General features: G+C 71.4%; 50 protein-coding genes and 2 tRNA genes (2 of these 52 only partly in view). 40 read left to right on the forward strand and 12 right to left on the reverse strand.

The genetic code is table 11. From position 1 onward, the window contains the following. Positions 1-57, reverse strand: the start of a protein-coding gene (locus tag JOD63_RS04135) for a stealth family protein (RefSeq protein WP_045276000.1). The gene continues 1,527 nt to the left of window position 1, outside the view; 57 of the gene's 1,584 nt are visible here — the first part of the coding sequence; it begins with the start codon at positions 55-57; its stop codon lies off the left edge, out of view. A gap of 194 nt (positions 58-251) precedes the next feature. On the opposite strand from JOD63_RS04135, the gene JOD63_RS04140 reads away from it, so the two are divergent. From JOD63_RS04140 to JOD63_RS04155, 4 genes are all read left to right on the forward strand, one after another. Beyond that, the gene (locus JOD63_RS04140; protein WP_045275999.1) at positions 252-1,319 is read left to right on the forward strand and encodes an aldo/keto reductase; all 1,068 of its coding nucleotides are present in this window, start codon (positions 252-254) and stop codon (positions 1,317-1,319) included. Next, on the forward strand, positions 1,316-2,242 hold the full coding sequence (locus tag JOD63_RS04145) for a 4-(cytidine 5'-diphospho)-2-C-methyl-D-erythritol kinase (protein WP_045275998.1): 927 nt from the start codon (positions 1,316-1,318) through the stop codon (positions 2,240-2,242). Before JOD63_RS04140 ends, JOD63_RS04145 begins: the two co-directional genes overlap by 4 nt. A 49-nt stretch (positions 2,243-2,291) precedes the next feature. Next, a complete protein-coding gene (locus JOD63_RS04150; RefSeq protein ID WP_045275997.1) occupies positions 2,292-3,635 on the forward strand; it encodes a GNAT family N-acetyltransferase in 1,344 nt (447 codons plus the stop codon). A 71-nt stretch (positions 3,636-3,706) separates the two neighbouring features. Further along, the gene (locus JOD63_RS04155) at positions 3,707-5,539 is read left to right on the forward strand and encodes an ABC-F family ATP-binding cassette domain-containing protein (protein ID WP_045275996.1); all 1,833 of its coding nucleotides are present in this window, start codon (positions 3,707-3,709) and stop codon (positions 5,537-5,539) included. A 19-nt stretch (positions 5,540-5,558) separates the two neighbouring features. Here the strand turns inward: JOD63_RS04155 and JOD63_RS04160 are convergent, their stop codons facing one another. After that, positions 5,559-6,497 (reverse strand): DUF1254 domain-containing protein, encoded by a 939-nt coding sequence (locus JOD63_RS04160; protein ID WP_045275995.1) that lies wholly within the window; start codon positions 6,495-6,497, stop codon positions 5,559-5,561. A gap of 68 nt (positions 6,498-6,565) precedes the next feature. After that, the gene (locus JOD63_RS04165; protein ID WP_045275994.1) at positions 6,566-7,090 is read right to left on the reverse strand and encodes a MarR family winged helix-turn-helix transcriptional regulator; all 525 of its coding nucleotides are present in this window, start codon (positions 7,088-7,090) and stop codon (positions 6,566-6,568) included. 72 nt (positions 7,091-7,162) lie between these two features. On the opposite strand from JOD63_RS04165, the gene JOD63_RS04170 reads away from it, so the two are divergent. From JOD63_RS04170 to JOD63_RS04200, 7 genes are all read left to right on the forward strand, one after another. After that, positions 7,163-7,234, forward strand: a tRNA-Gln gene (locus tag JOD63_RS04170). 1 nt (position 7,235) lies between these two features. After that, positions 7,236-8,705 carry a bifunctional UDP-N-acetylglucosamine diphosphorylase/glucosamine-1-phosphate N-acetyltransferase GlmU gene (gene glmU, locus JOD63_RS04175; protein ID WP_045276063.1) on the forward strand — a complete coding sequence of 490 codons (1,470 nt, stop codon included), beginning with the start codon at positions 7,236-7,238 and terminating at the stop codon, positions 8,703-8,705. Next, on the forward strand, positions 8,680-9,714 hold the full coding sequence (locus JOD63_RS04180; protein WP_045275993.1) for a ribose-phosphate diphosphokinase: 1,035 nt from the start codon (positions 8,680-8,682) through the stop codon (positions 9,712-9,714). Before glmU ends, JOD63_RS04180 begins: the two co-directional genes overlap by 26 nt. A 50-nt stretch (positions 9,715-9,764) precedes the next feature. After that, positions 9,765-12,485, forward strand: a complete 2,721-nt coding sequence (locus JOD63_RS04185; protein WP_045275992.1) for a cation-translocating P-type ATPase — start codon at positions 9,765-9,767, stop codon at positions 12,483-12,485. Positions 12,486-12,540: 55 nt separating this feature from the next. Further along, positions 12,541-13,014 (forward strand): FMN-binding protein, encoded by a 474-nt coding sequence (locus JOD63_RS04190; RefSeq protein ID WP_045275991.1) that lies wholly within the window; start codon positions 12,541-12,543, stop codon positions 13,012-13,014. A 5-nt stretch (positions 13,015-13,019) separates the two neighbouring features. Then, entirely contained in the window at positions 13,020-13,898 is an 879-nt protein-coding gene (locus JOD63_RS04195) for an FAD:protein FMN transferase (protein WP_157004010.1), read from the forward strand. 19 nt (positions 13,899-13,917) lie between these two features. Continuing rightward, positions 13,918-15,483, forward strand: a complete 1,566-nt coding sequence (locus tag JOD63_RS04200) for an FAD-dependent oxidoreductase (protein WP_045275989.1) — start codon at positions 13,918-13,920, stop codon at positions 15,481-15,483. On the opposite strand, the gene JOD63_RS04205 is transcribed toward JOD63_RS04200, so the two are convergent. Next, the gene (locus tag JOD63_RS04205) at positions 15,477-17,090 is read right to left on the reverse strand and encodes a sensor histidine kinase (RefSeq protein ID WP_084613551.1); all 1,614 of its coding nucleotides are present in this window, start codon (positions 17,088-17,090) and stop codon (positions 15,477-15,479) included. The two genes, JOD63_RS04200 and JOD63_RS04205, sit on opposite strands and share 7 nt — an antisense overlap. Beyond that, positions 17,087-17,821, reverse strand: a complete 735-nt coding sequence (locus JOD63_RS04210; protein ID WP_045275988.1) for a response regulator transcription factor — start codon at positions 17,819-17,821, stop codon at positions 17,087-17,089. Before JOD63_RS04210 ends, JOD63_RS04205 begins: the two co-directional genes overlap by 4 nt. Positions 17,822-17,994: 173 nt before the next feature. Between JOD63_RS04210 and JOD63_RS04215 the strand changes: the two genes are divergently transcribed. Both JOD63_RS04215 and JOD63_RS04220 read left to right on the forward strand, forming a co-directional pair. Then, positions 17,995-19,476: an ABC transporter permease gene (locus JOD63_RS04215; RefSeq protein WP_045275987.1), complete on the forward strand. Its 1,482-nt coding sequence runs from the start codon at positions 17,995-17,997 to the stop codon at positions 19,474-19,476. A 59-nt stretch (positions 19,477-19,535) separates the two neighbouring features. Continuing rightward, on the forward strand, positions 19,536-20,261 hold the full coding sequence (locus JOD63_RS04220) for an ABC transporter ATP-binding protein (protein ID WP_211088041.1): 726 nt from the start codon (positions 19,536-19,538) through the stop codon (positions 20,259-20,261). A gap of 55 nt (positions 20,262-20,316) precedes the next feature. On the opposite strand, the gene JOD63_RS04225 is transcribed toward JOD63_RS04220, so the two are convergent. Beyond that, positions 20,317-21,360 (reverse strand): SDR family oxidoreductase, encoded by a 1,044-nt coding sequence (locus JOD63_RS04225; protein WP_084613560.1) that lies wholly within the window; start codon positions 21,358-21,360, stop codon positions 20,317-20,319. Between the two features lie 58 nt (positions 21,361-21,418). Between JOD63_RS04225 and JOD63_RS04230 the strand changes: the two genes are divergently transcribed. Beyond that, positions 21,419-22,744, forward strand: a complete 1,326-nt coding sequence (locus JOD63_RS04230) for an FAD-binding oxidoreductase (RefSeq protein ID WP_211088042.1) — start codon at positions 21,419-21,421, stop codon at positions 22,742-22,744. Positions 22,745-22,825: 81 nt separating this feature from the next. Here JOD63_RS04230 and gndA read toward each other — a convergent pair whose 3' ends face one another. After that, positions 22,826-24,274: an NADP-dependent phosphogluconate dehydrogenase gene (gene gndA / locus JOD63_RS04235; RefSeq protein ID WP_045275695.1), complete on the reverse strand. Its 1,449-nt coding sequence runs from the start codon at positions 24,272-24,274 to the stop codon at positions 22,826-22,828. 128 nt (positions 24,275-24,402) lie between these two features. Next, positions 24,403-25,044, reverse strand: coding sequence for a bifunctional 4-hydroxy-2-oxoglutarate aldolase/2-dehydro-3-deoxy-phosphogluconate aldolase (eda, locus tag JOD63_RS04240; protein ID WP_045275696.1), 642 nt, complete (start codon positions 25,042-25,044; stop codon positions 24,403-24,405). Between the two features lie 97 nt (positions 25,045-25,141). On the opposite strand from eda, the gene JOD63_RS04245 reads away from it, so the two are divergent. Both JOD63_RS04245 and JOD63_RS04250 read left to right on the forward strand, forming a co-directional pair. Then, a complete protein-coding gene (locus JOD63_RS04245; protein ID WP_045275697.1) occupies positions 25,142-26,575 on the forward strand; it encodes a gluconokinase in 1,434 nt (477 codons plus the stop codon). Further along, entirely contained in the window at positions 26,572-27,531 is a 960-nt protein-coding gene (locus JOD63_RS04250) for a phosphoglycerate dehydrogenase (RefSeq protein WP_045275698.1), read from the forward strand. The genes JOD63_RS04245 and JOD63_RS04250 overlap by 4 nt, the downstream gene beginning before the upstream one ends. On the opposite strand, the gene JOD63_RS04255 is transcribed toward JOD63_RS04250, so the two are convergent. Continuing rightward, positions 27,515-28,210 carry a FadR/GntR family transcriptional regulator gene (locus tag JOD63_RS04255; RefSeq protein ID WP_045275699.1) on the reverse strand — a complete coding sequence of 232 codons (696 nt, stop codon included), beginning with the start codon at positions 28,208-28,210 and terminating at the stop codon, positions 27,515-27,517. The two genes, JOD63_RS04250 and JOD63_RS04255, sit on opposite strands and share 17 nt — an antisense overlap. A 163-nt stretch (positions 28,211-28,373) precedes the next feature. On the opposite strand from JOD63_RS04255, the gene JOD63_RS04260 reads away from it, so the two are divergent. The 5 genes from JOD63_RS04260 to pth all read left to right on the forward strand — a co-directional run bounded on the left by JOD63_RS04260 (position 28,374) and on the right by pth (position 33,302). Further along, complete coding sequence (locus JOD63_RS04260; protein ID WP_045275700.1) at positions 28,374-29,762, forward strand: GntP family permease; 1,389 nt, start codon at positions 28,374-28,376, stop codon at positions 29,760-29,762. A gap of 34 nt (positions 29,763-29,796) precedes the next feature. Beyond that, positions 29,797-30,564, forward strand: a complete 768-nt coding sequence (locus tag JOD63_RS04265) for a glucose 1-dehydrogenase (protein WP_045275701.1) — start codon at positions 29,797-29,799, stop codon at positions 30,562-30,564. A 17-nt stretch (positions 30,565-30,581) separates the two neighbouring features. Beyond that, the gene (locus JOD63_RS04270) at positions 30,582-31,598 is read left to right on the forward strand and encodes a zinc-binding dehydrogenase (RefSeq protein WP_045275702.1); all 1,017 of its coding nucleotides are present in this window, start codon (positions 30,582-30,584) and stop codon (positions 31,596-31,598) included. A gap of 375 nt (positions 31,599-31,973) precedes the next feature. Next, on the forward strand, positions 31,974-32,603 hold the full coding sequence (locus JOD63_RS04275; protein WP_045275703.1) for a 50S ribosomal protein L25/general stress protein Ctc: 630 nt from the start codon (positions 31,974-31,976) through the stop codon (positions 32,601-32,603). Positions 32,604-32,717: 114 nt separating this feature from the next. Then, positions 32,718-33,302: an aminoacyl-tRNA hydrolase gene (gene pth, locus JOD63_RS04280; RefSeq protein ID WP_045275704.1), complete on the forward strand. Its 585-nt coding sequence runs from the start codon at positions 32,718-32,720 to the stop codon at positions 33,300-33,302. Positions 33,303-33,333: 31 nt separating this feature from the next. On the opposite strand, the gene JOD63_RS04285 is transcribed toward pth, so the two are convergent. After that, positions 33,334-33,921, reverse strand: coding sequence for a hypothetical protein (locus JOD63_RS04285; protein WP_045275705.1), 588 nt, complete (start codon positions 33,919-33,921; stop codon positions 33,334-33,336). A 94-nt stretch (positions 33,922-34,015) separates the two neighbouring features. On the opposite strand from JOD63_RS04285, the gene mfd reads away from it, so the two are divergent. Both mfd and JOD63_RS04295 read left to right on the forward strand, forming a co-directional pair. After that, complete coding sequence (gene mfd, locus JOD63_RS04290) at positions 34,016-37,642, forward strand: transcription-repair coupling factor (protein WP_169748403.1); 3,627 nt, start codon at positions 34,016-34,018, stop codon at positions 37,640-37,642. A 51-nt stretch (positions 37,643-37,693) separates the two neighbouring features. After that, complete coding sequence (locus tag JOD63_RS04295) at positions 37,694-38,293, forward strand: gamma carbonic anhydrase family protein (protein ID WP_045275706.1); 600 nt, start codon at positions 37,694-37,696, stop codon at positions 38,291-38,293. 88 nt (positions 38,294-38,381) lie between these two features. Here the strand turns inward: JOD63_RS04295 and JOD63_RS04300 are convergent, their stop codons facing one another. Beyond that, positions 38,382-41,057 (reverse strand): phosphoenolpyruvate carboxylase, encoded by a 2,676-nt coding sequence (locus JOD63_RS04300; protein WP_045275707.1) that lies wholly within the window; start codon positions 41,055-41,057, stop codon positions 38,382-38,384. 155 nt (positions 41,058-41,212) lie between these two features. Here JOD63_RS04300 and nhaA point away from each other — a divergent pair, with 155 nt between their 5' ends. The 5 genes from nhaA (at position 41,213) to JOD63_RS04325 (ending at position 45,983) form a co-directional block, all read left to right on the forward strand. Continuing rightward, complete coding sequence (nhaA, locus tag JOD63_RS04305) at positions 41,213-42,370, forward strand: Na+/H+ antiporter NhaA (protein WP_045275708.1); 1,158 nt, start codon at positions 41,213-41,215, stop codon at positions 42,368-42,370. Next, positions 42,367-43,041 (forward strand): MazG family protein, encoded by a 675-nt coding sequence (locus JOD63_RS04310; RefSeq protein ID WP_045275709.1) that lies wholly within the window; start codon positions 42,367-42,369, stop codon positions 43,039-43,041. Before nhaA ends, JOD63_RS04310 begins: the two co-directional genes overlap by 4 nt. Before the next feature lie 81 nt (positions 43,042-43,122). Beyond that, the gene (hisS, locus tag JOD63_RS04315; RefSeq protein WP_045275780.1) at positions 43,123-44,382 is read left to right on the forward strand and encodes a histidine--tRNA ligase; all 1,260 of its coding nucleotides are present in this window, start codon (positions 43,123-43,125) and stop codon (positions 44,380-44,382) included. 64 nt (positions 44,383-44,446) lie between these two features. Continuing rightward, positions 44,447-44,887 (forward strand): YdeI/OmpD-associated family protein, encoded by a 441-nt coding sequence (locus JOD63_RS04320; RefSeq protein WP_045275710.1) that lies wholly within the window; start codon positions 44,447-44,449, stop codon positions 44,885-44,887. 229 nt (positions 44,888-45,116) lie between these two features. Further along, entirely contained in the window at positions 45,117-45,983 is an 867-nt protein-coding gene (locus JOD63_RS04325; RefSeq protein ID WP_045275711.1) for an SGNH/GDSL hydrolase family protein, read from the forward strand. On the opposite strand, the gene JOD63_RS04330 is transcribed toward JOD63_RS04325, so the two are convergent. Further along, on the reverse strand, positions 45,961-46,434 hold the full coding sequence (locus JOD63_RS04330; RefSeq protein WP_045275781.1) for a PaaI family thioesterase: 474 nt from the start codon (positions 46,432-46,434) through the stop codon (positions 45,961-45,963). The two genes, JOD63_RS04325 and JOD63_RS04330, sit on opposite strands and share 23 nt — an antisense overlap. A gap of 93 nt (positions 46,435-46,527) precedes the next feature. Between JOD63_RS04330 and JOD63_RS04335 the strand changes: the two genes are divergently transcribed. The 12 genes from JOD63_RS04335 to JOD63_RS04390 form a co-directional block, all read left to right on the forward strand. Beyond that, positions 46,528-46,884 (forward strand): GntR family transcriptional regulator, encoded by a 357-nt coding sequence (locus JOD63_RS04335; protein WP_045275712.1) that lies wholly within the window; start codon positions 46,528-46,530, stop codon positions 46,882-46,884. Beyond that, complete coding sequence (locus JOD63_RS04340; RefSeq protein WP_045275713.1) at positions 46,877-47,911, forward strand: DUF1648 domain-containing protein; 1,035 nt, start codon at positions 46,877-46,879, stop codon at positions 47,909-47,911. The genes JOD63_RS04335 and JOD63_RS04340 overlap by 8 nt, the downstream gene beginning before the upstream one ends. After that, entirely contained in the window at positions 47,908-48,894 is a 987-nt protein-coding gene (locus JOD63_RS04345; protein WP_045275714.1) for a CPBP family intramembrane glutamic endopeptidase, read from the forward strand. Before JOD63_RS04340 ends, JOD63_RS04345 begins: the two co-directional genes overlap by 4 nt. Before the next feature lie 32 nt (positions 48,895-48,926). After that, positions 48,927-49,595, forward strand: a complete 669-nt coding sequence (locus JOD63_RS04350) for an O-methyltransferase (protein WP_045275715.1) — start codon at positions 48,927-48,929, stop codon at positions 49,593-49,595. A 96-nt stretch (positions 49,596-49,691) separates the two neighbouring features. Then, positions 49,692-50,972 (forward strand): phosphopyruvate hydratase, encoded by a 1,281-nt coding sequence (gene eno, locus JOD63_RS04355; RefSeq protein WP_045275716.1) that lies wholly within the window; start codon positions 49,692-49,694, stop codon positions 50,970-50,972. Between the two features lie 115 nt (positions 50,973-51,087). Continuing rightward, positions 51,088-51,555: an FtsB family cell division protein gene (locus tag JOD63_RS04360; RefSeq protein WP_245617989.1), complete on the forward strand. Its 468-nt coding sequence runs from the start codon at positions 51,088-51,090 to the stop codon at positions 51,553-51,555. Between the two features lie 52 nt (positions 51,556-51,607). After that, positions 51,608-52,126, forward strand: a complete 519-nt coding sequence (locus tag JOD63_RS04365) for a DUF501 domain-containing protein (RefSeq protein WP_045275717.1) — start codon at positions 51,608-51,610, stop codon at positions 52,124-52,126. Then, positions 52,123-53,523, forward strand: a complete 1,401-nt coding sequence (locus JOD63_RS04370) for a S8 family serine peptidase (protein ID WP_084613521.1) — start codon at positions 52,123-52,125, stop codon at positions 53,521-53,523. The genes JOD63_RS04365 and JOD63_RS04370 overlap by 4 nt, the downstream gene beginning before the upstream one ends. Before the next feature lie 32 nt (positions 53,524-53,555). Continuing rightward, the gene (locus tag JOD63_RS04375) at positions 53,556-54,971 is read left to right on the forward strand and encodes an NAD(P)/FAD-dependent oxidoreductase (protein ID WP_045275784.1); all 1,416 of its coding nucleotides are present in this window, start codon (positions 53,556-53,558) and stop codon (positions 54,969-54,971) included. Between the two features lie 73 nt (positions 54,972-55,044). Then, a tRNA-Leu gene (locus tag JOD63_RS04380) sits at positions 55,045-55,118 on the forward strand. Between the two features lie 113 nt (positions 55,119-55,231). Further along, positions 55,232-56,458, forward strand: coding sequence for an alanine racemase (locus JOD63_RS04385; RefSeq protein WP_045275718.1), 1,227 nt, complete (start codon positions 55,232-55,234; stop codon positions 56,456-56,458). Beyond that, positions 56,455-57,215, forward strand: the 5' portion of a protein-coding gene (locus JOD63_RS04390; RefSeq protein WP_211088043.1) for a D-arabinono-1,4-lactone oxidase. 553 nt of this gene lie beyond the right edge of the window; 761 of the gene's 1,314 nt are visible here — the first part of the coding sequence; the start codon lies at positions 56,455-56,457; its stop codon lies off the right edge, out of view. The genes JOD63_RS04385 and JOD63_RS04390 overlap by 4 nt, the downstream gene beginning before the upstream one ends.

The raw sequence follows: 57,215 nt of genomic DNA on the forward strand, positions 1-57,215 counted from the left end.
GTCGAACAGATCGGTGTGGGGCTGGTGCGGTGACGGCAGCGCCGAGAGCGTGACCATGCGGCCCCCTTTCTGCGGAGCCGAGTGGAGCCCGCTCCGCAACCATAGGCGCGATGCGTTACGGAGACGTTACCTCCGCGCGGCGGGGGTTGCGCGGTCGCCGGCGGAACCTCCGGGCGCGGCGCTCGCAGGCAGGACGCGCCGAGGCGGTCACGACCGTGCGCGCGGCGCGGCCCGCCGATAGCCTGGACAGCGTGACAGAAGAGCCGCGCTACCGCTCCCGTGGCGGAGACCTCCACCGCCCGTACGCCGCCGCCGATGACCGCTACGACCTCGGCGAGTACCGCCGGGTCGGCACATCCGGCCTCACCCTCCCCCCGATCTCGCTGGGGCTGTGGTGGAACTTCGGCGACAACATCCCGTTCGACAACCAGCGGGCGCTGCTGCGGCACGCCTTCGACAAGGGCATCACCCACTTCGACCTCGCCAACAACTACGGTCCGCCGTACGGGACCGCCGAGACGAACTTCGGGCGCATGATGCGCGAGGACTTCGCCCCCTACCGCGACGAGCTGATCATCTCGTCGAAGGCCGGCTACGACATGTGGGACGGGCCGTACGCCAACGGCGGCGGACGCAAGTACGTCATCGCGAGCGCCGAGCAGTCGCTCCGGCGCATGAGCATCGACTACGTCGACATCTTCTACTCTCACCGGTTCGACCCCGACGTGCCGCTCGAGGAGACCATCGGCGCGCTCGACACGCTCTACCGTCAGGGCAAGGCGCTCTACGTGGGCATCTCGTCGTACAGCGCGGAGCGCACCGTCGAGGCCGCCGCGATCGCCCGGTCGCTCGGAACGCCGCTCGTCATCCACCAGCCGTCCTACTCGATCCTCAACCGCTGGGTCGAGGACGGCCTGACCGGGGCGCTGAAGCAGGAGGACATGGGAGCGATCGCCTTCACGCCGCTCGCGCAGGGACTCCTCACCGACAAGTACCTCGGCGGGGGCCCCGCGGACCGCGCCCAGAAGCGCTGGTCGGTGCCCGACCGCAACCTCTCCGAGAAGGGGCTGTCGCGGCTGCGCGGCCTCGACGTGATCGCCAAGGAGCGCGGCCAGTCGCTCGCCCAGATGGCGATCCAGTGGGTGCTGCGCGACCCGGTGGTCGCCTCGGCACTCATCGGCGCGTCGCGCCCGGCGCAGCTCGACGAGAACCTCGCCGCGCTGAACGGACCCGCGTTCACCACCGAGGAGCTCGAGCGCATCGATGCGCTGTCCGACGGCATCGACGTCGATCTCTGGGCGGAATCGGCCACGCAGTGAGCGAGGCGTACGCCGCCGCCCGCGTGCACGTGCGCGCCCCGGGGAAGCTCAACGTCTTCTTCGAGGTGGGCGATGTGCAGCCCGACGGGTACCACGACGTCGCGTCGGCGTACCAGGCCGTGTCGCTGTACGAAGACGTCTGGGCCGAGCCCTCGGACGACTTCACGATCGCCGTGTCCGGGTCGGTCGACGTGTCGGGCGTGCCCGCCGACGACCGCAACCTCGCGGTGCGCGCGGCCAGGCTCGTGGCCCAGCGCATCGGGCACACCGGCGGCGTGCACCTCGACATCGTCAAGCACGTGCCCGTCGCGGGCGGCATGGGCGGGGGATCGGCGGATGCCGCGGCGGCGCTCGTCGCCTGCGACGCGCTGTGGGGTGCCGACCTCGGCTCGGCGGAGCTCCACCGCCTCGCTGCGCGACTCGGCGCCGACGTGCCGTTCGCCCTCATGGGCGGCACCGCGATCGGCGTGGGCCGCGGCGACCAGCTGAGTCCCGCGCTCGCCAAGGGTCGCGTGGACTGGGTGCTCGTGCCCTCGGGCGACGGGCTCTCGACGCCCGAGGTGTACGCGCATCTCGACCGTCTGCGGTCGTCCCACGACGTCCCGGCGGGGGCGGATGCCCCCGAGGTCGACCCGCGCGTGCTGCAGGCGCTGCGCGGCGGCGACGCTACGGCGCTCGCCGAGCACATCCGCAACGATCTGCAGGCGGCGGCGCTGTCACTCAAGCCCGATCTGCGCGAGGCGCTCGAGGTCGGCGAGGCCTCGGGGGCGCTGGCGGGCATCGTGTCGGGCTCCGGTCCGACGCTCGCCTTCCTCGCCGCCGACGCCGAGTCGGCACTCGAGCTGCAGGTGACGCTGTCGGCGGCCGGGTACGAGGCCCTGCACGTGCACGGCCCGGTTCCCGGCGCCCGTGTCGTCGGCTGATGAGACGATCACTCCTCCGACCGTTCGTGACCACGAAGGGACTCCTCCCATGACCGACTCCATGCAGGCCAGCACGTCCGCAGTCGACCCCGCGGACTTCTTCGCCGCCCCGGTCGACCCGGGCTCGCGCGACCGTCTGGCGGCGACGGGGCTGGACTACCGGGTCGTCGACCACGACGGCTCCGACTTCGCCGCGTGGCTCGGCGTCGTCGGCCGGGGATTCCTCGGCGAGGAGCGCACCGACACGCAGGTCGCCGCGATCCGGGAGCGCAGCGCCCATCGCCGGTCCACCGGCGTGTACGACTCCACCGCGCCGATGGCCGACGCGCCCGTGGCGACGATCGCATCGTGGATCGCCGATCTCACCGTGCCGGGCGGCGCGGTGATCCCCTCCTGCGCGATCTCCGCCGTCACCGTCTCGCCCACGCACCGCCGTCGCGGAATCGCGCGGGCGATGCTGGAGGGCGAGCTCGCCGCGGCGGCAGCTGCGGGTGCTCCGATGGCGATGCTCACCGTGAGCGAGTCGACCCTGTACGGCCGGTACGGCTTCGCCCCCGCCGCGCTGAGCGCCGAATGGCGGATCGACGTGAAGCGCGCATCGTGGATCGGTCCGATCCCCGACGGCCGTGTCGACTTCGTCACCCGCGAGCAGGCGCGTGAGCTGCTCGGCACGATCCATGACCGCAGGCGCCTGTCGACCGCGGGTGAGATCCCGATGCAGCCCGGCGGGTGGGACGGCTACACGGGCACCCGCCCCGATGCCGAGAAAGCCGGTTCGAAGCGCGCCGTGCGCTACGCCGACGCCGACGGCGAGGTCCGTGGCGTCGCCGTGTACACCGTGACCGAGAATCACGACGACTTCACCAAGGCGTCGGTGCACGTCGGCTATCTGCTCGCCGAGACCGATGACGCCTATGCCGCGCTGTGGCGCTTCTTCGTCGAGCTCGACCTGGTGGCCGAGGTGCGCGCCGGCGAGCTGTCGGTCGACGAGCCGCTGCGGTGGATGCTCTCCGACCAGCGCGCCGCGACGGTCACGGTGATGGACCACCAGTACGTGCGCATCCTCGACGTGAAGGCGGCGCTCGAGGCGCGCACCTTCGGCGCCGCCGGGGAGTTCGTGCTCGACGTGGCCGACCCGCTCGGTCACACGACGGGTCGCTGGCTGCTGCGCGTCGACGGCGAGGGGCGCGGCACCGTCTCACGGGCCGATGACGATGCTCCCGCGTGGGCGGTGCCGATCGCCCTCGGCATCGCCGAACTGTCGGCGGCGTACCTCGGCGGTGTCTCCATCGCGACGCTCGCCGCCGCCGGCCGCGTGAAGACGACGGATGCCGCGGCTGCGGCCCGCACCTTCGGGTGGCACACCGCGCCCCGGCTCAGCTTCTGGTACTGAGGCTCGGGCGCAGGCCGGGCATGCGACCCGGTGCAGAGAGCCGTCGCGCGGTCGCCTAGCCTGGAGGGGACATGGCGCATCTTCTCGGGGCCGAGGCCCTCCACCTGGAATTCCCCACCAAGGTCGTCTTCGACGGCGTCTCGCTCGGCATCGACGAAGGCGACCGCATCGGCATCGTCGGCCGCAACGGCGACGGCAAGTCGAGCCTCCTCGCGATGCTCGCCGGCCGCCTCGAGCCCGACTCGGGGCGCGTCACCGTCCGCGGCGGGGTGCGGGTGGGAGTGCTCGACCAGGCCGACACCCTCGACGACGCGCTGACGGTCGCCGAGGCGGTCGTCGGCGACCGCCCCGAGCACGAGTGGGCGGGTGACGCGCGCGTGCGCGACGTGATCGCGGGCCTGCTCACCGGCATCCCGTGGGACGGCCCGGTGCTGGGGCTCTCCGGCGGGCAGCGCCGCCGCGTCGCGCTGGCCGCGCTCCTCACCGGCGACCACGACGTCGTCTTCCTCGACGAGCCCACCAACCACCTCGATGTCGAGGCGATCGCCTGGCTCGCCGCGCACCTCAAGCGACGGTGGTCGCCCACCGCCGGGGGACTCCTCGTCGTCACCCACGACCGCTGGTTCCTCGACGAGATCTGCACCGCGACGTGGGAGGTGCACGACCGCATCGTCGAGCCGTTCGAGGGCGGCTATGCGGCGTACATCCTGCAGCGCGTCGAGCGCGACCGGCAGGCTGCGGCCATCGAGGCGCGCCGGCAGAACCTGGCACGCAAGGAGCTGGCGTGGCTGCGTCGCGGCGCGCCGGCCCGCACGTCGAAGCCCAAGTTCCGCATCGACGCCGCGAACGAGCTCATCGCCGATGTGCCCGAGATCCGCGACAAGACCGAGCTGCAGTCGCTCGCCGTGTCGCGACTCGGCAAGGACGTCGTCGATCTGCTGGACGCCGCGGTGTCGTTTCCCGATCCCGCGACGGGCGCCCTGCGCGAGGTGCTCCATCCGGTGGAGTGGCGGATCGCTCCGGGGGAGCGCACCGGCATCCTCGGTGTGAACGGCGCCGGCAAGTCGACCCTGCTGGGCCTCGTCGCCGGTGACGTCGAGCCCACCGCCGGGCGGGTCAAGCGCGGCAAGACCGTCAACGTCGCAACCCTCACCCAGCGGCTCGACGAGCTGGAGCAGCACCTCGACGACCCGGTGCGGGTGGTGATCTCGCGCCTGCGCACCACGTACACGTTCGGGTCGGGGTCGAAGGCTCAGGAGCTCACCCCCGGCCAGCTCCTCGAGCGCATGGGGTTCGCGAGCGCGCAGCTCTCCACCCCGGTCAAGGATCTCTCCGGAGGCCAGAAGCGGCGCCTGCAGCTGCTGCTGATCCTCCTCGAGCAGCCGAACGTGCTGATCCTCGACGAGCCGACGAACGACCTCGACACGGACATCCTCGCCGCGATCGAGGACCTGCTCGACTCGTGGCCGGGCACGCTCCTCGTCGTCTCGCACGACCGGTACTTCATCGAGCGGGTCACCGACCAGCAGTACGCGATCCTCGGCGGGCACCTCCGCCATCTTCCCGGCGGCGTCGACGAGTACCTGCGGCTGCGGGAGCGCGAGAAGGCCGCGGGCGAGGCGCCGGCGAAGGCGACGGATGCCGCATCCTCGGCACCCGCGACTCCGGTCACGCCGTCTCTCGGCGGCGCGGAGCTGCGCGCCGCGCAGAAGGAGGCGTCCGCGCTCGAGCGGCGGCTCGAGAAACTCGAGTCGCAGATCGGCTCGGCACGCACGGCCCTCGCCGACCACGACCAGTCCGACTACGTGGGGCTGGGGGCCGAGATGGCCCGCATCGGCGAGCTCGAGAAGGAGCGCGACGGCGTGGAGGAGCGCTGGTTCGAGCTCACCGAGCAGATCGGCTGAGACGCGGTCGCCGGCGCGACTACGACGCGATGGTCGGGAAGCTCCAGCTGCCGTCGGCGATCTCGGGGCGCGGGCGGTACAGCCGCACGAGGTAGTTCCATCCCTCGGTGATCGGCAGCACGTTCGGGAGACCGGCGGGGTGGTCGCCGAAGCGGACGGTGATGGTGCCGTCGTCGCCTCGGACGCCCGTGATGTTGTTCACCGTGTACGCGCCCTGCGCGTTCGGCTCGAAGAACCCGGCGGCGTTGTAGACCGAGATCGACCAGAAGCCGTCGACGGGAACGTCGCCGACGGTCAGCTCGTACGACCCGACGGGAAGCCGCGGGTCGACCCCGATGTAGCTCGCCTCCGACGAGGGCAGCCCGCCCCAGCCCGCAGCGGTGCCGATGAGGTGGCGGACGGGGTCGACCTCGTCGGCCGAGCCGAACATCTCGTCGAAGCCGGTCAGGTTGCGTGCGAGGGCGAGGAGCGCATCGCGCGTCTCGTCGAAGGTCGTGGTGTCGTAGTCGGGCATCTCGAACTCCGTCGCGGAGACGGCGTCGAGGGCGATCTGATCCTGGAGCGCCGCGACCGCGGCGACGTCCGCGGCATCCGTCGGGTCGACCAGGGTGCGCACGGCCAGGACGACGTACGGGGTGTCGAACTCGTCGAGCGTCAGCCGGTGCTCTCCCGCGCCGTGGAAGACCGCGTCGATGTAGTGGTGCTCGTCGACCACCATCGCCGACATGTAGCGGTCACCGTGCTCGGGGAGGGTGAACGTCGCGCCGGCGCTGATGTCGACGACGGCGAAGCTGTAGAGCGTGTCGCGGTTCAGCCGGATGACGGCCTGATTCTCGATGTCGGCAGGGGTGCGGCTGTGGAGGAAGCGGTTCACTCCGCCGGCGTTGCGCTGGAGGTCGCGCATCATCCGATGGGTCTCGGCGAGGGCGAAGTTGTCGGCGTTCACGAGAAGACTCATGGTCCGATCCTGGCATCCCGAGCACGGGGGGCCCCGCACGCCGGCCGCCTCGCGGCCGCCGTGTCGGCTCAGGCGTCGAAGCCGAGGCTGAGTTTGCGCAGCAGCCCGGCGAGGCGCTCGCGGTCGCCGCGCGAGAGGGTGCCCAGCAGCAGCGCCTCGGCGTCGACCAGCCGCGTGATCGCGGCATCCACTCGCGTCTTGCCGTCGTCGGTCATCGTGACCAGCACGCTGCGGCCGTCGCCGGGATCGGCCTCGCGCCGCACGAGGCGGCGCCCCACCAGCCGGTCGATGCGGTTGGTCATGGTCCCGCTCGAGACGAGCGTCTGCTGCAGCAGCTGCTTGGGGCTGAGCTGGAACGGCTCGCCGGCGCGGCGGAGCGCCGACAGCACGTCCCACTCCCACGGCTCGAGGTCGCTGCGGCGGAACGCGTCGCGCCGCGCACGGTCGAGGTGCCGCGAGAGCCGGTCGACCCGGGAGAGCACGCCGAGGGGAGAGAAGTCGAGGTCGGGCCGCTGCGCGATCCACGCCTCGACGATCCGGTCGACCTCGTCTGTCTGACTGCCCACCGCCCCACTATCCCACGCATGCGGCATCCGCCGGCGCCCGTCGCGACCGGGCGGGGAGTGCGCGTCTGGCAGACTTGTCGGGGCCGCCGAGCGCGGCGATCCGCCGTGGTGTAATGGCAGCACGACAGCCTTTGGAGCTGTGAGGTCCAGGTTCGAGTCCTGGCGGCGGAGCATGACCACCACCGCATCCTCCGCCCTGGCCGTCGTCGTCCTCGCCGCGGGCCAGGGCACGCGCATGAAGTCGTCGCTGCCGAAGGTGCTGCACCCGATCGGGGGCCGCACGCTCATCGGTCACGTGCTCACCACCGCGCACGCGCTGACGCCCGAGCGGGTCGTCGTCGTGGTGCGCCACGAGCGCGACCTCGTCGCCGCCGCGGTGACGGATGCCGCACCCGAGGCCGTCGTCGTCGACCAGGACGAGATCGCGGGCACCGGCCGCGCCGTGCAGGTCGCCCTCGACGCGCTCGGCGACTTCGCGGGCGACGTGCTCGTGCTGAGCGGCGACGTGCCGCTGCTCGAAGCCGACACCCTCGCGTCGCTCGTGGAGGCGCACCGCACCGGCGACGCCGCGGCGACCGTGCTCAGCGCCGGTGTCGACGATGCGACCGGCTACGGCCGGGTCATCCGCGATGCCGACGGCCGCGTGCTCCGCATCGTCGAGCAGAAGGACGCGAGCGCGGCCGAAGCCGCCGTCACCGAGATCAACGCGGGCGTGTACGTCTTCCGTGCCGGCGAGCTGCGCACGCAGCTCCCTCTGGTGGGCACCGAGAACGCTCAGGGCGAGATGTACCTGACCGACGTGGTGGGGCTGCTGCGGGGCGTGGGCGCGGTCGTCGCCGCCGCACAGGCGCCCGATGCCGCCGCCGCCCTCGGCGTCAACGACCGGGTGCAGCTGGCCGAGGCCGCGCGCATCCTGAACGCCCGCACCGTCCGCCGGCACCAGCTGGCCGGCGTCACGGTGGTCGATCCCGCCACCACGTACATCGACACCGACGTCACGCTCGCCCCCGACGTCACGATCCTGCCGAACACGCACCTGCTGCGCGCGACGACGGTGCAGTCGGGCGCCGTGATCGGCCCTGACACGAGCCTCACCGACTGCGAGGTGGGCGCCGGTGCGGTGCTCCGCCGCGTCGACGGCAACCTCGCGGTGGTCGGCGCCGGCGTCTCCGTCGGTCCTTTCACCCACCTGCGTCCGGGCACCGTGCTCGGCGACGACGTCAAGGTCGGGTCGTTCGTCGAGACCAAGAACGCCCAGGTGGCCGCGGGCGCGAAGCTTCCCCACTTCATCTACGTCGGCGACGCCGAGGTGGGCGAGGCGGCGAACCTCGGCGCCGGCACGATCACGGCGAACTACGACGACGTGAACAAGCACCGCACGATCATCGGCGCCGAAGCCCACACCGGCGCGCACACGGTGCTGGTCGCGCCGGTTAGGATCGGTGATGGCGCGAAGACCGGGGCCGGCGCGGTCATCCGCAAGGATGTCGCCGCCGGGGCACTGGCACTGAGCGTGGCCCCCCAACGCAACCTCGAGGGGTGGGTCGAGAAGAATCGACCGGGAACCGGGGCGGCGCGAGCCGCGGCCCAGGCTCGGTCCGCACAGAAGGCGGACGATGGGGCGCAAGAAGAAGACCATTGAGCTGGACCGCGAGCACGACATCGCTCCCGGACTCGTCGCGAAGACGAAGAAGCGGCTGGTCGTCGCCCGTGGCAGCTCGCACCCGGCCCTCGCAGAAGACGTCGCAGAGCAGCTCGGCACCGAGCTCGTCCCCACCGAGTACCGCACGTTCGCATCTGGTGAGATCCTCACCCGCTTCGAGGTCTCGATCCGCGGCTGCGATTTCTTCCTGATCCAGTCCTTCGGCCCGCCCGTCAACGAGTGGCTCATGGAGACGCTCATCATGCTCGACGCCGCCAAGCGCGCGTCGGCCAAGCGCATCACCGTGGTGATGCCGTACTACCCGTACTCCCGTCAGGACAAGAAGGGCCGCGGGCGCGAGCCGATCAGCGCGCGCCTGGTCGCCGACCTCCTCAAGACCGCGGGCGCCGACCGCGTGATGAGCGTCGACCTCCACGCCGCCCAGATCCAGGGCTTCTTCGATGGTCCCGTCGATCATCTCTTCGCGAAGCCGGTCCTGCTCGAGTACTTCGAGCAGAACCTGTCGGCGACCGACCGCGAGCTCCTCACGGTCGTCTCGCCCGACACCGGACGCGTCCGCGTCGCCGACACCTGGTCTGACAGCCTCGGCGCACCGCTCGCAATCATCCACAAGCGTCGTGACCCGAACGTGGCGAACCAGGTCACCGTGAGCGAGATCGTCGGCGACGTCCAGGGGCGTGTCTGCCTCCTCGTCGACGACATGATCGACACCGGCGGCACCATCGTGAAGGCCGCCGAGGCGCTCAAGGCCGCCGGCGCGGTGCGGGTCATCGTCGCGGCGACGCACGCGATCTTCAGCGACCCGGCTGCGACGCGTCTGCAGAGCGCGGCGATCGACGAGGTCGTCGTCACCGACACGGTCCCGCTGCCCGAGTCCAAGCGCTTCCCGTCGCTCACGATCCTGCCGATCGCGCCGCTTCTCGCGCGGGCGATCCACGAGGTCTTCGAAGACGGATCGGTCACGAGCATGTTCGACGGAGCCGCCTGACCCGAGGGCCAGACCGCACCTGCTTCCGCACCGCACGCACAGAGGGCACGATGACGCAACCGCTGACCGAGGCCCGACTCACCGTGCCGCGCCCGTGGGCGCTGCCGGCCCGTGAGGTTCTCGAGCACCTCGAGGCGGACGCGGGAGGACTCGCGACCGCCGATGCGCAGGAGCGCCGGCTGATCGCCGGGCCGAACCGGCTGCCGGACCCGGTGCGCAAGCCCGCCGTGGTGCGCTTCCTCGCCCACTTCAACGACACCCTGATCTACATCCTGCTCGGGGCGGCGGTCATCAAGGCCCTCATGGGCGACTGGCTCGACTTCTGGGTGATCATGGCCGTGGCGGTCATCAACGCGGTCATCGGGTTCGTCCAGGAGGGTCGCGCCGAGAAGGCGCTGGCCGGCATCCGCGGGATGCTGTCATCCGAGGCTGCCGTGCGCCGTGACGGCGGATGGTCGACCGTGGCGGCCGAGGATCTCGTGCCCGGCGACGTCGTGCGCCTCATGCCGGGCGACAAGGTGCCCGCCGACGTCCGGCTGCTCCATGCCGTGAACCTGCGGATCGACGAGTCGGCGCTCACCGGCGAGTCGGTGCCGTCGTCGAAGTCTGTCGACGAGGTGGCGACGGATGCCGGCATCGGCGACCGGCGCTCGATGGCGTACTCGGGCACGATCGTGATCGCCGGGCAGGGGAGGGGTCTCGTCACGGCGATCGGCCCCGACACCGAGATCGGGAGGATCCAAGGCCTCGCCGACGAGGCGGAGGCGCTGGCGACCCCCCTCACACGACAGCTCGACGGCTTCGGCCGGGTGCTCACCGTCGTGATCCTCGCGATGGCCGCGGTCATGCTGATGATCGGCCGGTTCCTCCACCAGATGCCGTTCGACGAGCTGATCTCGGCCACGATCGGATTCGCCGTCGCGGCGATCCCCGAGGGACTCCCGGCGCTCGTGACGATCACCCTCGCGATCGGCGTGCAGCAGATGGCGAGGCACAACGCGATCACGCGGAAGCTCCCCGCCGTCGAGGCGCTCGGATCCGTGACGACGGTGTGCTCCGACAAGACCGGCACCCTCACGCGCAACGAGATGACGGTGCGGCGGATCGTCACCCCGCTGGCCGAGTACGACGTCACCGGCATCGGGTACGAGCCGGTCGGCGACATCGTGCCCGTGACTGAGCCGACCGACACCCGCGACCTCGCCGCGGTGCTCGCCATCGCGACGCTCTGCAACGACGCCCACATCGTGCAGGACGACGGCGGGGCGTGGACGCTGGTGGGCGAGCCGACGGAGGGCGCCCTCAAGACGGTCGCCATGAAGGGCGGCGCGCGCGTGGTCGGCCGCCGCGTCGGCGTCATCCCGTTCGACTCCGCGAACAAGTTCATGGCCACCCTCCACGAGGGCACCGACGGGTCGCGCGCGATCCTCGTCAAGGGCGCGCCCGACCGCCTCCTCGAGCGCTCCCTCACCCAGCGCGGTGCGAACGGCGCGGAGCCGCTCGACGTCGTCCGCTGGACCGCGGCGGTCGACGCGCTGAGCGCCGACGGCCTCCGCGTGCTCGCCGCCGCTCGCAAGCCGGTCCGCGCCGACACAGCCGGGATCGAGGTCGACGATCTCGCCGACCTCGAGTTCCTCGGGCTCTGGGGGATCGTCGACCCGCCACGCCCGGAGGCGGTCGACGCGATCGCCGACTGCCACGCGGCGGGCATCCGCGTGAAGATGATCACCGGCGACCACGCCGGAACCGCCGTCGCGATCGCGCGCGAGATGGGGCTCGTCGGCGAAGACGCCGAGGTGCTCACCGGCGTCGAGCTCGAGGCGCTCAGCCAGGAGCAGCTGAAGGAGGTCGTGCGCGACGTCGACGTGTACGCCCGCACGAGCCCCGAGCACAAGATCCGCATCGTCCGCGCGCTGCAGTCCCACGGCGAGGTGGTCGCCATGACCGGCGACGGGGTGAACGACGCCCCGGCGCTCACGCGCGCCGACGTCGGCATCGCGATGGGCATCAAGGGCACCGAGGCGACGAAGGAGGCCGCAGAGTTCGTGCTGGCCGACGACAACTTCGCGACGATCCGCAGCGCGATCGCCGAAGGCCGTCGCATCTACGACAACCTGCGCAAGTCGATCGTCTTCCTGCTGCCGACCAACGGGGCGCAGTCGCTCGTCATCCTCGTCGCGGTGGTGTTCGGCCTGACGCTGCCGCTCACGAGCGTGCAGGTGCTGTGGGTGAACATGGTGACGGCGCTCACCCTCTCGCTCGCCCTCGCGTACGAGCCCGCCGAGCGCGGCATCATGCGCCGCCCTCCGCGCGCCTCGGGCGGGCCGATCATCGACGGTCGCGAGCTGGCGTTCGTGCTCGTCACGTCTCTTCTCATCGGCGGCGCGACGCTCGCGGTCTTCTACCGCGCGGTGGCGGCGGGTGTCGACGTGCCGACCGCGCGCACCGAGGCGGTGCTCATGCTCGCGCTCGGTCAGTTCGCGTTCCTCCTCAACTGCCGGTTCCTGAGCCGCTCGAGCATCACCCTCGATGTGCTGCGCGGCAACCCCGCCGTCTGGTGGTCGGCATTGGCGCTGCTCGTGCTGCAGATCCTCTTCACCTACGTGCCGTTCATGAACACGCTGTTCGAGTCGCGGCCGCTCCCGGCTGTCGAATGGGTCACACCGGTGGTCTTGTCGGTCGTGATCTTCTTCGCTGCGGAGGCGCTCAAGATCTCGCTGCGTCGACGCCCGACGCCGCAGACGCATCGGGCGCTCCAAGGTGCCTCATAGACTCGCGCGTCAGGATCGAACTCCCCCACACACGACCCCGCCCCAGGAGGCCGCCATGCTTCGCACCCCCGTCTCGTCCCGTCCCGTCCGCGCCGGAATCGGCGCCGCCGCACTCACCGCCGCCGGGGTCGCGCTGCTCGCCGGGTGCGCCACCGCGGCCGACACGACCGACACCTCGAGCGACAGCTCCGACACGTCGACCGACACCGGATCGTCGGATGCGGGCACGGCGACGTACGCCGACGGCACCTACACCGCCGAAGGGTCGTACTCCACGCCCGAGTCGGTCGAGCAGATCAGCGTCACCGTCACCCTCGAGAGCGACGTGATCACCTCGGTCGAGGTCGTCGGCGATCCGCAGAAGGCCGAGTCGAAGCAGTACCAGTCCCAGTTCATCGGCGGCATCTCCGACGCCGTCGTCGGTCAGGACATCGATGAGATCTCGGTCAGCCGCGTCGCCGGCTCGTCGCTCACGAGCGGCGGCTTCAACGACGCGATCGAGACCATCAAGGCCGACGCGGCGGCCTGATCGCCGTGACTTCCGCGGTGTGGCGCTTCGAGGCGATCGGCACCGTCTGGGAGATCGAGACGCCGTCTGCGCTGCCGACGCCTGCGCGGCAGCGGATCGCTGACGTCATCGACCGGTTCGACCGCGAGTGGTCGCGATTCCGCGACGACTCCGTCGTGCGCTCCCTGGCAGGAGGGGGCGCGACGGATGCTCCGCCCGACGCGGCAGCCATGTTCGAGGTGTACGCCGAACTCTCCGACGCCACCGGCGGGGCTGTCGACCCCCTCGTCGGTTCGGCTCTCGAGTCACTCGGCTACGACGCGGCGTACTCGCTGCGCGGCGGGGAGCCCGAACCCCGGACGATGCCCTGGCGTGACATCGTCAGCTGGACGGGCGGAGAGCTGCGCCTCCGCCGCCCCGGCCTCCTCGACGTGGGGGCGCTCGGCAAGGGACGGCTCGTGGATCTCGTCGCCGACGAGATCCACCGCACGGCGCCCGGCGCGGCCGTCGTCGACGCGGGAGGCGACATCCGCGTCTCGGGAGCGACGGAGCGCATCGGACTGGAGCATCCGTACGACCTCACCCGGGCGATCGGGGTGTGGGAGGTGACGGATGCCGCGCTGTGCGCGTCAGCGGTGAACCGCCGTGCCTGGGGTGACGGACTCCACCACGTGCTCGACGCCCGCACCGGACTGCCCGTGCGCACGATCGCCGCGACCTGGGCCGTCGCCCCGACGGCGATGATCGCCGATGCCGCGAGCACTGCGCTGTTCTTCGACGGGGGACCGGCTCTCGCGCACGAGTGGGGGGTGGAGTGGGTGCGCATGACCACCGACGGCGCAGTGGAGTGGTCTCCCGGATGCAGCGCCGAGCTCTTCTCGAGACGGGATAGCGTGGACCGGTGACCGAAACGAACGGTGTGATGTGATCGGCTCGCTGACGGCGGGATGGAACCGCGTGTACGCGGTGCTCGGCAAGGTGTCGATGTACCGACTCGTGTATCTCGCCTTGGCGGTTCTCGCCGTGATCGCGATCATCGAATCGTTCTTCGGCCTCGTCGGGCCCGGGCCGGCGGAGCTGCTCGTGACCCTCGCTGTGCTGTCGGCGGTCTGCATCGGCGTCGACGCCGCGGCTCAGCGGGTGCTCCAGCTGCCGTGGCGGCTCGAGTCGTCGCTCATCACCGCCCACATCCTGCTCTTCGTGCTGCGCCCCACTCTCGACCTCGCGGCGCTCGGCGGCATCGCCCTCGCCGCCGCGATCGCGTCGCTGTCGAAGTACCTCCTCGCCTGGCGCGGCCGCCATATCTTCAACCCCGCTGCCGTCGGCGCGACGGTGCTGAGCCTCCTCAGCCTCGCCTGGCCGGCGCTCGGCTCGTCGGCGTGGTGGGTCGGCACGCCGGCGCTCGCCGCGCCCGTCATCATCCTCGGCGCCGCCGTGCTGGTGCGCACCGAGAAGGTGCGCGTCGTGCTCGTCTTCCTCGTGATCGCGGTGGCGGTTGCGGTGCTGCGCACGTCGGCGCAGTACCAGGCGGCCGGGCTCGAGTTCGATTCGCTGGAGCTCTTCACGCAGATCCTCTGGTCGTCGCCGTTCCTCTTCCTCGGCGCCTTCATGCTGTCGGAGCCCCTGACCCTGCCGCCGCGTCGCTGGCAGCAGTTCACGGTCGCCGCAGTCGTGGGCGTGCTCGCCGGCTGGCCCATCCCGCTCGGCGAGATCTCGCTCGGCCAGGAGCGCGCGCTGCTCATCGGCAACCTCGTCGCGTTCGCCTTCGCGGTGCGCACGGCAGTGCGGCTCACGCTGGTGTCACGCGCAGCGCCCACCGCGAGCGTGCAGGAGCTCACCTTCCGGGTGCACGACCGCCTCCAGTTCCTGCCCGGCCAGTACCTCGAGCTGGAGGTGCCCCACCGGCATCCCGATGCGCGCGGCACCCGGCGGGAGTTCAGCATCGCGTCGGCCCCCGCCGATCTGCCGCTTCTCACCCTCGCCTTCAAGGACAGCGGTTCCGGCCCGTCGCAGAGCTCGTACAAGAAGGCGCTCGCCGAGGTCGAGCCGGGGGAGCGCCTCGCGATCACCGGCGTGTGGGGTGACTTCCTGCTGCCCAAGCGCTCAGCTGCGCCGGTGCTCATGGTGGCGGCCGGCATCGGGGTGACGCCGTTCATCTCGCAGCTGCGTCAGCTCCACGCGACCGGAGATGACCGCGACGTCGTGCTGGTGTACGTCGCGTCGGATGCGTCCGAGCTCGTGTACCGCGCCGAGATCGAGGCATCCGGAGTCGACGTCATCGTCTTCACGCGCGACCGGCCGGCCGACCTCCCGGCGAACTGGACCTGGGCCCAGGGTGTGCGCCTCGACGCCGACGGGTTGGTGCGCGTCGTGCCCGACATCGCTTCGCGGCACGCCTACATCTCCGGCCCCGCAGGACTGATCGCCGAGCTCGCTCCGGCTCTCGAGCGAGCCCGGTCGATCACGACCGACGCGTTCAGCGGCTACTGATCGTCGCCCGAGGCCGGCTCGGCGTCGGCGGCCTCGATCATCGGCTCCGCGCCGGCCAGGGCTGCGGGATCCTCGGGGCGTGCCGGCAGCCGCACCTCGAACACGGTGTCGCCCGGCACGCTGCGCACCGAGATGCGCCCGTGGTGGGCCTGCACGATCGCCTTCACGATCGACAGGCCGAGACCCGTGCCGCCGGTCTGCCGCGCGCGTGAGCGGTCGGCGCGCGCGAAGCGCTCGAACAGCTCGTCGGTGATCGCCGGATCGATCCCGGGACCGTCGTCGTGCACCCGCAGCACCGCGTCCTGACCGTCGCGCGTCACCTCGACGGTCACCGTGGTGCCGGCGGGCGTGTGCGTGCGGGCGTTCGCGAGCAGGTTGGCGATCACCTGGTCGACGCGACCCGAGTCCGCGGCGATCACGACGGGCGCCTCGGGCACGTCGATCACCCACGTGTGGTCGGGGCCCGCGGGCCGGGCGTCGCCGACGGCCTCGACGGCGAGAGCGGTGAGGTCGACCGAGCCGTAGACGAGCTCCTGGCCCTCGTCGAGACGGGCGAGCAGCAGCAGATCCTCGACGAGGGTCGTCATACGCAGCGACTGCGCCTGGATGCGCTCGAGCGAGGACTCGGCGGTCTCGATGGTCGCCGCGCGGTGGTCCATGCCGAGTGCTCGGAGCGACAGCTCGGAGTAGCCGCGGATCGAGGCCAGGGGAGTGCGCAGCTCGTGGCTCGCATCGGCGACGAACCGGCGCATCCGCTCCTCATTGCGCTGCCGGGCCTCGAGCGAGGCTCCGACGTGGTCGAGCAGCGTGTTCAGCGACGCCCCGACGCGGCCGATCTCGGTGCGCGGATCGGCGTCGGGCACGCGGTCGGAGATCGACACCTCGCCCTGTGCCAGTGGCAGCTCGGCGACGCGCTCGGCGGTAGCCGCCACCTCGCGCAGCGGCGCGAGGCCGGCGCGGATGGTCCAGGCCGTCGCGGTGGCGAGGAGGATGAGGCCGCCGAGGGTGAGCAGGCCGATGGTGGTGAGCATCTGCGCGATCGTGAAGGCGACCTCGGTGCGCGAGAGGCCGACCACGACGATCGTGTCGCCGGTCCGGCTGCCGTCGACGCGGTACGTGCCGAGCCCGTCGAGCGTGACGACGAGAGGCCCTTCGCCCTGCAGTCCGGCCGCGAGTTCGGCGATCTGATCGTCGTCGAGGGCGACGACCGATCCGTCGTCGAGGGTGACCGCGGCAGTGGCGGGCTGGCCGATCTGCTGCACCGCGAGGAGGAACCCTTCGCGGTACGGCTGCTCCGTGAGGATCTGCTCGGCCGTGGCGCCGGCGCCGACGTACTGGCGCACCTGCACGGCGGTGCGCTCGGTGGTGCTGCGCAGCTGCTCGCTCAGGCCCTGCTCGAGAACATTGCCGAGGATGGCGCTCGTCGCGACGGCGACGAGCACCAGGATGAACGAGGTGATGCCCACCACCGTGACGATGAGCTTGCGCTGCAGCGTCCACGGGCGACGCCGCCGCTTCGGCTTCGCCGGCTCCGCTGTCTCCGCGTCGTCGACGGCGTCTTCGCTGTCGGATGCGTCGGGTGCGGCATCCGTCGTCGCCTTGGTCATTGCGGGGCCTTGATCATGTAGCCGACGCCTCTGACGGTGTGGACGAGCGGCTCGTGGTTCTGGTCGATCTTCTTGCGGAGGTACGAGATGTACAGCTCGACGACGCTCGAGCGCCCACCGAAGTCGTAGTTCCAGACACGGTCGAGGATCTGCGCCTTCGACACGACGCGGCGCTGGTTGCGCATGAGATAGCGCAGCAGCTCGAACTCCGTCGCGGTGAGCTCGATCTCCCGGCCGCTGCGCTCGACCTCGTGGCTGTCCTCGTTGAGCGTCAGGTCTGCGACGCGCAGGATCGGCTCGGCGCCGGCGGCGAACGCCGTGCCCGCGCGACGCATCAGCCCGCGCAGGCGCGCGACGACCTCTTCGAGGCTGAAGGGCTTCGTGACGTAGTCGTCTCCGCCCGCGGTCAGGCCGGCCACCCGGTCGCCGACGGCGTCTTTCGCGGTGAGGAACAGCACCGGCACATCGTCGCCCGACTGACGCAGCCGCTGCAGCACGGCCATGCCGTCGAGGTCGGGCATCATGATGTCGAGCACCATCGCGTCGGGGTCGAACTCGCGGGCGGTCTGCAGCGCCTCGAAGCCCGAGGCGGCGGTGCGCACCTCCCAGCCCTCCATCCGCAGCGCCATCGACAGCAGGTCGGTGAGCATCTGCTCGTCGTCGACGACGAGCACGCGCAGGGACGAGCCGTCGGGGCGGGTGAGTGCGGTAGCGGGTGCGGAGGCGGTCATGGGTCCATTGTGGTGCCGTTCCTATGTGATTCCTATGGCGCGGGCTATGGGCCGGCTGTGAAGTGCACGCCGGCTCTCTTATGCATTTCATAGCCGCCGCCTCGGGAGCGCATCAGTGCCGTTCCTAACGTCGGACTTCGACGGCCGGCAGCGCGCCCGCCAGGAGGAGACCCATGTACATGACCTATCTGCGGCGGGAGCTGGCCGGCCGCAAGAAGCAGACGATCATCGTCGCGTCGGGCCTGGCCATCGCCATCGCCCTCGTGATGATCGTGAACTCGCTGGCGGCGGGGGTGAGCAGCGCCCAGGCGCAGGCGCTCGAGTCGGTCTACGGCGTCGGCACCGACCTGACCGTGACCGGAGCCCAGGCCGAGCCCGGCGAAGGCGGGGGCGGTCAGCGATTCGAGTTCGACGAGGAGGGCGGCTCCACCGGCGACGACGGCACCACCTCGCTCAGCCAGTCGCGGCTGATGACCGAGCCGATGCGCGCGACGCTCGACGCGTCGACGCTCGACACGGTGACGGCGACCGACGGGGTCGCGGCCGCCTCGGGTGCGCTGAGCCTCACCAACAGCACCTTCTCGGGCGAGCTGCCCGAGCGGCCCGATCAGTCCACCGACGGCGGCACCGACCAGGGTCAGCAGCCGCAGCAGGGCGACGCCCAGCAGGGCGGCGGCGGCTTCGGCGGCGGGTCGTTCGACGTCGACTCGTTCACCGTGCTCGGCATCGACGCGTCCGCGGCGGCCATCGGCCCGCTGTCCGCGGTCGAGGTGACCGACGGTCGCGCCCTCGAGACGAGTGACGCCGGTTCGTACGCGGTCGTGCTCGACGCGACCTACGCGACGACCGCCGAACTCGCCGTCGGCGACACCATGGACATCGGCGGCACCGACTTCGAGGTCGTCGGCATCGTGGCATCCACCTCCGACGAGGCCGACACCGCGTCGAACGCCTACATCCCGCTCGATGTCGCACAGGAGCTGTCGGGAGCGGGCGACGTGCTCTCCACCGTGTACGTGCAGGCCGAGTCCTCCGACGCCATCGCGAGCGTGCAGGAGGCCATCGAGGCCGAGCTCCCCGACGCCACCGTCAGCTCGCAGTCCGATCTCGCATCGACCGTGTCGGGCTCGCTCTCGAGCGCATCCTCGCTCATCACGAACCTCGGCACGTGGCTCTCGGTCATCGTGCTCGTCGTCGCCCTCGCCCTCGCGGTGCTCTTCACCATCTCGGGTGTCTCGCGCCGCACGCGGGAGTTCGGCACGCTCAAGGCGATCGGCTGGTCCAACGGGCGCGTCGTCGGACAGGTCGCCGGCGAATCGGTCGTGCAGAGCCTGATCGGCGGCGTCATCGGCCTGATCATCGGCTTCGCCGGCATCCTCGCCATCAACATCGCCGCGCCGACGATCTCGACAGCGCCGACATCGACCGAGCAGACCGGCCCGGGCGGCGGCATGATGGCCGGCGGCGGGCCGGGCTTCGGCGACGCGTCGTTCGCGCAGACGTCGAGCGACATCGTGCTGCAGGCGCCGGTCACCCTCTGGGTCGTCGCAGCGGCCATCGGCCTGGCCGTCGCCGGCGGGCTCCTCGCCGGTGCGTTCGGCGGGTGGCGAGCTGCGCGCCTCAGCCCCGCCGAGGCGCTGCGATCGGTGGGCTGACCGTGTCCGACCCGACCACCACCACGACGACCCCGCCCCACCCGACAGGAGACGACGCCATGACCATGATCGACAGCGATCGAACCGAGACGACGGATGCCGCGCCCGCGGCCATCTACCGCCTCCACGGGGTCACCCGCACGTACAAGCAGAAGGAGCGGATCGTCAAGGCGCTCACCGGCGTCGACGTCGAGATCGCCGAGGGCGAGTTCGTCACGATCCAGGGGCCGACCGGCGGCGGGAAGTCGACGCTGCTGCAGCTGCTGGGCGCGCTCGACCGGCCGTCCGCCGGCTCGGTGCACCTCGGCGCACTCGACATCTCGACGGCGTCGAACGCCGAGCTCGGGCGCGTCCGTGCCACGGAGATCGGCTTCGTGTTCCAGGGGTTCAACCTGATCCCCACCCTGACCGCCGCCGAGAACGTCGACATGGCGCTCGAACCGCTGCGGCTGGCGAAGACCGAGCGCGCCGCGCGGGTCGCCGAAGCTCTCGAGCACGTCGGGCTCGCCGACCGGGCCGATCACAAGCCGACCGAGCTCTCCGGCGGTCAGCAGCAGCGCGTCGCCATCGCCCGCGCGATCGTGAAGCGCCCGCGCGTGCTGCTCGCCGACGAGCCGACGGGCAACCTCGACGAGAGCATGCGCGACGAGATCCTCACCCTCCTCGAGCGGCTCAACGCCGAGGGGCTGACGCTCATCGCCGTGACGCACGACTCGGCGGTGGCGCGCCGGGCGAGCCGTCGCCTGCGCCTCGAGAAGGGAACCGTGCGCGACATCACGCGGTGAGGTCGCCGCTCAGGCGGCACCCGTGGCGTGCTGACGGTGTGCTGCCGGCGGCGGCTCAGCCGGCGGACCGGGCGAAGGCCGCGATGCGATCGAACACCGCATCGCGGCCTTCGTCGATCACCTGTTCCTCGGGGTGGTCGTCGTAATACGCGAGAATCCGCCGGGCGCCCTCGTCGAACGTGATCGTGGTGCGGAAGTCGGGGACGAGCGCAGTGACCTTCGTGTTGTCGAAGACCATGGAGTGTGCCTTGTCGCCGATGAGCGTCGGGCCGAGATCGGGGGCGAACGCGGCGATGGCGTCGGATGCCACGTGCACGAGGTCGGGGCTCGAGACACCTGCCGCATCCGCGAGCCAGCCGTAGATCCGGTTCCACGACGGCGCGTGCGAACCGGTGATCGTGAATGCCTCGCCGATCGCCTCGGGGTTGCCCAGGAGCCCGGCGAACGCGACGGCGAAGTCGTCGCTGTGCGTGATGGTCCACAGGCTCGTGCCGTCGCCGTGGACGATCACCGGGCGGCCGGCGCGCAGGCGCGCGATGTCGGTCCAGCCGCCGAGGGTCGGGATCATCCGCTCGTCATAGGTGTGCGACGGGCGGATGATCGTCACCGGCAGACCGCGCTCGCGATGGGCGGCGACCAGGACGTCCTCGCAGGCGATCTTGTCGCGGGAGTACTGCCAGAACGGGTTGCGCAGCGGCGTGGACTCGGTCACCGGGAGTCGACGCGGGGGCTTCTCGTAGGCGGATGCCGAGCTGATGAACACGTACTGCCCGGTGCGGCCCTCGAACAGGTCGAGGTCGGTGCGGATGTGCTCGGGCGTGAAGGCCAGGAACTCCGCGACCACGTCGAAGCGGCGCTCGCCCAGCGCGGCGCGGACGGCGCCGGCATCGCGGACGTCCGCCTGCAGAATTGTCACCTCGGGCGGGAGCGGGCGGCGTGCGCCGCCCCGGTTGAGCACGGTCACCTGATGGCCGAGGGCGACCGAGCGTCGCACGCAGGCCGCGCTGATGGTTCCGGTGCCGCCGATGTAGAGGATGCTCGTCACGTCCGCGAGCCTACGCCCGCGGAGCGGGATCGGGATCGACGCCGGGCCCGCCATCGGGCGCGGCATCGCGAGGCCCTGGTCGATGTCGGCGGCGACCTCTAACCTGGCGGGCATGAGCAACGACGACCTCGGCGCCGGTGCGGTCAGCACCCTCATCCGTCCGGGCGACGCGGAGTGGGACTCCGCGCGCCGCTTCCATTCCGGCATCGGCTCGCCGGCCGCGATCATCCGCGCGAGCTCCGTCGACGATGTCAGCGATGCCGTGCGCTACGCCGCCGGGCAGCGCCTCGACGTCACGATCCGCGGCGGCGGGCACAGTGCCTGGTGCGGTCTGCCCGGCGGCCTCACCCTCGACATCGGCGCGCTCGACGACGTGTCGGTCGACGGCACGCTTGTGCACGTCGGCGGGGGAGCGACGTGGGGCGCCGTCGCGGCGGTGCTGGCCGGTCACGGTCTCGGGATCAGCTCGGGCGACACCGCGTCGGTGGGGGTGGGCGGGCTCACGCTCGGGGGCGGCATCGGACTCATGGTGCGCGCGTGGGGTCTGGCAGCAGACCAGCTGGTGGGGGCTCAGCTGGTCACCGCGCGAGGAGCCGTCGTCGAGATCGACGACAGCTCGCACTCCGAGCTGATGTGGGCGCTGCGCGGCGGCGGAGGCAACTTCGGTGTGGTGACGCGGTTCGACTTCCGAGCGCATCCGCTCGAGGGCGTCGTCGCGGCGAGTCTCGGCATCGAGGGCGACGCCCGCCCGGTGCTGCAGACGCTGCGCGCCGTGATGGCCGACGCCCCGCGTGAGCTGACGGTGACGTACATGGACGTGCCGGCGATGGACCCGAGCGCACCGGCGGGGGCGTCCATCGAGGCGGTGTGGGCCGGGTCCGACGTCGGCGCCGCGCGTGCCGCCCTCGCACCGCTGCTCGCGCTGTCGCAGGTGAGCGAGCGCGAGTTCGGGCACACGCCGTACCCCGACGTGCTGCTGCACGCACCCGAGTTCGATCCCGAGAACCCGATGCCCGGGTTCGTCGGCGGCAACGCGCTGGTCGAGGTGCTCGACGACGACGTGATCGACCGCCTGGTGTCGTTCCGCGAGTCTCGGCCCGCCTCGGTCGCGATGCTGCGGTCGCTCGGCGGCGCCTATGGCGACATCGAGCAGTCGGCCACGGCGTTCCCCGCGCGTGGAGCCACGTGGTTCGCGATGGCCGGCGCCTTCGACATTCCGGGCATGCTCGACGACGACGCGCGGGCTGCGGCGGAGCGCGACTGGGCGGCCATCGAGGCGCTCGGTGCCGGGGTGTACGGCAACTTCACGACGTCGACCGAGGCGGACTGGGCGACCCGCATGTACCCGCCCGAGACCATGGCGCGCCTCGCGGCCGTCAAGCGCGAGTGGGACCCGACGAACGTGTTCTGCCGCAACCACAACGTGGTTCCCGCCTGACGTCGCCCAGAAACGACCGACGACCGGGGACAGATCCCCGGTCGTCGGTGGTGCGTAGCGAGGCGGTCGGCCTCGCCTGCGTCAGTGGGTGTCTTCGGCTTCGATCTCGGTGCGGTCGCCCGACCACAGCGTGTGGAAGGTGCCTTCCTTGTCGATGCGCTTGTACGTGTGGGCGCCGAAGAAGTCGCGCTGGCCCTGCACGAGGGCGGCGGGGAGCCGCTCGGCGCGCAGCCCGTCGTAGTACGACAGCGACGACGAGAACGCGGGTGCCGGGATTCCGGCGCCTGCGGCGGTCGACACGATCCGGCGCCAGGCACCCTGGGCGCGGCCGAGGGCCTCGACGAAGTACGGCGCGGTGAGGAGCACGGGAAGACCCGGCTCGGCGTCGTACGCGTCGGCGATGCGGTTGAGGAACTGGGCGCGGATGATGCAGCCGGCACGCCAGATCTTCGACACGGCGCCGAGGTCGATGGTCCAGTCGTACTCGGCTGCACCGGCGCGGATCTCGTCGAAGCCCTGCGAGTACGCGACGATCTTCGACGCGTAGAGGGCGAGGCGCACATCCTCGATGAAGGCGTCGACGTCGTCGACGGTGAGCTCTTCTTCAGCGCCGGGCAGGTCGCGCGAGACCGCGCGCTGCTCGGGGTGGCTCGACAGCGACCGGGCGAACGTCGCCTCGGCGATGCCCGACACCGGAACGCCGAGCGAGAGGGCGGTCTGCACGGTCCACGCGCCGGTGCCCTTGGCGCCGGCCTGGTCGAGGATGACGTCGACGAGCGGCTTGCCCGTCTCGGCGTCGATCTGGCGGAGCACCTCGGCCGTGATCTCGATGAGGTACGACTCGAGCTCGCCGGTGTTCCACTCGGCGAACACATCGGCGATCTCCGCCGGAGTCTTGCCGGTGCCGCGGCGGATCAGGTCGTACGCCTCGGCGATGAGCTGCATGTCGGCGTACTCGATGCCGTTGTGCACCATCTTCACGAAGTGGCCGGCGCCGTCGTGGCCGACGTGCGTGACGCACGGCTCGCCCTCGGCGACCGCAGCGATCGACTTCAGGATCGGGCCGAGGGTGACCCACGACTCGTCCGAACCGCCGGGCATGATCGACGGGCCGAGGAGTGCGCCCTCCTCGCCACCCGAGATGCCGGCGCCGACGAAGTTGATGCCGGTCTCGCGGACGGCCTTCTCGCGGCGGATGGTGTCGGTGAAGAGGGCATTGCCGCCGTCGACGATGATGTCGCCGGCCTCGAACACCTCGACGAGAGAGTCGATGACCGCGTCGGTCGGGCCGCCGGCCTTGACCATGATGATCGCGGTGCGGGGCTTGGCGAGCGTCGCGGCGAACTCCTCGTACGAGAAGGCGGGGACGAAGCCCGCCTCAGGGTGGTCGGCGACCAGTTCGTCGGTCTTCGACCGGGAGCGGTTGAAGACCGCCACCGTGTTGCCTTCACGGCTCGCCAGGTTGCGGGCGAGGTTGGACCCCATCACCGCAAGTCCCACCACACCGATATTCGCTGACTGCTCGGTCACTCGAACTCCTCTTTCGTCGATCCTGGTCCAGCCTAGAGTCTGCCCTGCGCGTGTTACACCGCCGGGGCGTGACGCTCACGTCGAGGGGACCCCGATTGTGAGCGCGGTCATCGATCGCACGGCGATCGTCAGTCGAGCCCGCGGAGGCTCTGCACCGCGGCGACCGCATCCGCCGTCGCGGCCGAGATCTCGCCCCACGCCCGCGCTTCGACCGCCGAGGCGGGAAGCATCCACGACCCGCCGACGGCGGCGACCTGGGCGATGCCGAGATAGTCCGCGAGGTTCGCCGGACCGATGCCGCCGGTCGGGAGGAACGTGACATCGCCGAACGGCGCCGCGAGCGCCCGGATGGCCGCCGCTCCGCCCGAGGTCTGTGCCGGGAAGAACTTCACGGTGGTGAGGCCGAGCTCCAGAGCCGCCTGCACCTCCGTGGCGGTCACGGCACCCGGGATCACGGGGACGCCGTGCTCGAGCGCGCGCTCGACGACCGCCCGCGAGGTGCCGGGCGAGACGATGTACTGCGCACCGGCCGCGACCGCCCGATCGACCTGCGCGGTCGTCGTCACGGTGCCGGCGCCGAGGAGGATGTCGCCGCGCTCGGCGACGCGGGCGATGGCGTCCGCTGCCGCCGGGGTGCGGAACGTCACCTCGGCGACCGGGAGCCCCCCATCGGCAAGTGCGCCGGCGATGGCTGCGCCCTCGTCCGCCGTCCGTGCCACCACCACGGGAACGATGCCGTACGAGAAGATCCGATCGTCGATGATGCTCATTTTCCGCCTTCGAGGTGTGCTGAAGTCGAAATGATCATATCATTGGGCGTCGAGGGGTGACGGATGCCTCTCCAGTCACCGACGACAGGCTTCACACATGATCATCCTGGCCCTCGAGTCCAGCACCACCTCCGCGAAGACGATGCTCTTCGATTCCGAGACCGGCGAGGTCTCGGTCCGCAGCCGCCGGTTCGAGGTGCCCGACACCTCGGTGCGCGACGCCGACGCGGTGTACACCCAGCTGATGGCGCTCGGCCGGGAGGCGGCCGCCGGAGCGGCCGTGGACCTCATCGTGCTGAGCGGCACCTGGCATGGACTCACGCTCGTCGACGACGACCTCCGGGCGCTCACGCCGGTGCGGGAGTGGCCCGACACGAGCGCGCAGAACCTCAGCGCCCGTGAGCGCCTCGACCGCGACTTCACGTGGTGGTACTACGAGCGCACGGGCAGCATGGTCAACGCCATCTACCCCGCGTTCAAGCTCATGTGGCTGCGCGAACAGGGCATGCGGATCGACGGTCTGCGGGCCATGGACCAGCCGACGCTCAACTTCGCCCGCCTGACCGGCGAGGTGTCGTCGAACCCCTCGGTGGCATCGGGCACCGGGCTCCTCGGCGCCGAGAGCGCGCAGTGGGACGAGGAGGTCGTGGAACGGCTGGGCCTGCGCGGTGTGATCCTGCCGGAGCTCCACGAGAGCACGCACACCGCTCCGCTCGCGCGCGAGGCGGCGGTGCTGCTCGGGCTGCGCGCCGGCATCCCGGTGCTCACCCCTGGTCCGGACGGCGGGCTCAGCCAGGTCGGCGATCTCGCCACCAACCCCGGCGACATGACGTTCTCGATGGGCACGAGCGGGGCGCTGCGCTTCGCGACGCGGCATCCGTCGTTCTCACCGGCGCTCAGCACCTGGTCGTACCGTTCGCCCGTCGGTCCGCTCAGCGGAGCGGCGACGTCGGGATGCGGCAACTGCGTCGACTGGGCGCGCGAGCGGCTCTTCGGGCTCACGACCGACTACTCCGAGATCGAGCCGCTGCTGTCGGCAGACCGCCGCGACCTCCCCGTGTTCCTGCCGTTCCTCTTCGGTGAGCGCAGCCCAGGTTGGCAGGATCAGCGCCGCGGCGGGCTCGTCGAGCTGCGCCCGGAGCACTCGCGCGCAGACATGTACCAGGCGGTGCTCGAGGGGATCGTGTTCTCGCTGTTCCACTGCTTCAAGGAGCTCACCGCGCTCAACGGCATGCCGCGGCGCATCGTCCTCTCCGGCGGAGTGCTCTCGTCGCCGTTCTGGACGCAGCTCACCGCCGATGTGTTCGGCACCGAGATGGAGGTCTCGACCCTGCAGCACAGCTCGGTCGTCGGAGCGGTGCGCATGGGCCTGGTCGCGAGCGGTGCGAGCGAACGGCATCCCGCGTTCGACGACGCCGAGCCGCGCTTCGTGCAGCCGCGTCCGGAGCGTCGCGCGCAGTACGACGAGGCGTTCGCCCGCTATCTCGACCACTACTCGCAGACCCGACCCGGATCGGAGACCGCACGATGAAGGTGCTCGTGACCCCCACCTCGCTCTGCCGACAGCCCGACTCGGCAGCACTGGAGTCGCTGCGCCGCGCGGTCGGCGAGGTCGTCCTCAATCCCTTCGGACGTCCGATGACCGAGTCCGAGCTGATCGATGCGCTCCCGGGCGTCGACGGCGTCATCGCCGGGCTCGACGACTACAGCGCCGACGCCCTCGCCGCCGCCGACCGACTGCGGGTCGTGGCCCGCTACGGGGTGGGCACGAACAACGTCGACCTCGACGCGGCCCGCGCCCGTGGCATCGTCGTGACGCGCACTCCGGGGGCCAACGCCCTCGCCGTCGCGGAGCTCGCCGTCGGCCTGACGTTCGCGGTCGCCCGCGGCATCCCGCGCCTCGACGCCGCAGTCCGCGCCGGCGACTGGCCGCGCGGCGAAGGCCGTGAGCTCACCGGGGGAGTGTTCGGCGTCGTCGGGTTCGGGGCGATCGGGCGCCTGGTCGCCGAGCGGGCACGGGGGATCGGCATGACGCCCATCGCCTACGACCCGATGCTGCCGGACGAGGTGTTCGCCGCCGCCGGCGTCGAGCGGTGCGACCTCGACGACCTGTGCCGGCGCAGCGACGTGCTGAGCCTGCACGTGCCGCTGCTGCCCGAGACGCGGCACCTCCTCGACGAGCGCCGGCTGGCGCTGCTCCCTGCGGACGCGATAGTCGTGAACACCGCCCGCGGCGGGCTCATCGACGAGGCTGCGGCGCGTGCCGCACTCGACGCCGGCCGCATCTACGGCGTGGCGATCGACGCGTACGAGACCGAGCCGCCGTCGGCGTCGCCGCTGGTCGGGCACCCGCGCGTGGTGTCCACGCCGCACAGCGGCGGCCACACGCGCGAGGCTGTCGCCCGCATGTCGGAGCAGTCGATCGATGACCTGATCACCGTGCTCCGGGGTGAGGCGTCGCCGAACGCGGTCAGCTCTCCGCTTTGACCTCGGCGAGCACCGCATCCACGTAGCGGCGGGTGTGGTGCTCGGCTGCCTGCGCGTCGCCCCGCGCGATGGCGGCGGCCGTCTGGATGTGGTTGTGGAGGGCCTCGACGTCGGGGACGGGCGGTGTGAGCCCGACGTTCGAGCGCCCGGCGATCACGGCGGCGATCGGCGCCTTCGTCGCGGCGAGCATGAGGTTGCCGCTCGAATCGAGGATGAGGTCGTGGAAGGCGATGTCGGCGGCGAGGTACTCCGCGGAGTCGCCTCGCCCGTCATGGCCGAGCTCCTCGAGGAGCGTCGCCAGGCGCAGGATCTCGGCACGCTGCACGTCGCTTGCGCGCATTGCACTGAGCCGCGCTGCGACCGGCTCGATCGCGGCGCGCAGCTCGGTGACGACGACGAGCTGCTGCGCGCGGCGGGGCCCGGAGAGCTGCCAGCCGATCAGTCTCGGGTCGAGCGCGCTCCACGCCGTCATCGGCTGCACGGTGACGCCGACCCGTCGGCGGGACGCGAGCATGCCCATCGCCTCGAGTACGCGCACCGCCTCGCGGATGACGGTCCTCGAGACGCCGTAATCCGCTTCGAGTCCCGCGAGGGTCAGGACTTTTCCGGTCGGCAGGGCGCCGGAGGAGATGCGGACCCCGAGGTCGTCGAGCACCGATTCATGGGATGCCTGAGCCACGGGTTCTCCAAAAGATACGATGTTCTAGTGGCAAAGATACGATCTTTATGCCAATATTGCGAGGGCTTCGATCGCGGGATCCGCGTCGGGCCGCTCGAATCGTACACGCGGGAACATCGGCAGCATCGCCGGTCGTCCCGGGAACGTCAATGGAGATAAGCCGATGGAAGACTGGACCCAAACCCTCGGGACCGTGCCCCTGCTGCTCATCGCAGCGGGCGCGATCGCCCTCATCCTGCTGCTGATCATCGTCTTCAAGGTGCACGCCTTCCTGACGCTGATCATCGTCTCGCTGCTCACGGCGATCGTCGCCCAGATCCCCGTCGGCGTCATCGCGACGACATTGACCGGCGGGCTCGGAGCGACGCTCGGCACGGTCGCCCTGCTCGTGGCGCTCGGCGCGATGCTAGGCAGGCTCATCGAGCACTCTGGCGGCGCCAAGGCGCTCGCCGACAAGTTCGTCGACATCTTCGGCGAGAAGCGGGCTCCGTTCGCGCTCGGTATCGCGTCGCTCATCCTCGGCTTCCCGATGTTCTTCGACGCGGGCCTCGTGATGATGCTCCCGATCGTGTTCGCCGTCGCACGTCGCGTGTCGAAGAACAACGTCCTCCTCTTCGGCATCCCGTCGGCCGCCGCGTTCTCGGTGATGCACGTCTTCCTGCCGCCGCACCCCGGTCCGGTCACCGCGACCGAGCTGTACGGTGCGAACCTCGGCATCGTCCTCCTGGTCGGCCTCCTGATCGCCTTCCCGGTCTGGTACGTCTCGGGTTACCTCTGGGGCAAGTTCATCTCGGCCCGCATTCCGCTCGCCGTTCCCACGCTGTTCGGCGACATCGACGAGGACCAGCCGGTCAACCCGCCCAAGCCCCGCACCGTCATCCTGCTGCTCCTGCTGCCGATGGCGCTGATCTTCCTCAACACCGGTCTCACCACGCTCGCGACCATCGGCGTCGTCTCGGCGGACGCGATCTGGGTGCAGCTGCTCATCCTGCTCGGCAATTCCCCGGTGGCGCTGCTCATCACGGTCCTCGTGGCGATGTTCGTGCTCGGCACCCGCCGCGGCGAGACCGGCACCGCGATCGAGAAGCTCGTCGACTCGGCCCTCGGCCCGGTCGCATCCGTCATCCTCATCACCGGCGCCGGCGGCATGTTCGGCGCGGTGCTCCGCGCCTCGGGCATCGGCGACGCGCTCGCCGACACGCTCAGCGACATGGGCCTGCCGGTCATCGTGGCCGCGTACATCATCGCCGTGGTCATCCGACTCGCGCAGGGCTCGGCCACCGTCGCGCTCGTCACCGCTGCGGGTCTGGCGGCCCCCGCCGTCATCGCCGGCGACTTCAACCCGCTGCAGATCGCCGCGATCACGCTGGCCACGGCAGCCGGTTCGGTGTTCGCCGGTCACGTGAACGACTCCGGCTTCTGGCTGGTCGGCCGCCTCATGGGCATGGACGTCAAGACCACGCTGAAGACCTGGACCGTCCAGCAGACCATCGAATCGCTGCTCGCCTTCGCCCTCGTGCTGGTGGTCTTCGGCATCGGCTCGCTGATCTGACCGCCGCCCACCGCTCCACCGCGAAGGATCCACGATGCCCGACATCTTCGACATCTCCGGCCGTCTGGCGTTCGTCACCGGCTCCACCCGCGGCCTCGGCCGCTCGCTCGCCGAGGGCCTCGCCCGTGCGGGAGCCCGGGTGATCGTGCACGGTCGAGATGCGGCTGCGGCCGCCGCGACCGCGGCGGAGCTGTCGGAGCTGTCGGGCCGGGATGCCGCATCCGTCGCCTTCGACGTGACGGATGCGGCGGCGGTGGAGGCCGGAGTCGCCGAGGCGATCGCCGCGTTCGGCGTGCCCGACATCCTCGTCAACAACGCCGGCGTGCAGCGACGGGCCCCCATCGCGGAGTTCGCCGTCGCGGACTGGGACGACATCATCGCGGCGAACCTCAGCGGAGTCTTCTACGTGTCGCGTTTCGTCGCCCCGGCGATGATCGAGCGCGGCACCGGCAAGATCGTCAACGTCGCCTCGGTGCAGTCGCTCCTCGCCCGCCAGACGATCGCGCCCTATTCGGCGTCGAAGGGCGGTGTCGCCCAGCTCACGAAGGGCATGGCGGCCGACCTCGCCCGCCACGGCATCCAGGTCAACGCGCTGTCGCCGGGCTACTTCGCGACCGAGATGAACCGCGACCTCGTCGACGACCCTGCCTTCAGCGGCTGGCTCACCCAGCGCACGCCAGCCCAGCGCTGGGGCGACTTCTCCGAGCTCGACGGCGCGCTGCGCTTCCTCGTCTCGGATGCCTCGAGCTTCGTCTCGGGCCAGAACATCTTCGTCGACGGCGGCATGACCGCCGTCGTCTGACCGACCACAGGAGAACCATGCGCGCTGCGTTCATCGTCGGCCCCGAGTCCATCCGCATCGGCGAGATCGCCGTTCCCGAGCCTGCCGCCGACCAGGTGCGCGTCCGCATCGACTACGTCGGCATCTGCGGCTCCGACCTGCACTACTACTTCGATGGTGCCAACGGCGCGTTCGTGGTGCGGGAGCCCCTCATACCCGGGCACGAGGTGTCGGGCCGGATCGACGCAGACCCCACCGGCACGTGGGCGCCCGGCACGCCGGTCACCGTGCATCCGGCGACCTTCGGCGAGCCGCATCCTGACCTCCCGGGCGACCCGCACCTCTGGCCCGGCGGCGCGTACCTCGGCAGCGCCTCGACCTGGCCGCACACGCAGGGCGGGCTCGTGGAGCACCTGCTGGTGGATCGCGCGATGGTCCGGCCGCTCCCGTCGACGCTTCCCGTGCGCCGCGCCGTGCTCGCGGAGCCCCTCGCGGTGGCGCTTCACGGTCTGTCGAAGGCGGGCGACGTCCGCGGGCTCCGGGTGCTGGTCACCGGAGCGGGACCGATCGGGCTGCTCGCCATCGCCGCCGCCCGCGCCGCGGGGGCGGCCGAGATCACGGCGACCGACGTGCTCGCCGAGCCGCTCGCCCGCGCCCGTGAACTCGGCGCCGTGCACGTCATCGACGTGTCGACCGAGGAGGTGCCGGCGAACGCGTACGACGTCGTTCTCGAGTGCTCGGGCGTCGCCCCCTCGATCTCGACCGCGCTGCGCGCCGCACGCATCGGCGGCACCGTCGTGCAGGTCGGCATGGTGCCCGATCAGGCACGCCCGATCAACATCGCGCCCTTCATCTCGAAGGAGTTGCGCTGGTACGGCACGTTCCGCTTCAACGACGAGATCGACGCCGCGATCGAACTGCTCGACGCCGAGCCTGCCATCGAGCAGGTGGTGACCCACGTGGTGTCGGCCGACGACCTGCAGGCAGCCTTCGCGCTGGCACGCGATTCGCGCGTGTCGGGCAAGGTCGTCGTGGCGGTCTGGCCGACCGACTGAGCGGGTCTCAGTCCTTGTATGCCTGGCGCCCGAGGCCCCAGAACGCCAGGGCTGTTCCGATCGCTCCGACGAAGGCCATCGCGCCGATGAGCCACAGGAGCGCGTGAGACCAGAAGCCGTATTCCATGGGTTCCTCCGTCAGGATCGGGTGCGTTCCTCATCGTACCGGGGTCGCTGGTAGACTCGGGTCCGTACTTCGGCGAGGGATGCCCTCGCGCGCGCCCGGTGGGCGTGACGCGGCATCCGTGATCGACGCAGTGGAGTGGGCCCCGGCTTTCCTCACGCGTGCGCGTTCGAGTCGAAACAGACCCCCAAACCCGGGCCCGCCACAGCGGGCCGTACAGAGAACGGGCCCCGTGCCCGCAAGGAGAAGACATGTCGACTGAGACCGACAACAAGGTCGTCGCCGAGGTCCGCGAGAACTTCGGCAAGGGATTCGCCCGGCGCCTCCGCGCCGCCGGCAAGATCCCCGCCGTCATCTACGGCCACGGCACCGAGCCCGTGCACGTCGCGCTGCCCGGTCACCAGGTGAGCCTGCTCATCCGTCGCGCCAACGCGGTGCTCGAGCTCGACATCGCCGGCAAGGCCCAGCTCGCCCTCGTCAAGGACGTGCAGAAGGACCCGGTGCACCAGATCGTCGAGCACATCGACCTCCTCGTCGTGAAGAAGGGCGAGAAGGTCCAGGTCGACGTCCCGATCGTCGTCGTCGGCGAGTCGTTCGCCGGCACGATCGTCAACCTCGACAACGCGACCATCGCGCTCGAGGTCGAGGCGACCCACATCCCGCAGAACATCGAGGTCGACGTCGAGGGTCTCGAGGAGGGCGCGCACATCACGGCCGCCGACCTCAAGCTCCCGAAGGGCGCTTCGCTCAACGCCGACGGCGACCTGCTGATCGTCGCGATCTCGGTGCCGTCCGCTGCCGCCGCCGAGGACGAGGCCGACGAGGCTGCAGCCGACGAGGCGCCGGCCGAGGCCGCCGCCGAGGAGGCCGCGGCCGAGTAAGCCGCTTCCGGGCCGCCGCGCCCGGATCCACTTCCGACGAGGGGGTGCGGGGACACCCCCGCATCCCCTCGTCGCTTTCGCAGAGAGCCGTTCGGCTCGGGCAGGATGGACGACATGGCAGACGCGTGGCTGATCGTCGGACTCGGCAACCCCGGACCCCGCTACGAGCTCACCCGCCACAACGTCGGGCAGCTCGTCGTGGACGAGCTCGCCGGCAGGCGCGGCGAGGCGTTCAAGGCGCACAAGGCGAATGCGCGCGTGGTCGAGACGTGGCTGCGCCCCGGCGGCGCGAAGCTCATCCTCGCGAAGCCCAACACCTTCATGAACGTCTCGGGCGGGCCGGTCGCGGGACTCGCGAAGTTCTACGGCATCGACGCCGACCGCGTCGTCGTCGTCCATGACGAGCTCGACATCCCCTTCGACACCATCAAGCTCAAGACCGGCGGTGGCCACGGCGGCCACAACGGGGTCCGCGATGTGGCCAAGGCCCTCGGCACACCCGACTTCGCTCGCGTCCGGGTGGGAATCGGCCGTCCGGCAGGCCGCCAGGACCCGGCCGACTGGGTGCTCGACCCGTTCGGCGCGACCGAACGGAAGAATCTGCCGATCCTCGTCGGCGACGCCGCCGACGCGGTCGAGCAGCTCGTCGCCGAAGGCCTCGTCGCCGCGCAGCAGAAGCACCACGCTCCGCGGGTCTGAGACGCGTCGACCGCTGCGCGCGCGTGTGCTCTCAGAGAGCGCCGGAGGCGCCTGCGACGAGTCCCGCCGACAGGGCACCCTGCACGGCCAGGAAGAACGCCACGGGTCCGAGGGCGGCGACCACCACGGCGGCGACGCCCCAGCCGCGACCGCGGTCCTTCACCATGGCGATGATCCCCTGCACGAGCGCCCAGACGCCCAGCACGGTGCCGATCCAGAACGACACCTCCGCCGTCAGCACCTGATCGCGCACGGGCGTGAGCACCGTCCAGTCGAAGTCGATGCTCGACGGGTCGGCCGCGATGCGTCGAGCCGCGCCGACGCCCGCCTCGTACGCGGCGAGGGCTCCGACGACGGATGCCCCGACCAGGGCGACCAGGGCGAGCATGAGCGCGGCAAGCCCGAGCCCGCGGCGCGATCGCGACGGCGCGGGCTCACGGGTCGGCCCGCCGCCGTGCACCGCGGTCGGCGCCACGGTGAAGCCGGTCGGGGGAGCGTAGGCGGCCGCCGACGGTCGCAGCGCGCCCGGTGCGTGCTGCGCGCCGGCGGGAGCGCCGAACGGGGGAGCGGCGGGTGCCGTCCAGGGCGGTGTCGGCGCGTGCGGGTCGGGGTCGGTCACGCCCTCATCCTATTGACGGTGCCCCGAAGCGGCCGGAGGGGTCGCGTGGCGCCGAGCGGCCGCCGGTGTCGGCGGTGCGCCGTAGACTTCTCCGGTGACAGTTCCCGGGATCGTGCGCGCCCTCGAACAGGCTGAGCCGTTCCGCGACGCGACTGCTGCAGCATCCGTCGACGCGGACTTCTCGCTCGTCGAGGGACTGGATGCGCCGCTCCTCGCGGCCCTGATCGAGCGCCGCCGCGCGGCGGGGAAGCCTCCGCTCATCTTCGCGATCGCCCCGACCGGACGCCGCGCCGAGTCGCTCGGCCCTGCACTCGGCGCGCTCCTCCCCGGCGCCGAGGTACATCACCTGCCGGCGTGGGAGACCCTGCCGCACGAGCGCCTGAGCCCGAGCGCCGAGACGGTGGGGCGCCGCCTCGAGGTGCTCGGCCGTATCGCCCGCTGGGACGGCACGACGCCGCTCGTGATCACCTCGTCGGTGCGCGGGGCGATCCAGCCGCTCGCGGCCGGCCTCACCGACACCGCACCGGTCGACCTCGCGGTGGGCGGTCGCGGCCACGATCTCGGAGCGGTGGTCGGGCGGCTCGTGGAGCTCGCGTACCACCGCGTCGACATGGTGTCGCGTCGCGGCGAGTTCGCCGTGCGCGGCGGCATCCTCGATGTCTTCCCCCCGACGGCGCCCCACCCGTACCGCGTCGACTTCTTCGGCGACGAGGTCGACCAGATCCGGGCGTTCTCAGTGGCCGACCAGCGCTCGCTCCCCGGCGAGGTCGCCGCGGTGACGCTCGTCGCGAGCCGCGAGCTGCTGCTCACCGAGAGCGTGCGCGGGCGGGCGCGGCAGCTGAAGGACGAGTTCCCCGGACTGTCGGCGATGCTCGAGAAGATGTCGGAGGGCATCCCCGTCGAGGGCATGGAGTCGCTCATGCCCGCCGTCGTCGACCGGGTCGTGTCGGTCGTGGACTACCTCCCCGAGGGAGCCGCCGTCGCGCTCGTCGACCCCGAGCGTGCTGTCACGCGCGCCATCACCCTCGGCGACACGAACCGCGAGTTCCTCGATGCGGCGTGGAGCGCGGCGACCGCGGGCGCCCAGACGCCGGTCGACCTCGGAGCCGGCGACTTCCTGTCGCTTCCCGAGCTGCAGGAGGCGACGCGGGCACGACACGGCGTGTGGTGGACGCTCAGCACGTTCGATTCGGGAGAGGCGGATGCCGCGGCAGCGCTGCGGCACGCTCAGGGCGCCGACTTCGACATCGACGTCGCCCTCGAGGCGTCGGCGGCGATCCGTGTCGCCGGGTCAGCGGTTCCGTCGTTCCAGGGCAGCGTCGACGGCGCGATCGACCACGTCGAGGCGCTGCTCGCGGACGGCTGGCGGGTCGTGGTGGCGGCATCCGGAACCGGACTCGTCGAGCGCGCCCGCGACGTGCTCTCCGAGCGCGGCCTCGCCGCCCGCGTGGTCGACGCGGTGCTCGAGATCCCCGAGCCCGGGGTGGCGCACGTCGTCGTCTCCGTGCTCGAGCGCGGGTTCGAGTCGGTCGAGGCGAAGCTCGCCGTGCTCACCGAGAGCGAGTTCTACGGCCGCACGATCGGCGGTGACCAGCGGGTGGTGAAGAAGCTCGCGTCGCGCCGCAAGAACGTCGTCGACCCGCTGCAGTTGAAGGCCGGCGACCACGTCGTGCACACGACGCACGGCATCGGCCGCTTCGTCGAGCTCGCCCAGCGCGAGGTCTCCAGCGGCGGACGCAACGCGGTCAAGAGCGTGCGCGAGTACCTCGTGCTCGAGTACGCGCCGTCCAAGCGCGGCTACCCGGGCGACAAGCTCTTCGTGCCGACCGACCAGCTCGACCTGCTGTCGCGGTACGTCGGGGGCGAAGCGCCGACGCTGTCGAAGATGGGCGGCAGCGACTGGTCGCAGGCGAAGTCGAAGGCGCGCAAGGCGGTGCGCGACATCGCCGTCGAGCTGGTCAAGCTCTATTCGGCCCGCATGGCGTCGAAGGGCTACGCCTTCGGTCCCGACACCCCGTGGCAGCGGGAGCTCGAGGAGGCGTTCCCGTTCGCCGAGACCCCCGACCAGCTGCAGACGATCGACGAGATCAAGGCCGACATGGAGAAGCCGATCCCGATGGATCGCCTGCTCTCGGGTGATGTCGGCTTCGGCAAGACCGAGGTCGCGGTGCGCGCCGCGTTCAAGGCGATCCAGGACGGCAAGCAGGTCGCGATGCTCGTGCCCACGACGCTCCTCGTCAAGCAGCACCTCGAGACGTTCACCGAGCGGTTCGCCGGGTTCCCCGTCAAGGTGCGCCCGCTCTCGCGATTCCAGTCCGACAAGCAGGCCCGCGACACGCTCGCCGGCATCACCGACGGCACCGTCGACATGGTCATCGGAACCCACCGCATCCTGACCGAGAAGGTGATCTTCAAAGACCTGGGTCTCATGATCATCGACGAGGAGCAGCGGTTCGGCGTCGAGCACAAGGATGCGCTGAAGAAGCTCAAGACGAACGTCGACATCCTCGCCATGAGCGCGACGCCCATTCCCCGCACGCTCGAGATGGCGGTCACCGGCATCCGTGAGATGTCGACCCTGCAGACACCTCCCGAGGACCGGCATCCGATCCTGTCGTACGTCGGCCCCCGCAGCGACAAGCAGATCGCCGCGGCGATCCGTCGCGAGCTGCTGCGCGAAGGTCAGATCTTCTACGTGCACAACCGCGTGCAGTCGATCCAGAAGGTGGCGTCCGAGCTCGCCGAGCTCGTTCCCGAGGCCCGCATCGCCGTCGCCCACGGGCAGATGGGCGAGCACGCGCTCGAGCAGGTCGTCGACGACTTCTGGGAGCGCAAGGCCGACGTGCTGGTCTCGACCACGATCATCGAGACCGGACTCGACATCTCCAACGCGAACACGATCATCATCGACCGCGCCGACAAGTACGGTCTGTCGCAGCTGCATCAGCTGCGCGGCCGCGTCGGGCGCGCGCGCGAGCGGGCGTACGCATACTTCCTGTACGACGAGCTCAAGCCCCTCAGCGAGACCGCCGCCGACCGGCTCGAGACGATCGCGGTCAACAACGACCTCGGATCGGGCATGCAGGTCGCGCTGAAGGACCTCGAGATCCGCGGCGCCGGCAACCTCCTCGGCGCCGAGCAGGCGGGTCACATCGCCGGTGTCGGGTTCGACCTGTACCTGCGCATGATCGGCGAGGCGGTGTCGGCGTTCCGCGGCGACGAGACCGAGGTGCAGACGGAGCTGCGCCTCGAGCTCCCGGTGCAGGCCCGCATCCCCGAGGAGTACATCGACAGCGAGCGACTGCGCCTCGAGGCCTACCAGAAGCTCTCGGCCGCGGCGTCGATCACCGCGAAGGACGAAGCGATCGACCTCGTCGTCGAGGAGCTCACCGACCGGTACGGTGACCTGCCCGCCGAGGTCGAGGGACTCCTCGCCGTGGCGCGGCTGCGGCGGCGTGCCGGGCGCGCCGGCCTCGCGGACGTGGTGGCGATGGGCCCGAACCTGCGCATCGCCCCCGCGCATCTGCCCGACTCGATGCGGGTGCGCCTGCAGCGGCTGTACCCGAAGGCGAAGCTGCTCGCCGGGGGAGACGCCGTCGTGGTGCCCCTGCCGACCGCGGGCGGCGAACGCCTGTCCGACGGCGAGCTGGTCGCGTGGGTCGGCCAGCTCATCGATCAGCTGTGGCCCGAGAAGAAGGATGCTCCGCCCGCGGCAGGCTGACGACCGGCGGGTGCGGCGCTACGCTGGCGACGACGCCCCGGAGGAGGCCCCATGAGGTTCGAGCATCTCGGGGCGGAGCCCCGCATCCACCCCGACGCCGTGGTCGCACCCACCGCGGTGATCAGCGGCGACGTGACGGTCGGCGCCGACTGCCAGATTCTGCACGGGGCGGTGATCACCGCCGAAGGCGGCGCGATCACCCTCGGCGAGAACGTCATCGTCATGGAGAACGCGCTCATCCGCGCGACGGCGACCAACCCCGTCCACATCGGCGACAACGTGCTCGTGGGTCCGATGGCGAGCGTGTCGGGCGCGGTGATCGAGAACGAGGTGTTCCTCGCCACCGGCACCCGCGTGTTCAACGGCGCGCACATCGGCGCACGCAGCGAGGTGCGGATCAACGCCGTCGTTCACCTGCGCACGACGCTCCCGCCCGACACCACCGTGCCGATCGGCTGGGTCGCCGTCGGTGAGCCCGTGCAAGTGCTCTCTCCCGATCGTCACGACGACATCTGGGCAGCCCAGCGCGAGCTCGACTTCCCGGGCTACGTGTTCGGCCTCGACCGCGAGACGCCCGACCTCATGGTGCAGCTCACCGAGCGCTACGGGCGCGGCCTCGCCCGGCACGCCGACGACCGCCGCGTCGACTGAGCGACCGGGCGTCCGCACGGTTCTGGTCGCCCGGCACGCCGACGACCGTCGCGTCGACTGACCGGCCGGGCATCCGTTCCGAGCGGTGTCAGCCGGTGTTCTGCAGACCGGCCGCCACACCGGAGACCGAGAGCAGGAGCAGGCGCTGCAGCTCGGGGTCGACCGGCGATCCCTCGACGGCGGCGTCGCGGAGGCCTCGCAGTGCGCGCAGCTGCAGCAGCGACAGCGCATCGACGTAGGGACTGCGCATCTTGACCGCGCGCTGGAGCACGGGCTTGTTGCCGAGCAGCTCGGTGCCCCCGGTCGCCCGGATCACCCAGTCGCGCGTGAGGGTCATCTCGTCGCGCACGAGCGCGGCGAGGTCGTCGCGGTCGCCGAGTTCGAGGTAGTGGCGGGCGATGCGGTCGTCGGCCTTGGCGAGGCTCATCGCCACGTTGTCGATGAGCGTGCGGAACAGCGGCCACTCCTGGTAGGCCCGCTGCACGGTCTCCTCGTCGCCGACGGCCTCGAGCGCGGTGCCGAGGCCGAACCAGCCGGCCAGGTTGATGCGCGCCTGCGTCCACGCGAACACCCACGGGATCGCGCGCAGGTCTTCGAGCGATTCGACGGAGAGTCCGCGTCGGGCGGGACGCGAGCCGAGGGCGAGCAGCCCGAGCTCCTCCATGGGGGTCACCTGGGCGAACCACGGCGCGAATCCGGGCGCCTTCACGAGCGAGAAGAAGCGCTCGCGGGATGCCGTGTCCATCGTCGCGGCCACGTCGGCGTACTTCTCGGCAGCGGCCCGGTTGCGCCGCTCGTTGGCGGGGGAGGAGGCGAGGAGGATCGCCGCGGCCACCTGGTCGATGTGGCGCATCGCGATGGCCGGGTCGCCGTAGCGGGCGAAGATCACCTCACCCTGCTCGGTGAGCTTGAAGCGGCCGTCGACGGAGTGCGGCGGCTGCGCGAGGATCGCGGAGTTCGCGGGTCCGCCGCCGCGGCCGAGAGCGCCGCCGCGACCGTGGAAGAGGGTGAGCTCGATGCCCGACTCCTGAGCCCACGCCGCGATGAGGGCCTGCGCCTCGTAGAGCGCGAGGTTCGCAGCGACCGGCCCGACGTCCTTCGACGAGTCGGAGTAGCCGAGCATGACCTCGAGTCGCTTGCCGGTGGCTGCGAGGCGGGCGGCGAACTCGGGATGCTCGACGATCTCGGCGAGGATCGCGGGCGCCGCCTGGAGGTCGGCGAACGTCTCGAACAGCGGGATCACATCGAGCACCGGCGGGGTGCCGTCGGCGCCCACGGCGTACCGGGCGAGGCGGTGCACGTTCGCGAGGTCCTGCGCCGACTGGGTGAACGAGACGATGTAGCGTCCTGCGGCGCGCGGTCCGTACCGATCCTGCAGGAAGGCGATCGAGCGGAAGACGTCGAGCACCTCCCGGGCGAGCTCCGACGGCTCGGCGCCCGAGTCGAGCTCGGCGAGCACCTTCGCGTGGACGGCGGAGTGCTGGCGAACCTCGAGCTCGGCGAGGTGGAAGCCGTAGGTCTCGACCTGCCAGATCAGCTGCTGGAGGTGGCCGTACGCCTGACGCGGTGCGCCGGCCTGGACGAGCGCGTCCTGCACGATGCGCAGATCGGCGAGCAGGTGCTCGGGGTCGCGGTAGGCGAGGTCGGCGTTGCGCAGTCGGGTGGCCTCGATGCGGCGGGCGAGCAGGAGCAGGATGCGGCGGTGGTGCTCGTCGGGCGACCGCTTGGCGATGTCGGCCGCGGCATCCTCGTCGGCGGCGGACAGCCGCTGCCAGAGCGCGAGGAGCGCCGGAGTGGGCGGGGTGCTCGCGGCGTCGAGCGTCAGCGTGCGGCCGATGCGGCTCGTCGTGCGCTCGAGACCGAGGAGCACGTGCTCGCTCGCGATCTTCGCGGCCTTGCGGGTGACCGATGAGGTGACGAAGGGGTTGCCGTCGCGGTCGCCGCCGACCCACGACCCGACACGCACGAACGGGCGGACGACGGGGGCGCGGCTGCCGGCGGCGGGTCCCTGGAGGGCGTCGTCGACGCGGCGGTAGACGTGCGGCACCGCGGTGTAGAGGGTGTCGTCGAACACGGCCATGACGGCGCGCACCTCGTCGGTGGGCGACGGCTTCTCCGGCCGCAGCGGCGCCGTGCGCCAGAGCGTGTCGACCTCTTCCAGCATGCGGCGCTCGGCGCGGCGCTCGTCGGCGCCGTTGCGCAGTGCTGCGTCGTGCTCCTCGAGCAGGTCGACGAGGCGGCGGATGCTCGTCGAGACGGCGCGGCGGCGTGCCTCAGTGGGATGCGCGGTGAAGACCGGGTGGAAGCGCAGCGACTGCAGGCGCGAGAGCGCCGTCTCGTCGCCGACCTCGGCTGCGAGGTGGACGAATGCTGCGGCCACCGAGTCGCCGGCGTTCTCGCGGTCGGGGCGGCCGTCTCGTCCGCGCAGGATGCGCACGCGCTGGTGCTCCTCGGCGAGGTTCGCGAGGTGGAAGTACACGGTGAACGCCCGCGCCACCTCGTCGGCGCGCTGCAGGCTGAACGAGTCGGCGATCTCGGCCGCCCGGGCGAACGCCTCCGGCGTCTCGTCGGTGTACGCATGGATCGTGGCGACGCGCAGTCGCTCCACGTCGTCGTACAGCCCCGCTGAGCCGCTCTCGCGCAGCACCTGCCCGAGGAGGGAGCCCAGCAGGCGCACGTCGGCGCGCATCTGCTCGGGGATGTTCTGCTCGGCCTCGTAGCGGCCGACCAGGTCGATCGCCTCGGTGGGGGTGGGTTCGCGCATTCCTCAACGCTAACCCGGTCGTGTTACCTGGACGTGTCGTGTGACGCCGTGCGGCGTCCCCGCGCCGGGCGATGGCTAGACTGTTCGGCGGAGAGCCGGGAAGTCTGGTCGGCATGTCAACATCCGACCCCGCCGACTCGACCCGGAAGGCACGAATGTCCCTGCTTCGCTCCGAACGCTTCCCTGCGATCGTCCTCCTCATCGCCGCCGCCGCCGGCCTCATCGTCGCCAACACGGCGGCAGGCCCGGCAGTCGACGAGGTGATGCACGCCTACGTCGGCATCCCGGGGGTGTTCGAACTCTCGGTCTCGCACTGGATCAAGGACGGCCTGCTGGCCGTGTTCTTCTTCGTGGTGGCCGTCGAACTGCAGTACGAGCTCACCAACGGCCAGCTCAACTCGATGCGCAAGGCGATCCAGCCCGCGATCGCCGCCGCCGGCGGCGTGATCGTGCCGATCATCGTGTACCTCCTGATCGCCGGCGGTTCCGACGCCGTCGACGGCTGGCCCATCCCCACGGCGACCGACATCGCGTTCGCTCTCGGCGTGCTCGCCGTCTTCGGCAAAGGCCTGCCCTCGGCGCTGCGCATCTTCCTCCTCGCCCTGGCGATCCTCGACGACATCGTCGGCATCGTGTTCATCGCGGTGCTGTTCACCAGCGACGTGAACATCGGGATGCTGGCGCTCGCGGCTCTCGCCGTGGTCGTGTTCGGCGTCCTCAGCCGTACGCTCAACCGCGGGAACCGCTGGGTCGTCGGCACGCTCCTCGTGGTGATCGCGATCGCGGCATGGGTGCTCACGTACCTCTCGGGCGTGCACGCCACGATCGCCGGCGTCGCCCTCGGCCTCGCCATGGCGCAGCGCCCCGCGCTTCACACCCGGCACACGCTCGAACCCTGGGTGAACGGCGTCGTGCTTCCGATCTTCGCGTTCTCGGCCGCACTCGTCGTGATCCCCTCGGTGTCGCCGTCCGAGCTGTCTCCGGCGTTCTGGGGCGTCCTGGTGGCGCTGCCGGTCGGCAAGATCATCGGCATCACGCTGGCCGGCTGGGTGTCGCTGCGGGTCGGCGGCGCAGGCGCCGCGCCGCACTTGAGCTTCGCCGATCTGCTGGCGGCCGGTGCGCTCGGCGGCATCGGGTTCACCGTCTCGCTGCTGCTGTCCGAGCTCGCCTTCACCGACGCGCCGGAGCTGCGCGATCAGGCGACCCTCGGCGTCGTCGCCGGGTCGCTGATCTCGCTGGTGCTGGCCGGGGTCCTCGTCTCGTGGCGCGCCGCGCACCACCGCAGGCGCGCCGCGACGGAGGTGTCCGCATGACCGCCCACGAGGCGCTGGGCGAGGCCGCCGAGACGATGCGCGCCGTGCGCGACCGCTGCGTGTGGACGCAGCAGATCGACCATCGCGCGCTCGTGCCGTACCTCGTCGAGGAGAGCGCTGAGCTCATCGACGCGGTCGAGGCGGGTGACCGCGCCGACCTGCGCGAGGAGCTCGGCGACCTGCTCTGGCAGGTGCTGTTCCACGCCGAGATCGCCTCGCGCGACGACATCGACCCGTTCGACATCGACGACGTCGCCCGGGGGCTCACCGAGAAGATGGTGCGGCGGCATCCGCACGTCTTCGCCGACGCCGTCGCGACGACGCCCGAAGAGGTGCTCGTGCACTGGAACGCGGCGAAGGCCGCCGAGAAGTCCGCGCGCTCCAGCGTGCTCGACGGGGTGTCGCATCACATGCCGTCGCTCGCCCTGGCCCAGAAGGTGCTCGGCAAGGCTGCGGGTGTCGGGGTCGGACTCGACCTCGCGGAGGCAGTCGCGGCTGCGGAGGCCATCGCCGCCGACGAGCCCGACGTGCTCCCGGAGACCGAAGAGGACCTCGGCGAGACGCTCCTGGGGCTCGTGGCGGTCGCTCGCGCGAAGGGCTGGGACGCCGAGCGGGCCCTGCGCACCGCCATCCGGGCCATCGAGGCCGAGGTCCGCGCCGCGGAGTCGTAGTGCCGCACCGCGGGCTCTGCCGGTCGTGGGCTCGAGAACTGGAACAATGGCTGAGTGGCATCCGTGAACCCGCCGCGCGGCATGCGCGACTTCCTCCCCGCTGACAAGGCTCGTCGCGAGCGCGTGCTCGCCGTCATCCGCGAGCGCTACCGTGCGCACGGCTTCGACGAGATCGAGACTCCCGTCGTCGAGGAGTACGGGCGCCTGCATGCCGGAATCGGCGGCGACAACGAGAAGCTCGCGTACAACGTGCTCAAGCGCGGTCTCGACGCGGAGGCCATCCGCGCGGCCGCCGACGATCCCGCGTCGCTGACCGACCTCGGCCTGCGCTACGACCTCACCGTTCCGCTCGCGCGCTTCTACGCCACCAATCGCGGGCAGCTGCCCACCGTGTTCCGTTCGGTGCAGATCGCGCCGGTGTGGCGCGCCGAGCGCCCCCAGAAGGGCCGCTACCGCCAGTTCGTGCAGTGCGACATCGACATCATCGGCGATGCCTCGGCACGCGCCGAGGCGGAGCTGATCGTCGCCACCCTCGACACGCTCGATGCCCTGAAGCTCGCCGGTGCATCGGTGCGCATCAACGACCGCCGCGTGCTCGACTGGATGCTCGACACCTTCGGCTTCGCCGTCGACGAGCGCCCGGGCGTGCTCATCACCATCGACAAGCTCGACAAGATCGGGCCCGTCGGGGTGGCCGCCGAGCTGCGCGACCGTGGCGCGACGACGGCTGCGGTCGATGCGTTCGAAGCCTTCCTCACCCGCCCGATGACGCTGGAGTTCCACCCCTACGGCGAGGCGCAGATCCGCAAGCTCCTGCCGCAGGGCGCACCCGACGAGATCGTCGCGCACCTCGTCGGCATCGGCCAGGCCGTGGTCGCCGCACGCCCCGGCGGCGACGGCATCCCGCTCGCGTTCGACCCGTTCCTGGTGCGCGGGATGGGGTACTACACCGGCACGATCTTCGAGCTCGCCCACCCGTCGGTGGACTATTCGCTCGGCGGCGGCGGTCGCTACGACGGGATGATCGGCCGCTTCCTCGGCCAGGATGTCGCGGCGGTCGGATTCTCGATCGGATTCGAGCGCATCGTCGACCTCGTCTCCGCCGACGAGACCGAGGGTCCCGCTGCAGTGGTGCTCGTGCACGATCGCGACGTGCCGGTGCACGAGCTCGTCGCGGTGAAGGCCGCCCTCGTCGCGTCGGGGTCGCGTGTCCGGCTCGAGACGCGCACCAAGAACCTCAAGGCGCTGCTCGAGCGCGCTGCGGCCGACGGGTACACCGCGTTCGCGACGGTGGGGGCGGGCACGACCGCAGCGACGCTTGAGGTCAAGCCGCTGGCGTGACCTGTAGTGCCAGCGCTGCGTGCGAACGTAGCGCCCGCTGTGGGTCTTTCGGCATGATCGGGCCATGAGCCTCCGTTTACGCACCGTCCTCCAGCCCTTCGGTCCCGCCGCGGCCATCGTGCTCAGCGATGAGCAGGTGGCGTCCCTCGGCGGCGGCAAACGCGCCGCTGTGCAGGTGACGATCGGCGGCGCATCCGCTCCGCTGCGGCTCGGCGTCATGGACGGCGCCAATGTGATCGGCCTGTCGAAGGCTGCGCGCGCGGGTCTCGGCGTCGGGATCGGCGACGAGGTCGACGTCGAGATCGCCCTCGACACGGCGGAGCGCGTCGTCGACGTGCCCGACGATCTCGCCGCGGCGCTGGATGCCGCACCGGGGGCGAGGGCGGCTTTCGACGCGCTCTCGTACACGCGCCGCAAGGAGCTCGCCCGTGGCGTCGCCGACGCGAAGCGCGCCGAGACGCGGGAGAAGCGCATCGCCGCGGCCCTGGACGCCGTCGCGCCCTGACCGACGCGCCCTCCGTTCACCCACCCGCGCCCCCCCACGACGCGCCCAGCACGCGACGTTCGTCTCCGTCGAATCGACGTGAGTTTCCTCGGGCAGGTCGACTAGACGGAGATGAATAGTTGCGCCGGGGTGCGAGTCGCGAAGCGCCCCGCGACGCGGGAGCGCGAGGGGAGGCGATGCTTCACCCGCACGTCAGGTCGAGTTCACCGGCCCCGTGTCTGATCGACGGATGAGGCGGAATCAGGAGGCGCTGCGCACGATCGGGGTGCTCGGCGGCATCGCCGCAGCGGTGGGGGGTGCGGTGTTCGTCGGGGCGCGCTGGGGGCTGCCGCACCAGGCCGCCGTCGCGCGCCGCCGGATCGGCAAGCCCCTCGGCGAGGAGGCGCTCGACGCCGACCGGGTCTGGCGTCGGGCGCTCGGCGGCGACCCGATCGAGCTGCTCGTGCTCGGCGACTCGATCGCTGCCGGCCTCGGGGCGGAGCGGCGCAAGGACACGCTCGGCGGGCGCCTCGCGAAGGCCGTCGCCCGGAGGACCGGCCGCCCGGTGCGGCTGCGCACGGCAGCCGTCGTCGGGTCGGAGTCGTCGGCGCTCGACGGCCAGATCGACGCCCTCCCGGCGGGCTACCGCCCCGACATCGCGGTCATCGTGGTCGGCGGCAACGACGTCACGCACCGGGTGCCGGTGTCGGAGTCGACCGCCCACCTCGCGAAGGCGATCAGCCGCGTGCGCGGGCGCGGTGCCGAGGTGGTGGTGGGCACGTGCCCCGACCTCGGGGCGCTGCGGCCGGTCCCGCAGCCGCTGCGTACCCTCGGCTCCCGGCTCTCTCGTCAACTCGCCGAGGCGCAGGCGGAGGCCGCCCGCGCGTCCGGCGCGCGCGTGGTGTCGCTCGGCCGCGCCGTCGGCCCGTTCTTCATCTCGCAGCCGGATGAGATGTTCAGCCTCGACCGATTCCACCCGAGCGCCCTCGGCTACCGCCGCACCGCGGAGGTCCTGCTGCCGCCAGTGCTCGCCGCGCTCGCGTCAGCGGCGCGAGATGCGGCGCCGCCGTCCGATGCGGCGGCATCGGAGCCGGTCAGCGCGTCGTCGCCTGGGTGACGCGCCGCTTCTCGCGCACATACACCTCGCGCCGCACGCGCGCGACGACGTCGCCGGCGGCATCCGTGATCTCCGTCTCGAACCACGCGAGCACCTTCGCGCCGCCGCGGGCGCGCTCCCGCAGCTCCTCGGCCTTCTCGCGCGGCACGGTGAACCGCGCCGTCAGCACGCCGCGTCCGGGCTTGACGAACTCGATCTCGCCCCGGGTGTCCCAGACCACGTAGTCGCGCCCGAGCTGGTGCATGACGAGCATGAAGAAGTAAGGGTCCGTCATGGCCGACATCGAGCCGCCGAACGCCGTCTTCACGTAGTTGCGGGTGATCAGGTTCACGTGCAGCTCGACCGTCGCGCTCGTCCAGTCGTCGGCGAACCTCCTGATCCGGATGCCGCTCCACAGGTTCGGCGCCCACAGGCTCATGCCGAGGGCCAGGCGTCGGGGGGTGATCTGCATGCGGGTCAGACTGCCGCAGGGCACGGCGCCGGAGCGACTCGATTGTGGATCGTCGACAACACCGACTTGTTCTAGTTCATATAGAATAAAGACATGCTCCTTCGCATCGACACCGCCAGCGACGAGGCCCTGTTCCTCCAGGTCGCCGCGTCGATCCGTGCGGATGCCGCGGCGGGACGCGTGCGCCCCGGCGATCGGCTGCCGGCAGCGCGCGAGGTCGCCGACGCTCTCGGCATCAATGTGCACACCGTGCTCCACGCCTATCAGGAGCTGCGTGACGAGGGGCTGCTCGACATCCGTCGTGGGCGCGGCGCCGTGGTCACATCGGCGGCCGACAACCTCGCCTCCCTGCGCGACGAGGTGGCCGTGCTCGTCCGCTCAGCCCAGGCGAAGGGCGTCTCGCCCGACGTGCTCGCCGCAATCGTGAAGGAGTTCTCCTCAGATGCCTGACCGCCACCCCACCCGCACGGCGAACCCGCACACGGTCGGCCGGTTCATCGCCGTCGCGATCGTCGCGCCGGTCGCGCTCGCCGTCATCGCCGTGGCCGTCCAGCTCATGGTCCTCCCGTACGTGCCGGAGGTCATCGCGACGCACTGGAACGGTGCGGGCGTCGCCGACGGCTTCGCGCCGTCGTGGTTCACGCCCCTGATGACCGCGGTGCTGGGTGCGGGCATCCCGGGTCTGATCGCGCTGTGCGCGCTGCCGGGACTGCGCCGAGGCGACCGCGGCGCGAGTTATCGCTTCCTCGGGGCGATCTCGGCGGGCACCGCCGCGCTCATGGTGGTGCTCCTCACCTGGACCCTCGTCATCCAGATCGACGTCGTCGATCCGGCGACCGTCGCCCTGCCGTTCTGGCCCGCCGGGGTGGCCGTGTTCGCCGTGGCGATCCTCGCCGGCGTCGCCGCATGGTTCGCGCAGCCGCACGACTACCCGGATCCGGGGTCGGCGCCGGCCGCGGAGCCGTTGTCCATCTCACCCGGGGAGCGCGCCGTCTGGATGAGGCACACCTCCATCGCCCGGGGCGGCGTCGTCGCCATCAGTCTCGCGGTGCTCGCCACCCTCGGGATCGCCGTGGGCGCCTGGCTCGTGGCAGCCGACCCCGCGGTGGCATGGATCCTCACCGGCACCACGGTGCTGCTGATCGCGCTGGCGGCGACCACCGTCACCTTCCACGTGCGCATCGACGAGACGGGCCTGTCGGTCGACTCCGCACTCGGCCTGCCGCGGTTCCGCGTGCCGCTCGACCAGATCGAGCGCGCATCCGCCGTCGAGGTGAACCCGCTCGGGGAGTTCGGCGGCTGGGGCATGCGGTGGAGCGTCGACGGGCGGTTCGGCGTCGTTCTGCGCCGCGGCCCGGGGATCGAGGTCGAGCGCCGCGGGAAGAGGCGATTCGTCGTGACGGTCGACGACGCCACGACCGGAGCTGCTCTGCTCGAGGGTCTCCTCGCCCGCGACGCGCAGGCGGACGCACGATGACCGGCGCCCCGGCGTCGCCCGTGCCCGGAGGCGGCACCGCGGTCCGCCCCGCCTGGCCGGCGATCGCGGCGTTCGTCCTCCTGGCATGCGGGATGGCGTGGCTCGTCGCCCTCCCGCTCTGGCTCTCGCCCGACGGGCTGGCGTCCGCGCTGACGCCCGTGCTGCTGCCAGCGATGATGCTCACCCCGACCCTGGCGATGCTCATCGTCGTTTTCGCGTTCCGCGTGCCGCGCATCGGCCGCCTGCGGTTCCTCGGGATGTGGCCGCTCAGGCCGGCGGGTCGGTTCGTCGGACTCATGCTCGCAGGGCTCTTCGGACCGATGATCGTCGTCGCCGGGGTGATCGCCGTGGCTGCGGCACTCGGCCTCGTCCAGCTCGACCTCGTGTCGTTCTCGGGCTTCGCCGAGCAGCTCGCGGCCGCGGTTCCCGCCGGCACGCCGATGCCCGCGGTGGGAGCGCTCGTCGCGCTCCAGCTCCTCGCCCTCCCCTTCGGCGCGCTGATCAACAGCTTCCTCGCCGCGGGGGAGGAGCTCGGCTGGCGCGGGTGGCTGCTTCCGGCGCTCCTCCCGCTCGGAACCTGGCCCGCACTCCTCGTCAGCGGTGCGGTGTGGGGTCTGTGGCATGCGCCCGTGATCCTCCTCGGCTACAACTTCGCCCGGCCCGACCTCGGCGGACTCGCCCTCATGGTCGGAGGATGCGTCGCATGGGGCGTTCTGCTCGGGTGGCTGCGGCTGCGGAGCGCTTCGGTGTGGCCGGCGGTCATCGCGCACGGCTCGCTCAACGCCGTCGCCGGCCTCATCCTGATCCTCGTCGCCGCCGGCGAGAGCATCGACATGGCGATCGTCGGGCCCCTCGGCGTGGTCGCCTGGATCGTGATCGCGGCGGTGACGGGGCTGCTCGCGCTCGCCGGTCAGTTCCGGCCGGCGCGCCTGCACGCTCCCGCGCAGGTCGCGCCACGGCATCCGTCGTCCCGACGCTCTTGACGCGGAGGGCGCGCGGATGCTGGCATGAGGCCATGTCCGACCCCACCCCCGACCTCTGGCGTCGCGTCGACGCCTACCTCACCGACACCCTCGTGGGCCACGATCCCGTGCTGGAGGCGGCGGTCGCCGACCAGCGCAGCGCCGGGCTGCCGTCGATCGAGGTGGCGCCGGTGAACGGCAAGCTCCTGCATCTCCTCGCCCGCATCAGCGGCGCCCGCCGGGTGCTCGAGATCGGCACGCTGGGGGCGTACTCCACGATCTGGATGGCGCGCGGCATCCCGGACGACGGACGCGTCGTTACGATCGAGGCGGAAGCCCGGAACGCGGCGCTCGCCCGGGTGAACCTCGAGCGCGCGGGCGTCGGCGAGAAGGTCGAGATCCTCGTCGGGCGGGCCGCCGACATGCTGCCCCAGCTCGAGGGCGGCGCGCCGTTCGACCTCGTCTTCATCGATGCCGACAAGGAGTCCAACACGGTCTACCTCGACTGGGCGGCGCGCCTCGGGCGCCCGGGCACCGTCGTGATCGTGGACAACATCGGCCGCGGGGGAGCGGTGGCCGACCCGGCGACGGAGAACCCGCAGGTGATCGGAACCCAGCGCGGCCTCGAGATGCTCGGCCGCGACCCGCGCTTCGACGCGACGGCGCTGCAGACGCTCGACCTCAAGGGATACGACGGGGTGGCGCTCGCCGTCGTCGTGTGACGGGATGCCGCTGGCGCCGGCATCCACCATCACTAGACTCGACCACGGACCGACGACGCTCCGACGAATCACCCTCCACTGAACAAGGAGTCCCCTGTGGCACTGATCGAGGCTGTAGGCGCGCGCGAGATCCTCGACTCGCGCGGAAACCCGACCGTCGAGGTGGAGGTGCTGCTCGACGACGGGATCGTCCAGCGCGCAGCCGTCCCCTCCGGCGCGTCGACCGGAGCGTTCGAGGCGTACGAGCTGCGCGACGGCGACAAGAGCCGGTACGGCGGCAAGGGCGTGCTCAAGGCCGTCGCCGCGGTCATCGACGAGCTGGGCCCGGCCATCGAGGGCGTCGAGGCGAGCGAGCAGCGCATCATCGACGAGATCCTCATCGAGACCGACGGCACCGACAACAAGTCGCGCGTCGGCGCGAACGCCATCCTCGGCGTCTCGCTCGCCGTGGCGAAGGCGGCGGCCGACTCGGCCGACCTGCCGCTGTTCCGGTACCTCGGCGGACCGAACGCCCACGTCCTCCCCGTGCCGCTGTTCAACGTCATCAACGGCGGCGAGCACGCCGACAACGGCATCGACATGCAGGAGTTCTTCCTGGCGCCCATCGGCGCCGAGTCGTTCTCGGAGTCGCTGCGGTGGGGCACGGAGGTCTACCACGTCCTCAAGGGCGAGCTGAAGGCCGCGGGCTTCGCCACCGGCCTCGGCGACGAGGGTGGCTTCGCCCCCGATCTCCCCAGCAACCGCGAGGGCCTCGAGTTCCTCGTCAAGGCCATCGAGAAGGCAGGCTTCACCCCGGGCACCGACATCGCGCTCGGCCTCGACGTGGCGGCGACCGAGTTCTTCAACGACGGCGTGTACCGCCTCGACCAGAAGGACTGGAACGCCGAGGAGCTCACCGAGTACTACGTCGGGCTCGTCAACGACTTCCCGATCGTCACGATCGAGGATGCCCTCGCCGAGGACGACTGGGAGGCGTGGGGCGCCCTCACCGAGAAGCTCGGCAAGAAGGTGCAGCTCGTCGGCGACGACCTGTTCGTCACGAACCCGGAGCGTCTGGCCAGGGGCATCGAGCTCGGCGTCGCCAACTCGCTGCTGGTCAAGGTGAACCAGATCGGCACGCTGTCGGAGACCCTGGACGCCGTCGAGATGGCGCACCGCGCGGGCTACACCGCGATGCTGTCGCACCGCTCGGGCGAGACCGAGGACACCACCATCGCCGACCTCGTGGTCGCGACCGGTGCGGGTCAGATCAAGAGCGGCGCGCCCGCACGCAGCGAGCGCGTGGCGAAATACAATCAGCTTCTGCGCATCGAAGAGGAGCTGGGCGACGCGGCGACGTTCATCGGCCGCGCAGCCTTCCCGCGCTACAAGGGCTGACGATCGACTCGAAGGGGGAGCCGCGATGAAGAGACCGGCTCCCCCTTCGGCGTCCCCGGCCGCTTCTGCGCCGCCGCGCGCGACGCCGCGTCGACAGCCTCGGCGCCCGGTCGACGTGCGGCAGTGGCTCGGCGGCATCCGTCTCTCGGGCTTCATGGTCATCATGCTGGGGCTCGTCATCCTCGCCGCGTTCGTGCTCGTCCCGACGCTCGGGGTGTACCTCGATCAGCGCCAGCAGATCGCCGCGCTCGAGGCCGCGGTGCAGGTGAGCCGCGACGAGGTCGCCGACCTCGAGGCGCAGCGCGAGCGCTGGGGCGATGAGGCGTTCATCACCACGCAGGCGCGCGAGCGCCTCTACTACGTCAAGCCCGGCGAGGTGATCTACCTCGTCGACGACGACCTGCCGGCGGTCGACCAGCCGCAGGAGGTCGAACCGATCAGCGATGAGCTGGCAGCGACCGACACCGACTGGATGTCGCAGCTGGTGCGCTCCGCGACGGAGGCGGGGCTCGCCCAGGTGGTGCGGGAGCCCGTCATCGGCGTGCCCGATCAGCCCACCCCGTCGTCGACTCCGACGCCGTGACACCGCAGGCGCCCTCCAGCGCCGTCCCAGCCGTCGCCGGTAACCTCGAGGGGTGACCACCCCGCCCTTCGCGCCCGTGACCGATGCCGACCTCGCCGTTCTGAGCGAGCAGCTCGGCCGCCCGGTGCGCGGCGTCGTCGGGGTGGCAGCGCGCTGCGTGTGCGGCAATCCGACCGTAGTGGCGACGTCGCCGCGGCTCCCGGACGGCAGCCCGTTCCCCACGTTCTACTACCTCACGCATCCCGCCGCGACGGCGGCGATGTCGGTGCTCGAAGCAGACCACGTCATGCGCGAGCTCAGCGACGAGCTCGCCTCCGACGAAGAGGTCGCGGCCCAGTACGCCCGGGCTCACGAGGCCTATCTCCGCGACCGCGCCGGATTCGGCGACGTGGAGGAGATCGCGGGCATCTCGGCAGGAGGGATGCCGACGCGCGTGAAGTGCCTCCACGCCCTCGCCGGACACGCGCTCGCGGCGGGTCCGGGTGTCAACCCGATCGGAGACCGCGCGCTGGCGATGTCGACCTGGTCGCCCGAGCGGTGCGCGTGCGCCCAGCCCGGCGGGGCCGGATGATCCGGCGTCCCCTCGTCGCGCTGCTGGCTGTCGCCGTCCTGGCGACGGTCACCGTCGCGAGCGCCCCGGCCGCTGCGGTGGCGTTCGGCGCGGCCCCCGCCGCGGTCCGCCCGACCGCGGCGCACCCGGCCGCCGTCGTCCCCGACGCTCCGCAGCCCACTCCCACGGCGGTCCCGACCGCGCGGCCGACGGATGCGCCCGACGAGGACGACGACGAGGATCCGGTCCGTGCGGCGGAGTACTGGCTCGAGGACTATGGCATCGAGAAGGCCTGGCAGACGACGCGCGGCAAGGGGGTGCGCATCGCCGTCATCGACACCGGGATCGGCCGCGGACCGGTCGAGTTCGACGGAGCCGTCGCGGGCGGCACCGATGTCTCGGGCCTCGGCACCGAAGACGGCCGCACGCCGGTCGGAGCCGTCGACGCGAACCACGGCAGCTGGGTCGCCTCGCTCGCCGCGGCCCGCGGAACGGGTTCGGGCGAGGGCATGATCGGCGTGGCGCCGCAGGCGCAGCTGCTCTCGGTGTCGGTGGGGTTCGGCGCGGCCGCGTCGGTGCCGTTCGCCGATCAGATCGCCGAGGCGATCCGCTGGTCGGTCGACAACGGCGCCGACGTCATCAACATGTCGCTGACGACGAACATGCCGGACTGGCCCGAGAGCTGGGACGACGCGTTCCTCTACGCCTTCGAGAACGACGTCGTCGTCGTGGTCGCCGCGGGCAACCGCGGCAGCGGCACGACGCGCGTCGGCGCGCCCGCCACCATCCCGGGCGTTCTCGCCGTCGCCGGCGTCGATCCGTCGGGCAACGCCAGCGTCGAGGCCTCCACGCAGGGCATCACCATCGGCGTCGCGGCGCCGAGCGAGGAGCTCATCGGCGTCTCCGCCGACGGGACGCTCGTGGAGTGGGGCGGCACCAGCGGCGCCGCGCCGATCGTCGCCGGCATCGCGGCGCTCGTGCGGGCGGCGCATCCCGACCTCGACGCCGCGAACGTGATCAACCGCATCACCGCGACGGCGAAGGCGCCGGAGGGCGTCGACGATGCGCCCGAGGAGCTGTACGGGCACGGACTCGTGGATGCCGCGGCCGCGGTCTCCGCCCCGGTGCCGACCGTCACCGAAGGCCCCGTCCAGGCGCTGCAGGAGTGGATCCGGCTGTACCGCCGGGCGGAGACCGATCCGGTGCTCCCGTCGCCCGCCCCGACGACCGAGGTGGTTCCGCTCCCGCCCGCCGACGAGATGATCCGCGCGTCGGGCCCGCTGCTGCCGTCCCGTGACACCTTCCTCTACGGAAGCATCCCGCTCATGCTTCTCACCGGCCCCGCTATACTGGTGGCGCTCGGCGTCACCGCTGCTGTCCGACGCATCCGATTGGCGTCCCGCACGCCGAGCCGCTGATTCCCAGGAGTAATCCCACCGTGAGCAACACCGTGCCCAAGATCCTCATCGTCGGCGGCGGCTACGCGGGCTTCTACACCGCGTGGAAGCTCGAGAAGCACCTGCGCAAGGGTGAGGCCGAGGTCACGATCGTCGACCCGCTGCCGTACATGACGTACCAGCCGTTCCTCCCCGAGGTCGCCGCCGGCTCGATCGAGGCGCGCCACTCGGTGGTGGCGCTGCGTCGCCACCTCAAGAAGACGAGCGTCGTCGCGGCCAAGGTGACCGGGATCAACCACGCGAACAAGGTGGCCACGATCACCCCGATCGCCGGTGAGCCGTACGAGTTCGAGTACGACCAGATCGTCGTCACCGCCGGTGCCGTCTCGCGCACGTTCCCGATCCCGGGCATCGCCGACAACGCCATCGGACTGAAGACGATCGAAGAGGCCGTCGCCATCCGCGACCGCCTGATGTCGAACTTCGACAAGGCCGCTCAGCTGCCCGCCGGCCCCGAGCGCTCGCGCCTGCTCACCGTCGTCGTCGTCGGCGGCGGCTTCGCCGGCATCGAGGTGTTCGCCGAGCTGCGCTCGCTCGCCTCGTCGCTCATCAAGAGCTACCCGCAGATCACGTTCGACGACACGCACTTCCACCTCATCGAGGCGATGGGGCGCATCATGCCCGAGGTGTCGCTGAAGACGAGCGAGTGGGTGCTCAAGAGCCTCGCAAAGCGCGGCGCCAACGTGCACCTCGACACGCAGCTCACCAGCGCGGTGGACGGCATCGTCGAACTCTCCACCGGCGAGAGCATCCCGACCGATCTCATCGTCTGGACGGCCGGCGTGATGGCGAACCCCACCGTCGTGCGCGGCGGCGACCTCCCCGTCGAGGAGCGCGGCCGCATCCGCACCCGTGCCGACCTGCGTGTCGGCACCGCCGAAGAGGTCGTCGAGGGCGCGTGGGCCGCCGGTGACGTGTCGGCCGTCCCCGACCTGTCGGGCGGCGGCGTCGGCGGCTACTGCGTTCCGAACGCCCAGCACGCCGTCCGCCAGGCGAAGCTCCTCGCGAAGAACCTCGTCGCCGTGCTCCGGGGCGAGGTGCCCCGCGAGTACTTCCACAAGAACCTCGGTGCCGTCGCCGGTCTCGGCCTCTACAACGGCGTCTTCCAGTCCGGCAACATCGCGCTCAAGGGCCTCATCGCGTGGTTCGCCCACCGCGGCTACCACGGCCTGGCGATGCCGTCGTGGGAGCGCAAGTGGCGCGTGCTGTGGGGCTGGTGGAACAACTTCGCTCTCGGTCGCGACATGGTCAACCTGTCGACGGTCCAGAACCCCCGCTACGTCTTCGAGGAGTTCGCCGCGCGGCCGCGTCCGGCCGCTCCCGCCGCCGTCGAGGCGCCCGCCGCCGCCGCGCCCCAGCGCACGGCCGCTGCGAAGCCCGCCGCCGAGAAGGCCGCTGCATCGCGCTGATCCTGTCGATCTGTCGTCGGGGCCTGTCTTCGGACAGGCCCCGACGCCGTTAACCTGGAGGCGCCGCGGCTCGGCCCCCGTAGCCCAACCGGCAGAGGCAGGCGACTTAAAATCGCTTCAGTCTGGGTTCGAATCCCAGCGGGGGCACCTCTCGACCCATGCTGTCCACGACGCGCCCGCGCGTCGCCCCAGTGGTGGACGGAGCCACGTCGTGCCAGCATCTAGGCTGTGACCATGCACGCTTACCCGAAGCGGATCGCATGAGCCTCGCCCTGCTGTCCGCATGGTCCACGACGTCGTGGACCGACGCCGCCTCCTACTGGAGCGGAATGGATCGCGCCCTGAGCAACGTCTCCGGTCCGATCGCCGCCATCAACGCCTCCGCCCTGCGCCACAACGCGCTCGACATGCTGGTGCGCTCCGGCGGTGTGCCCATCCGCGTGGCCAGCAAGTCCGTGCGCGTGCGCGAGGTGATCGATGCCACGCTCGCCCTGCCGGGCTACCGCGGCATCCTCGGATTCACCCTGCCCGAAGCGCTCTGGCTCGCGGACACCCATGACGACGTGGTCGTGGGCTATCCGACAGCCGATCGCGCTGCGATCGCCGCGCTGACGGCCGACGAGCGTGCGGCCCAGCGCGTCACGCTCATGGTGGACGACCTCGCGCAGCTCGACCTCGTCGACGCCGTCACGCCCCCCGGATCACGGCCCGAGATCCGCGTGGCGATCGAGGCGGATGCCTCGTGGCGCAGTCGCGGACTCGGCCACATCGGCGTGCGACGCTCGCCGGTGCACGAGCCGGCCGACGTCGCCACGCTCGCGCGGGCGATCGCCGCTCGTCCCGGATTCCGGCTCGTCGGTCTGATGATGTACGAGGCGCAGATCGCCGGGCAGCCGGACGCCACTGGTTCCGGTGACGGCGTGATCCGCTGGATGCAGGGCCGGTCGGCCGAGGAGCTCTTCGAGCGACGTGGCGCGATCGTCGCGGCGCTGCGCGACGTGGCGCACCTCGAGTGGGTCAACGGCGGCGGCACCGGATCGCTCGAGCTGACGGCATCCGATCAGTCGGTGACCGAGCTCACCGCCGGAAGCGGACTGCTCGCCGGGCACCTCTTCGACGGCTATCGGGCCTTCGACCCGGCGCCGGCTGCCGCGTTCGCGCTCGAGGTGGTGCGCAAGCCCGCCGCCGACATCGCGACGGTGCTCGGCGGTGGATGGATCGCGTCCGGCCCGCCCGTCGCATCGCGTCAGCCGAAGCCGGTCTGGCCGCAGGGTCTCACCACACTCGGACGTGAAGGCTCGGGCGAGGTGCAGACCCCGCTGCGCGGCGAAGCGGCACGCGGACTGCGGGTGGGTGACCGCGTGTGGTTCCGCCACGCCAAGAGCGGTGAGCTGGCGGAACGTGTGGGCGAGTACCACGTCGTCGACGGCGACACGGTGTCGACGACAGTTCCGACCTACCGGGGCGAAGGGAAGTCGTTCCTGTGACCCGGCCGGGTGGAACGTGGCGCAACTGGGGCAGGTCCGCCTCGTCGATGCCGCGCCGGGTGGAGTTCCCGCGCACGAGCGACGCCGTGGTCCGCGCCGTCACCGCTGCGGTGCGCGAGGGCCTGCGCGTCAAGGCCGTCGGGTCGGGGCACAGCTTCAGCACGATCGCCGTCGCGCCCGACGTGCTCCTCGACCTCACCGACCTGCGCGGCCTCGTGTCGGTCGACGTCGAGACCGCGCGCGTCACCCTCCTCGCGGGCACCAAGCTGCACCAGGTGCCCGCCCTCCTCGCTCCCTACGGCCTGGCCATGCAGAACCTGGGCGACATCGACCGGCAGTCGGTCTCGGGTGCGATCTCCACCGGGACCCACGGTACGGGGGCCCGCTTCGGCGGCCTGGCGACCCAGGTGGTCGGGGCGAAGCTGGTGACGGCGTCGGGCGACATCCTCGTGGTCTCCGCCGACGAGAACCCCGAGATGCTCCCGGCGGTCGCACTGGGCCTCGGCGCCCTCGGCATCCTGGTCGAGGTCACGCTGCAGTGCGTCCCGGCATTCGTGCTCCACGCCGTCGAAAGACCGGAGCCGCTCGCCGGCGTGCTCGACGCGATCGCCGACCGCTCCACCGGGGCCGATCACTTCGAGTTCTACTGGTTCCCGCACACCGACCGGGCGATGACGAAGACGAACATGCGCCTCCCCGAGAGCGCGCCGCGACATCCGCTCTCGCCGATCGGCAAGTGGATCGACGACGCCCTCGT

The organism is Microbacterium terrae, assembly GCF_017831975.1.
GTDB classification, from domain to species: Bacteria; Actinomycetota; Actinomycetes; order Actinomycetales; family Microbacteriaceae; genus Microbacterium; species Microbacterium terrae.

Coding starts and splice junctions, on each gene's coding strand:
- JOD63_RS04150 (WP_045275997.1), top strand. CDS start 2,292: ATGACCGACTCCATGCAGGCCAGCACGTCCGCAGTCGACCCCGCGGAC.
- JOD63_RS04155 (WP_045275996.1), top strand. CDS start 3,707: ATGGCGCATCTTCTCGGGGCCGAGGCCCTCCACCTGGAATTCCCCACC.
- JOD63_RS04160 (WP_045275995.1), bottom strand. CDS start 6,497: ATGAGTCTTCTCGTGAACGCCGACAACTTCGCCCTCGCCGAGACCCAT.
- JOD63_RS04165 (WP_045275994.1), bottom strand. CDS start 7,090: ATGCCGCATGCGTGGGATAGTGGGGCGGTGGGCAGTCAGACAGACGAG.
- glmU (WP_045276063.1), top strand. CDS start 7,236: ATGACCACCACCGCATCCTCCGCCCTGGCCGTCGTCGTCCTCGCCGCG.
- JOD63_RS04180 (WP_045275993.1), top strand. CDS start 8,680: ATGGGGCGCAAGAAGAAGACCATTGAGCTGGACCGCGAGCACGACATC.
- JOD63_RS04185 (WP_045275992.1), top strand. CDS start 9,765: ATGACGCAACCGCTGACCGAGGCCCGACTCACCGTGCCGCGCCCGTGG.
- JOD63_RS04190 (WP_045275991.1), top strand. CDS start 12,541: ATGCTTCGCACCCCCGTCTCGTCCCGTCCCGTCCGCGCCGGAATCGGC.
- JOD63_RS04205 (WP_084613551.1), bottom strand. CDS start 17,090: ATGACCAAGGCGACGACGGATGCCGCACCCGACGCATCCGACAGCGAA.
- JOD63_RS04210 (WP_045275988.1), bottom strand. CDS start 17,821: ATGACCGCCTCCGCACCCGCTACCGCACTCACCCGCCCCGACGGCTCG.
- JOD63_RS04215 (WP_045275987.1), top strand. CDS start 17,995: ATGTACATGACCTATCTGCGGCGGGAGCTGGCCGGCCGCAAGAAGCAG.
- JOD63_RS04220 (WP_211088041.1), top strand. CDS start 19,536: ATGACCATGATCGACAGCGATCGAACCGAGACGACGGATGCCGCGCCC.
- JOD63_RS04225 (WP_084613560.1), bottom strand. CDS start 21,360: ATGGCGGGCCCGGCGTCGATCCCGATCCCGCTCCGCGGGCGTAGGCTC.
- JOD63_RS04230 (WP_211088042.1), top strand. CDS start 21,419: ATGAGCAACGACGACCTCGGCGCCGGTGCGGTCAGCACCCTCATCCGT.
- eda (WP_045275696.1), bottom strand. CDS start 25,044: ATGAGCATCATCGACGATCGGATCTTCTCGTACGGCATCGTTCCCGTG.
- JOD63_RS04245 (WP_045275697.1), top strand. CDS start 25,142: ATGATCATCCTGGCCCTCGAGTCCAGCACCACCTCCGCGAAGACGATG.
- JOD63_RS04250 (WP_045275698.1), top strand. CDS start 26,572: ATGAAGGTGCTCGTGACCCCCACCTCGCTCTGCCGACAGCCCGACTCG.
- JOD63_RS04260 (WP_045275700.1), top strand. CDS start 28,374: ATGGAAGACTGGACCCAAACCCTCGGGACCGTGCCCCTGCTGCTCATC.
- JOD63_RS04265 (WP_045275701.1), top strand. CDS start 29,797: ATGCCCGACATCTTCGACATCTCCGGCCGTCTGGCGTTCGTCACCGGC.
- JOD63_RS04270 (WP_045275702.1), top strand. CDS start 30,582: ATGCGCGCTGCGTTCATCGTCGGCCCCGAGTCCATCCGCATCGGCGAG.
- JOD63_RS04275 (WP_045275703.1), top strand. CDS start 31,974: ATGTCGACTGAGACCGACAACAAGGTCGTCGCCGAGGTCCGCGAGAAC.
- pth (WP_045275704.1), top strand. CDS start 32,718: ATGGCAGACGCGTGGCTGATCGTCGGACTCGGCAACCCCGGACCCCGC.
- JOD63_RS04295 (WP_045275706.1), top strand. CDS start 37,694: ATGAGGTTCGAGCATCTCGGGGCGGAGCCCCGCATCCACCCCGACGCC.
- JOD63_RS04300 (WP_045275707.1), bottom strand. CDS start 41,057: ATGCGCGAACCCACCCCCACCGAGGCGATCGACCTGGTCGGCCGCTAC.
- nhaA (WP_045275708.1), top strand. CDS start 41,213: ATGTCCCTGCTTCGCTCCGAACGCTTCCCTGCGATCGTCCTCCTCATC.
- JOD63_RS04310 (WP_045275709.1), top strand. CDS start 42,367: ATGACCGCCCACGAGGCGCTGGGCGAGGCCGCCGAGACGATGCGCGCC.
- hisS (WP_045275780.1), top strand. CDS start 43,123: ATGCGCGACTTCCTCCCCGCTGACAAGGCTCGTCGCGAGCGCGTGCTC.
- JOD63_RS04320 (WP_045275710.1), top strand. CDS start 44,447: ATGAGCCTCCGTTTACGCACCGTCCTCCAGCCCTTCGGTCCCGCCGCG.
- JOD63_RS04325 (WP_045275711.1), top strand. CDS start 45,117: ATGAGGCGGAATCAGGAGGCGCTGCGCACGATCGGGGTGCTCGGCGGC.
- JOD63_RS04330 (WP_045275781.1), bottom strand. CDS start 46,434: ATGCAGATCACCCCCCGACGCCTGGCCCTCGGCATGAGCCTGTGGGCG.
- JOD63_RS04335 (WP_045275712.1), top strand. CDS start 46,528: ATGCTCCTTCGCATCGACACCGCCAGCGACGAGGCCCTGTTCCTCCAG.
- JOD63_RS04340 (WP_045275713.1), top strand. CDS start 46,877: ATGCCTGACCGCCACCCCACCCGCACGGCGAACCCGCACACGGTCGGC.
- JOD63_RS04345 (WP_045275714.1), top strand. CDS start 47,908: ATGACCGGCGCCCCGGCGTCGCCCGTGCCCGGAGGCGGCACCGCGGTC.
- JOD63_RS04350 (WP_045275715.1), top strand. CDS start 48,927: ATGTCCGACCCCACCCCCGACCTCTGGCGTCGCGTCGACGCCTACCTC.
- JOD63_RS04370 (WP_084613521.1), top strand. CDS start 52,123: ATGATCCGGCGTCCCCTCGTCGCGCTGCTGGCTGTCGCCGTCCTGGCG.
- JOD63_RS04385 (WP_045275718.1), top strand. CDS start 55,232: ATGAGCCTCGCCCTGCTGTCCGCATGGTCCACGACGTCGTGGACCGAC.